A 55,926-nucleotide genomic window follows, 5' to 3' on the forward strand; every position below is an offset into this window, starting at 1 on the left:
CGAGGATGATCGCGGAGCCCTGGCCGCCACCGCCGCAGATGCCGGCTGCGCCGATCGAACCCGAACCCGCGGCGGCGAGACGGCGAGCGAGGTGGCCGACGATCCGGGTGCCGGAGGCGCCGATCGGGTGACCGAGGGCGATCGCGCCGCCGTTCGCGTTGACGATAGCGGGATCCACGCCGAGCTCGTCGGTCGAGTGGACCGACACGGCGGCGAACGCCTCGTTGATCTCGACCGCTGCGAGGTCGCCCGTCGTGTGGGAGGTCTTCGCGAGGGCGGCGACGATCGCGTTCGAGGGCTGGGCGTGCAGGCTGACGTCGGGTCCGGCGACGAGCGCGTGCGCGACGACGCGGGCGATCGGGGTGAGACCCCGGGCAGCAGCAGCCTCCTCGCTCATGAGCACCACCGCGGCGGCTCCGTCAGTGATCTGGGAGGAGTTGCCCGCGGTGATCGTGCCCTCGCCGCCGAACGCGGGACGCAGCCCGGCCAGCGACTCGGCGGTGGTGTCGGCGCGGAGTCCATCGTCGGCGCTCACGATCGTCGGGCCCTTGCGCCCAGGCACGGAGAAGGGTTCGATCTCCTCGGCCTGGACGTCCGCCGCTGCTGCGAGCCGCTGGTGTGACCCGGCCGCCCAGGCGTCCTGCTCCGGGCGTGCGATGCCGAGTGAGCCGTTGCGCTCTTCGGTGGACGACCCCATCGACCGGTGCTCGAACGCATCGGTCAGGCCGTCGTGGTCGAGGGTGTCGACGAGCTCGATGGCGCCGTAGCGCTTGCCGGCGCGCGAGCCCGACCAGGCGTGCGGGGCGAGACTCATCGACTCCTGGCCGAGCGCGACGACGACGTCGACCTCGCCGGCGTCGATGAGACGCGTGCCGCTGACGATCGCCTCCATGCCGGAAAGGCACACGGCGTTGACGGTGATGGCGGGGACGGTGAAGGGGATGTCGGCCCCGACGGCGGACTGCCGGGCGGGGTTCTGGCCGGCGGCGCCCTGCAGCACCTGGCCGGCGATGACCTGCTGCACGTCGGCGGCGTCGACCCCTGCCCGGGACAGCGCGGCGCGGATGGCGTGGGCGCCGAGCTCGGTGGCCGGCACGGACGCGAACGCCCCGTTGAACTTCACGAACGGGGTGCGGGCGTACCCGACGATGACGGTGCTCATGCGTGTGCCTCCTGAGGCGTGGCGGGTGCGGTCGGCACCTCGCCGGTGGTGGTGGGGTCGAGTTCGACGGAGAACTCCGCGCCCGTCAGGGTGCGCAGCTCGGCGACGCTCGTGTCGGGCGCGAAGGCCCGTAGGACGAGCGCCCCCTCGACGATATCGAAGACGGCGCGGTCGCTGATGATCCGGTCGACGACACCGACGCCGGTGAGTGGGAGATCGCACTGCTCGACGATCTTCGGGCTGCCGTCCTTCGCGACGTGCTCGGTGACGACCACCACCCGTGGCGTCCCGGCGACGAGGTCCATCGCGCCGCCCATGCCCTTGACGAGTTTGCCCGGGATCGTCCAGTTCGCGAGGTCGCCGGCACCCGACACCTGGAGCGCGCCGAGGATGGCCAGCTGCACGTGGCCGCCGCGGATCATGCCGAACGAGGTCGCCGAGTCGAAGTAGCTCCCACCCTCGAGCAGCGTGACCGTCTGTTTGCCGGCGTTGATGAGGTCGGCGTCCTCCTCGCCCTCGATCGGGAAGGGGCCCATGCCGAGGAGGCCGTTCTCGCTCTGGAGCGTGACGTGGACCCCCGGCGGGACGTGGTTCGCGACGAGCGTGGGGATGCCGATGCCGAGGTTCACGTACTCGCCGTCGCGGAGTTCGGTCGCCGCGATCGCGGCCATGTCGTCTCTCGTCCACATGATGATCAGGCTCCTGCCGGTGTCGTGGCGGCGGCCGCCGGGCGGACGGTGCGCTGTTCGATGTCCTTCACCCGCGGCGTCGCCGTGACGATGCGCTGGACGAAGATGCCGGGGGTGACGACGGTGTTCGGATCGAGGTAGCCGTCCTCGAGGACTTCCTCGGCCTCGGCGATCGTCAGTCGGCCGGCGGTCGCGACGATCGGGTTGAAGTTCCGTGCAGTGTGGCGGAAGACGAGGTTGCCCTCGCTGTCGGCGCGGAACGCGTGCACGAGGGCCACGTCGGCGACGATGCCACGCTCGAGAACGTAGGTCTCGCCGTCGAACACCTCCGTCGGTTTGCCCTCCGCGACCGGGGTGCCGACACCGGTCTTCGTGTAGAACCCGGCGATCCCGGCACCGCCTGCGCGAAGCCGCTCGGCGAGCGTGCCCTGCGGGGTGAACTCGACCTCGAGCTCGCCGTCGAGGAACTGCTTGGCGAAGAGCTTGTTCTCGCCCACGTACGACGCGACGACCTTCCGCACCTGTCGGTTCTCGAGGAGGATGCCGAGGCCTTTGCCGTCGACGCCCATGTTGTTGGAGACGATCGTGAGGTCGGTGGCACCGGTGTCCCGGAGGGCCTCGATGAGGTCGGTCGGGTTGCCGCTCAGGCCGAACCCGCCGACCGCGATGGTCGCTCCGTCCCGGACGACCTCGTGCAACGCCTCGGCGGCGCTCGACCAGTGTTTCGTCATGTCACTCCCTTGTGGATGGCGGACCGGCCTGCCCACATGGTGGTGCCGACCGTTCGTCTCCTGTAGTCAGTCACAGCGGTCCTGCGGTGTCAAAGGTCGCATCTGGCCCGATCCCGGATTCGCTCATGACGTGGTCCCGGCTGCGGCGTAGGCTCACCATGTGGACAAGCTGACGGAGCGACGTGGCTGAGGGGATGCGTGGCGCCCAGGTCGTCTCGCGCGTGAGTCGGATCCTGAAGATCGTGTCGGAGCACCCCGGCGGTGCGTCGTCCTCTGCGGTCGCCGCGGCGGCCGGGCTGACCAGGCCGACGGCGCACCGCCTGCTCGCCTCGCTCGCGGCCGAAGGCTTCCTCGACCACGACGCCCGGGCGGCCCGGTGGCACCTCGGTCCGGAGCTGTTCCTCCTCGGATCGCTCGCGGCGGAGCGGTACGACGTCGCCGAGCTCGCGCGGGAGAGCGTGCGGATCCTCGCGCACGAGAGCGGCGAGAGCGCCTTCCTCTCGGTGCGTCGCGGGTTCGAGACCGTGTGTCTGCTGCGCGAGGAGGGGAGTTTCCCGGTGCGGTCGTTCGTCCTGACCGAGGGCGTCCGCTTCCCCCTGGGGGTCGCGTCGGCGGGACTGGCGATCCTCGCGTTCTCGAGCGACGAGGAGATCGACGATTACCTGGGTCGCGCCGATCTCGTCGAGCGGTGGGGTGAGGCGCACGCCGCCGACCGCGTGCGCGAGCGGACCCGCGAGACGCGCGAGCGCGGGTACGCGGTGAACCCGGCGCTCATCCTCGAGGGCAGCTGGGGCATGGGCGCGGCCGTGTTCGACGCGGCGGGGAAGCCCGCCTGGGCGCTCAGTCTCACCGGGATCGAGTCCCGGTTCCGGCCTGAGCGCCAGGCGTTCCTCGGTGGCCTGCTCCTGGAGCAGGCGCACGAGCTGTCGAAGCGGCTCCGCTGAGCCGGGCGTTCCATCCCTGAGCTGCGCGGCACTTCGACAAGCTCAGTGACCGGCGGTGCGGTTCCTGAGCCTGTCGAAGGGCAGTGACCGACGGTCCGGTCCCTGAGCCTGTCGAAGGGTGGTGACCGGCGGCCGTGTTGCCGGTCCCTGAGCCTGTCGAAGGGCGGTGGGAGCGTTACTCCGAGACGGCGGACAGCTCTTCGAACTCGTCGTCGGTGAGCTCGATCGTCGCACCCTGCAGGTTGTCCTCGAGGTGCTCGATGCTCGACGTCCCCGGGATCGGGAGCATGACGGGCGAGCGCTTGAGCAGCCAGGCCAGCGCGAGCTGCGACGGGGTCGCATCGTGTCGCTCGGCGAGCTGCGTGAGCGGGCCGTCCTCCTTGCTGAGGGCGCCGGTCGCCAGCGGGAACCACGGGATGAAGGCGACGCCGTGCTCGGTCGACCAGTCGAGGAGGTCTTCCGAGGAGCGATCGGTGAGGTTGTAGAGGTTCTGCACCGACGCGATCGGAGCAATCTGCTGAGCCGCCTCGACCTCGGCGACGCTGACCTGGCTGAGGCCGATGTGCCGGATCTTGCCCTCGTCCTGCAGCTTGCGCAGCTCGCCGATCTGGTCCTCGAACGGCACCGTCGGGTCGATCCGGTGCAACTGCAGGAGGTCGATGCGGTCGACGGCGAGACGGCGGAGGCCGAGCTCGACCTGCTGGCGGAGGTAGGCGGGCACGCCCGTGGGCGTCCACTCGCCGGGACCCTGTCGCGTCTGGCCGACCTTCGTCGCGATCACGATGTCGTCGTAGGGGTGCAGGGCTTCGCGGAGGAGGGTGTCGGTGACGTCGGGGCCGTAAGCGTCGGCGCTGTCGAAGAAGTTCACGCCGAGCTCGGCTGCGCGCTTGATCAGGCGGATGGCGCCGTCGCGGTCGTCGGGTTCGCCCCAGACGCCCTCGCCGGTGAGCTGCATCGTGCCGTAGCCGAGTCGGTTGACGGTGAGGTCGCCGCCGAGCGAGAAGGTGCCGGCGGCGGTTGCGGGGCGTGTGGTGGTGTCGGTCATGCGGATGCTCCTTCGGAGGAATGCGGGAGTTCCAGCCAAGCACCGGCGGCTGGGAGGTGCACCCCCCTTGCGCGCCGCGTTCGCTGGCAGCGTTCCCGCCCGTCCTGGCTAGGCCGCCGCGTCCTCGAGGGCGGCGCGGAAGGCGACGATCGCCGGGCGGGTGACGCCGGCCTCGCGCGCGGAGGTGAAGATGGTGCGTCGCGGGAGGTCGGGCAGGTCGACGAGGCGGCAGCTGGCCGGCTCGCCCGCCCACTGGAGGTCGGGGATGAGGGCGACCGCGTTGCCGGACTCGATCAACCGGATCTGCGCCTGCAGGTCGGCGGTCTGGTAGCGGACGTCAGGCTCGAACCCCGCACGGCGGCACAACTGCTCGGCGAAGTGGCGTGACGCCGCTCCGCGCGGCTCCATCACCCAGGGGAGGTCGGCCGCATCCTCGATGCGCAGGACCGGGTGGATCTCGTTCGCGACCGGCGGGCACGCGAGTCGGATCGGGTCGGTGGCGAGTTGACGGCGGTCGAGTCCGGGGTGCCTCGGGGCGGCGTGGGCGGGGTACTGTTCCGCGACGACGACGTCGAAGTCGCGCGCCCAGGTCTCGGCCAGGGCGGTCTCCGGTTCGTGCTGCACCATCTCGACGCGGACGTCCGGGTGGTCGCGGCGCATGGCGCTGAGGGCCGCCGGCATGAGCGCGAGCGCCGCCGACTGGAAGACCGCGACACGGATGGTGCCCGACACGGTCGTGAGGGACGCCCCGAGGTCGGCCTCGGCGCGCTCGAGCGTGTCGAGGAGGGCGTCCGTGTGTCCCACGAGGATCTCGGCCTGCGGGGTGAGCTGCACCCGTCGACCGACCTTCCGCAGGAGCTCGACACCGGTCTCCTGCTCGAGGACGGAGAGCTGCTGCGACACGGAGGAGGGGCTGAAGTTGAGGGCTGCGGCGACCTCGGCGATCGTCCCGCGGATCTTGAGTTCGCGCAGCAGGCGGAGCCGTCGGACGTCCAGCACGGTGCCCTCCAAAACCATCGGCTCAACCGATGGATATCGTTCGAAAACCTTCGCTGTATCTTATTGGTCCGGACGCCGATACTGGCACCATGACCGACACTCTTGCATCGACGCAGCAGCTCGACCGCGACGCCCTCGCCACCGAGGCCATCGCCCTCGTCCGCCGCTGGCTCCGGACGGCCTCGACGATCCCCGCCGACGCCTCCGCGCAGCAGCTCGCCGGTGTGTTGAAGGACCCGACCGGCCTCGAGTTCACGGTCGGCTTCGTCGACGGCGTCGTGCGTCCAGAGGACCTCCGCGTCGCGGCCCGCACCCTGCAGACGATCGCCCCGAAGGTGCCCGCGTTCCTCCCCTGGTACTTGAAGGCCGCCGTCCGCTGCGGCGGTGCGTTCGCCCCGATCCTGCCCGGCGTCGTCATCCCGATCTCCCGCAAGGTGCTCCGCAACATGGTCGGCCACCTCGTCGTCGACGCCACCGACAAGAAGCTCGGCCCCGCGATCGCGAAGATCAAGACGCCCGGCACCCGGCTCAACGTCAACCTGCTCGGCGAGGCCGTCCTCGGTACAGGTGAGGCGGCACGTCGTCTCGAGGGCACCCACAAGCTGCTCGCGCGCCCCGACGTCGACTACGTGTCGATCAAGGTGTCGTCGACGGTCAGCCCCCACTCGGTCTGGGCGTTCGACGAAGCCGTGGAGCACGTCGTCACGAGCCTCACCCCGCTGTTCGAGCGTGCCGCTACAGCCAGCCCGAAGAAGTTCATCAACCTCGACATGGAGGAGTACAAGGACCTCGACCTCACCATCGCGGTCTTCACCAAGCTCCTCGACCTCCCGCAGTTCCGCGACCTCGAGGCCGGGATCGTGCTGCAGGCCTACCTGCCCGACGCCCTCTCCGCGATGATCCGTCTCCAGGAGTGGTCGGCCGGCCGCCGGGCCGCCGGTGGTGCCGGCATCAAGGTGCGCATCGTCAAGGGCGCCAACCTCCCCATGGAGCAGGTCGAGTCGTCACTCCACGACTGGCCGCTCGCCACCTGGTCCACCAAGCAGGACTCCGACACCAACTACAAGCGCGTCGTCGAGTACGCGCTGCACCCCGACCGCATCGACAACGTGCGCATCGGCGTCGCGGGCCACAACCTCTTCGACATCGCCTTCGCCTGGCTGCTCGCCAAGCAGCGTGGTGTCGAGCGCGGCGTCGAGTTCGAGATGCTGCTCGGCATGGCTCAGGGCCAGGCCGAGGCCGTGAAGCGCGACGTCGGCGAGCTCCTGCTCTACACGCCGGTCGTCCACCCGCAGGAGTTCGACGTCGCCATCGCGTACCTCATCCGCCGCCTGGAGGAGGGCGCGAGCCAGGACAACTTCATGTCCGCCGTGTTCGAGCTGAGCGAGAACGAGACCCTCTTCGCCCGTGAGGAGCAGCGGTTCCTCGCGTCCCTCGCCGAGCTGGACGCCACCGTCCCCGCGCCGAACCGGCGGCAGGACCGCACGAAGCCGGCCGAGGCCTCCCCGGTCGACGCGTTCGAGAACACCCCCGACACCGACCCCTCGCTCCCCGCGAACCGGGTCTGGGGACGCGACATCCTCACCCGCGTCACCGAGTCGCGGCTCGGGAACGACACCGTCGCCGCGTCCATCCTCGACAGCGTCGAAGCGCTCGACGCCGTCATCGACGGAGCGACCGCAGCCGGCGCGTCCTGGGGCTCGCTCTCCGGCGCCGAGCGTGCGGTCATCCTGCACCGCGCCGGCGACGTCCTCGAGCAGCGTCGTGCCGACCTCATGGAGGTCATGGCGTCGGAGACCGGCAAGACCCTCGACCAGTCCGACCCCGAGGTGTCCGAGGCGATCGACTTCGCCCACTACTACGCCGAGCGCGCCCGCGAGCTCGACCACGTGGACGGCGCGACGTTCACCCCCGCGAAGCTCACCGTCGTCACGCCGCCGTGGAACTTCCCCGTCGCCATTCCCGCCGGCTCGACCCTCGCGGCGCTCGCCGCCGGGTCGCCCGTCATCATCAAGCCTGCCCGTCAGGCTCGCCGCAGCGGCGCGGTCATGATCGAGGCGCTGTGGGAGGCCGGTGTGCCGCGCGAGGTGCTCCGCTTCGCGCAGCTGGCCGACAACTCGCTCGGTGAGCGCCTGATCGCCCACCCGGCGGTGGAGCGCGTCATCCTCACCGGTGGCTACGAGACGGCGGAGCTGTTCCGCTCCTTCCGCCCCGAGCTGCCGCTCCTCGCCGAGACGTCCGGCAAGAACGCGATCATCGTCACGCCGAGCGCCGACCTCGACCTCGCGGTGAAGGACGTCGTCGCGTCGGCCTTCGGTCACGCCGGTCAGAAGTGCTCGGCCGCGTCGCTCGTGATCCTCGTCGGGTCGGTCGCGTCCTCGCGCCGCTTCCGTCACCAGCTCGTCGACGCCGTCACGTCGCTCAAGGTCGGCTACCCGGTCGACCCGACCACGCAGATGGGGCCGATCATCGAGCCGGCGAAGGGCAAGCTGCTCGGCGGCCTGACGACGCTCGGCTCCGGTGAGTCGTGGCTGGTCGAGCCGAAGCAGCTCGACGACAGCGGCAAGCTGTGGAGCCCCGGCGTGCGTGCCGGCGTCGCCCGCGGCTCCGAGTACCACCTCACCGAGTACTTCGGCCCGATCCTCGGGATCATGACGGCCGAGACCCTCGAGGAGGCCATCGCCATCCAGAACGAGATCGACTACGGACTCACCGCCGGGTTGCACTCCCTGAACCCGGCCGAGCTGCGTCTCTGGCTCGACGGCATCCAGGCCGGCAACCTGTACGTGAACCGCGGCATCACCGGCGCGATCGTGCAGCGTCAGCCGTTCGGCGGTTGGAAGAAGTCCGCGGTCGGCGCGGGGACGAAGGCCGGTGGCCCGAACTACCTCATCGGCCTCGGCTCGTGGTCGAGCGCCGAAAGCACGGCTGAGCGCACCGTCGGTCGGTCGGCGGAGCGCCGTGGCCCGAAGCCCGCTGTCGCCTCGTTGCTGCGTGCCGCCGACGCGGTGCTCACCGCCGACGAGTTCGCGTTCCTGCGCCGGTCGGTCGCGAGCGACGCAGCTGCGTGGGCGGACGAGTTCGGGGTCGCGACGGACGTCTCGAAGCTGACCGCCGAGCGCAACGTGTTCCGGTACGTGCCGCGCGAGGTCCACGTGCGTCTCGTAGACGGCGGTTCGGTCGCGGAACTCCTCCGTGTCGTCGCCGCCGGTGCGACCGCGGGCGCGACCGTGCACGTGTCGTCCGCCGTCGCGCTGCCGCCGAAGCTCGTCCCGGCCGTCGAGGCCATCGCCGGTGGGATCACCGTCGAGAGCGAGGACCGCTGGTACGTCACCGCCGCCTCGCTCGTCGGGACGAAGTCCGGTGCGCGCGTCCGGATCATCGGTGGGACGACCGAGGGTGTCGCCCACGCGACCTCCGGCAGCCCCGACGTCGCGATCTACGCGGGCGACGTCACCGAGGCCGGCCGCATCGAGCTGCTGCCGTTCCTCCAGGAGCAGGCGGTCTCGATCACGGCGCACCGCTTCGGCACGCCGAACCACCTCTCGGACGACCTCATCTGACCCGAGCCCGCTCGGTTCGCAACTCAGGAACGCCCCGGCGTGTCATCCCGACACGCCGGGGCGTTCTGCGCGACGCGCCGGCGAAGCCGAACGTTGGCCAAGCGCAAGAACGGCGACACATGCGGGTCTTCACATTGAAGTATTTACTCGGGTAAACGACTGAAATATATTGTGTGAATCCGCCGAGGTTGTTCGGTCTTGGACAAGGCCGCGCCGCGGGTGTCGTCTGTGCTCATTGACGAGAGGAAGCATCGAATGAAAGTCCGCGCCTACCTGGCCACGTTGGCGATAGCTGCTCTGCTTTCCGGTGGGTCCGCTGTGCTCACTCCGAGCGACGCGAGTGCCGTGCCACTGATCTCCGAGGCGACGTCCGATGGGGGGTTTGCGATTCGTGGCACCGATGATGCTGTCCGCTCGATCATCCCCGACGGGAAGAACACCTCCTCCGTCAGCGGGATGAGCGCCAAGGTTTCGATGGAGCCTACGGATCGCATCGTCCTGAGCGCCGATGCGCGCCTCCTCGTACTCCAAGACCAGGATGGTGGGGTCTTGCTGAGTTCAGCGAACCCGACCCTGGAGCAGGGAACGGAGACAGTGCCGGCCAAGTTCGTCCTCGAGGACGGACACCTCATCGTCACCCCGATCGAGCACACCCCGAATCTCGCACGCGCAGCGTGCGCCTCATCGTTCTGGGGCAACCTGATCTTCAACATCGGGATAGCAGGGGTCTGCGCGATGCTCGATATCGCAACAGCTGGTCCGGGCGGAGTCGCGTGCACGATGGCAGTCATCGGCGCAAACTTGGGCATCGACTGGGATCGACCCTGCTAGGCGGCTGTGATGTCTCATTCCAGGAAACTGCGTTCGACCAGGATTGACTGGAAGAACATGCGACAGTTCGGCTGGTTCCTCGGCCTGCTTTGGGGGCTGACGGTTCTTGGCACCTTCGTCGGATTGCTGGTGCAAGCGCTGCTTGGTGCTCGTACTTGGTCAGACGTCCCAAGTGACATGGTTCCGGTGTTGCTCGGGACCTCGCTCGGCTACGGGCTGCTCTGGCTGGGGAGCAATATCGCAACCAGACGCCGCAAACATCCGCCGGAGTAGGGCTTCGTCTGCTCGGCTCGCGACCCAGGAACGCCCCGGCGTGTCATCCCGACACACCGGGGCGTTCTGCGCGACGCGCCGACATCCTCCTGAGTTGTGAACCTGTCTCAGGAGAACTCCGGCGGGTCGGGTGGGTGCGGGGGCGACGCGCCGGAGCTGTCCTGAGTTAGGTACGCGTGCGGAGACGAGGGTGGGCTAGCGGAGGGTGCCGTGGACGGCGAACTCGTCGATGCGGGCGAGTTCGGCGTCGTCGAAGTCCAGGCGGTGGATCGCCGCGTAGTTGCCCTCGAGCTGCTCGACCGAGCTGGCACCGATGATCGCCGACGTGACCGTGTCGCGACGCAGCACCCACGAGAGCGCCAGCTGCGCGAGCGTCTGGCCGCGTTCCTCGGCGATCGCCTGCAGGCCGCGGGCGCGTTGGAGGTAGGTGTCCGTGATCGACTCCTCGTTGAGGAAGTGGCTCGTCGCCGCACGCGAGTCCGACGGAACGGTCCCACCGAGGTAGCGGTCGGTCAGCATGCCCTGCGCGAGCGGGCTGAACACGACGGCACCGAGACCGAGGTCGTCGAGGGTGTCGAGCAGGCCGTCCTCGACCTCGCGGGAGAACATCGAGTAGCGCGGCTGGTGCACGAGCAGCGGGACGCCGTGCTCACGAAGCGCGGCCGCCGCGGCGATGGTCTGCTCGGGGGAGTAGTTCGAGATGCCGGCGTACAGCGCCTTGCCCTGCTTGACCGCCGTCGCGAGCGCACCCATCGTCTCCTCGATCGGCGTCTCCGGGTCGGGGCGGTGCGAGTAGAAGACGTCGACGTACTCGACGCCGATACGGCCGAGGCTCTGGTCGAGCGATGACAGCATGGTCTTGCGCGAGCCCCACTCGCCGTAGGGCCCCTGCCACATGTAGTAGCCGGCCTTCGAGGTGATGACGATCTCGTCACGGTGGGCCGCGAGGTCCTCCGCGAAGATGCGGCCGAAGGCGGTCTCGGCGGAACCCGCGGGTGGGCCGTAGTTGTTGGCGAGGTCGAAGTGGGTGATCCCGAGGTCGAAGGCGCGGCGCACGATGGCCCGCTGGACCTCGATGCTGCGGCCTTCGCCGAAGTTGTGCCAGAGACCGAGGGATAGCGCGGGGAGGCGCAGTCCGCTGCGGCCGACGCGGCGGTAGGTCATGTCGTCGTAACGGGTTTCGGCTGCTTCGTAGGGCATGGTCTGCGCTTTCATCGTCGAATCGTCGTGGTGCCTGAGGCAAGCGTACCGTGATCGTTCACGGTGGAGTCGGTGCAGCGTCGAGTAGCGTGAGCACGTGTCGTCCACGTCGCTCCCGTCCGCCGAAGGGCCCGCGCCTCACCCGCGCTCCGGGTGCGGTGTCGCGATCGTCCGCGAGGGTCGGATCCTCCTACTCGAGCGCCTCCGCGAGCCCGAGGCCGGATCCTGGGGCATCCCCGGCGGGAAGGTCGACTGGATGGAGCGCCTCGAGGACGCCGTCCGCCGGGAGGCGATGGAGGAGACCGGGCTCGACCTCGGCTCGATCGAACTGCTGTGCGTCGTCGACCATTTCGAGGAGGCACTGCATCAGCACTGGATCTCGCCGGTGTACCTCGCGGCGGACACCGTCGGCGAGCCAGAACTCCGAGAGCCGGAGAAGCACGGCGGTCTCCGGTGGTTCCCGCTCGACGCGTTGCCGGAACGGGTGACCGTGTCCACGGTGGCGGCGGTCGAAGCGATCGCGCGGCCTCGCGGATCCAGACGCCCGGACGGCGCCGACTCGTAGACTCGGGCGCGTGACCGATCACCCGTCGTCCGACGCCCGCAACGACTTCATCACCTTCGACGCGCTCCGGGCGGAGGCCGTCGAGCAGCCGGTCCGACGTGGAGCGGGCGCATGGGGCTTCTTCGGCACGGTGGCGATCGTGATCGGCGCCCTGTTGATCCCGGTCGCGCTCGTCAGCACCTGGGCGGACACGATGCTCCGCGACACCGACGCGTTCGTCGACACCCTCGCCCCGCTGGCCACGGACCCGGCCGTCCAAGCCTTCGTGGGAGAGCAGGCACTCGCCGTGCTGGAGAGTCAGGTCGACCTCGATGCGGCGGCTGCAGCGCCGGCCGACCTCGCAGCGACCCTCGCGCTCCCGCCAGCGATCTCGGAGGTGCTCGGCGCGATCGGTGGCGACACCGCGGATGCGCTGCGCGAGGTCCTCCGCCGGAACGTCGCCGAGTTCGCGGCCTCGCCCGCGTTCGCGACCGCCTGGACCGAAGCCCTCCGCGTCACGCATGAGCAGCTCGTCGCGGGCGTCTCCGGTTCCCGAGGCGCCGTCATCGACGTCTCGGCGGAGCAGGGCCTGGGTGTGCAGTTGGGACCGATCGTCTCCGCGACCCGCACGTGGCTGGTCGACGCGGGGTTCGGCTTCGCGGCCGTCATCCCGGACGTCGACCGCGTGGTCGACGTCGTCCCGGCAGCGCAGGTCGCGCCGGTGCTCGATGGTATCCGCGTGATCGAGACGGCGGCTGGTTGGTCGCCCTGGCTCGCGATCGGGCTCCTCGTCCTCGGGGTGATCCTGCTCTGGCTGGGGCGCCGCAACCCGAGCCGGACCGTCGCCGGAGCCGCGATCGGCATGCTGCTCGCGGCGGGCCTGACGCTCATCCTGCTCGGCGCTGCTCGGCTCGCCCTCGTGTTCGCGGTGTCGGTCGCGATCCCCGGTGGCGTCGGGGATGCGGCGGCGTCACTGCTGCTGGGCCCACCCACCGATGCAGCCTGGTCCGTGCTCTGGGTGTCGCTCGTCGTGGCGGTGCTCGCCTTCGTCAGCGCCGCGTTGCGGCTCCCCGAGCGCATCGCACAGGGCGTCCGGGCGGCGCGCCGTCCGCTGTCGGGCACGAACGCCTAAGCATCGGTCGCCGATCCGTCGGCATGGATCGCCCGGCTCGTCCGCGGTGCGGCGAGTCTCCGATGCCACGGCACCTCCACGAGCGTGTGGAGCAGCCACGACGCGGCGAGGATCGAGCCGAACCAGGCCAGGATGATCGGGGCTCTGAGCAGGAGCGGCATGCCGTCGACGGCGCTCGGCGTGATCGCCTTCGCCAGCAGGATGAGCACGAAGACGTGCACGAGGTACGTGGAGAACGAGAGTCGCCCCAGGAAGCGCGCGGGGCGACTGCGCAGCACCGCGGTGGAGCGCGGACTCGCGACCGCCAGGCCTCCGACGATGATCCCCGCGAAGGTGATCGCGGCCCAGGCTCGTGGGGCTCCCGGTTCGAGTGCGATCGCCGCCACCACCAGACCGACGGCACCTCCCGCAGCGACCCACGCCGCTCGTCGGGTGACCGGGAGGGCTGCCGTCCACTCCGCCACACAGATGCCGAGCGCGAAACAGCACAGCACCCGGAGCGCCGGGGGCGCCATGCCGTTCATGGCCGACGGGGCGACCGCGGCGGCGATCGTCGTCGTGGAGACGAGCCCGACAGAGAGGGCGATCATCGGGCCCGGGCCGCGCATCCGACCGCGGAAGGCGAGGGCGAACACCGGGAACAGGATGAACGCGAGGAACTGGGCCGACAGCGACCAGGCGGGTGGGTTCCACCAGAGTGCGTCGCCGAACCACGCGCGGGTGAGGGTGAGCTCGGCGATGAGGCCGATGGGCGGGAAAGCCCCGTCGTCCGCTGCGATACCGACCACCGCCCCGCCGACGCAGAGCATCACGAAGGCGAGGAGCATGGCCACGTGTGCCGGGTAGAGGCGCGCCACGCGGTTCCGGAGGTAGCGACCGTAGGCGGGCCAGTTCCAGCGCCGATCCAGGTAGGCCCGGGCGATCGTGTACCCGCTCAGGACGAAGAAGACGTCCACGGCGAGTCCGGTGTGGGCCATCGGCGCGAGCCACGAGAGCTCGGGCAGCACGGAGAACAGCCAGTCCGCGGAGTGCGAGAAGACGACCCACCAGGCGGCGATGGCGCGGGCACCGGCGAAGGCGGTGTGGTCGACGCGGGGTGCCGTTCGGCGGTTGCGTCGGCGGTGTCCGGTCGCGCGGTTCTCCGGTGACGGCATGGTGCTCCTGGATGATCGGACGGCGATGGTCACGCCGGACTTCAACTCTAAGATGCTTCTGTACCTCATGGTTCTGTACTGTGTGGTTTGTGGACAGGACATCACGACGGGGCGGAACAGTTCGGTGGCGGACGACCGGGGCGGAACCCGAGCCGGTCCCGGAACCCGAACCGACGGCCGCCGAGCCCGAGCCCGACCGCGAGGCTCCGTCGTCACCATCCGACCCCGCGCCGTCGGCGCCGACCGGGAGTGCGGACCCCCAGGCCGCCCCGTCCGTCGAACTCGTACTCGAGGGTCCCGGGATCGACCCGACCGGCGCCTCCGTCAGCACCACCGCGGTCCTCGCCTGGTTCGCGGCCGTCCCGTCCGGCAGCACGGTGATCGTCCGCGGCGGCGACGTCATCGCTGTGGACGCGACGATCAGGATCGACCGTCGCGTCCACCTCCGCGGGCGCGGCGAGCTGCGGTTCGTCGGAGGTGTCGAGGCGGCCCCGGCGCTGAAGCTCATCGTGTCGGGCAGCTCGGTGACCGGTGTCCGGGTCAGCTACGCGGGCCCGCCGGCGTCGAGCACGGGTGAGCGCAACACCGGGATCAGCATCTGGGCGAGCGACGTCCTGATCGACGGCGTCACCGTCGACGGGTTCCAGAACGGCATCGCGGTGCAACCATCAGGCGAGTTCGAGGGCGTCGTCATCTCCGCGTGCCATGTCCTGAACGTCGTCGGCTCGGGCGGGGGCCGAGGCTCCACCTCGTCCGCGGGCGAGGATCGCGGCGACGGTATCACCGTCTGGGGTGCGCGTTCGGCGGTCGTCGGCAACATCGTCTCGGCCGCCCCCGGCATCGACGCACGGGTCGGCATCCACGCCGAGAACCTGCCCGACTTCGCGGTCGATCCCGGGTCCTGGGCCGACTCGATGGTCACGATCGAGGGCAACGTCGTCACCGGGCCGTTCCGCCGGTCCATCGCCGTGGAGGGCATGGCCCACGCCGTCGTGACCGGCAACACCGTGTCCGACGCGACCTGGTGGGGTCTCGCCGTCATCGACACCCGATCGGTCACCCTGGTCGCGAACACGGTGCGCTGGACGCGGACGGCCGACGACGACCAGGGGTCCGCCTGGGGACCGAAGCGCTGCCCGGTGATGATCTACCGCGACGCGCAGGGAACCGTGGTCTCCGGGAACGTCATCGAGATCCGCGGCGTCGCGGCAGCGGGCATCATGGCTCAGGCGGCGACACCGCCCCGCGGTTCGACCACCGTCATCGGTGCCGTCGACGCGCTCATCACCGACAACGTGGTCCGCATCGCCGGCGGCACCTGCCCGATCGGGATCGCGCTCGATCGGACGAGACAACCCGTCGTCTCAGGCAACCGCGTCGCCATCACGCTCGCATCGGGCTCGGTGGGCGGTGTCGTGTCGTATCTCGCCGAGGATGCGGTGGTATCCGACAACTCCATCACCGGGGCCGCCACCTCCAACGGGTTCGGGGTGCTCCATCAGGGTGCCGGCTCGATCGTGGTCATCGGGAACCGCATCGACCGCATCCGGGTGGCGGTCGCCGTGAGTAACTGCACCGGTGGCGCGACGATCATCGGCAACACCGCGCGCGAGTGCGAGTACGGCCTCGACACCTTCGGCACGACCGGGCATTCGGTGGTGCAGGGCAATCGCTGGGAGACGAGCAACACGGCGCACGCGAACGCGCAGCCGAACACGAGCTACCTCTCCACGCGCCACATGGGGCTCGCGCGGCCGTACGGCGGCCGGTCCGGCGACATCCTCGTGGGGAACGGGCGGTTGTGGGTGAACGATCAGGGCACCTGGCGGTCGACGACCCTCAGTTGAACCGTCGGGCGGGCGCTCGGGAATCGAGCGCCCGCCCGACGCGGCGTGAGAGCCGCATCAGCTGCGCGGTGCGTGCGCCGTGTCGGACCCGCCGGCGACGGCTGCCTCGTCGATCGCCGACTGCTCCTCGCCACCGCGGAACTGCGTGCGGTAGAGCTCGGCGTACGCGCCGTCGACCTCGAGGAGCTGCGCGTGCGAGCCCTGTTCGACGATCCGTCCGTTCTCCATCACGAGGATCGTGTCCGCGTCGCGGATGGTCGACAAGCGGTGGGCGATGACGAACGAGGTGCGGTCGGACCGCAGTGCCGCCATCGCGTGCTGCACCAGCAGCTCGGTCCGCGTGTCGACGGAGGACGTCGCCTCGTCGAGGATGAGCAGCTTCGGCTTCGCGATGAACGCGCGGGCGATCGTGATGAGCTGGCGCTCACCGGCCGAGACGCTGCCGCCATCCGCGTCGAGGACGGTGTCGTAGCCGTCGGGCAGCTGGCGCACGAAGCGGTCGACCATCGTCGCCTCAGCGGCCTCGACGACCTCAGCGTCGCTCGCGTCGAGTCGGCCGTATCGGATGTTCTCGCGGATCGTCCCCTCGAACAGCCACGCGTCCTGCAGCACCATCCCGACCTGCGACCGCAGCTCGGCGCGCGTCAGGGCGGTGATGTCGACGCCGTCGAGCAAGATGCGACCACCCGTGAGCTCGTAGAACCGCATGACGAGGTTCACGAGGGTCGTCTTGCCGGCCCCGGTCGGGCCGACGATCGCGACGGTCTGTCCCGGCTGCGCGGAGAAGGAGAGGTCCTCGATGAGCGGCTTCTCGGGGTCGTAGCTGAAGGAGACACCGTCGAACTCGACGTGGCCGTCGGTGTGCTCGGGCAGGTGTGCGTCCGCCGTCTCCGGGTCCTGTTCCTCGGCGTCGAGCAGCTCGAAGGTGCGTTCGGCGGAGGCGACACCCGACTGCAGCTGATTCGCCATGCCGGCGATCTGGCTGAGCGGCTGCGAGAACTCACGCGAGTACTGGATGAACGCGGTCGCGTCGCCGAGGGTCATCTGGCCGGAAGCGACCCGGAGGCCGCCCACGACGGCGATGAGCACGTAGGACAGGTACGACACGAAGGTCATCGCGGGCATGATCATGCCGGACACGAACTGCGCGCCGAACGCCGCCGTGTAGAGCTTCTCGTTGCGCTCGTCGAACTCGGCGAGCATCTCCTTGTCGCGACCGAAGACCCGCACGAGCTCGAGGCCCGAGAACGACTCCTCGATGTGCCCGTTGAGCGAGCCGGTGTTCTTCCACTGCGCGGTGAAGAGCTTCTGCGAGCGGGAGCCGATGACCCCGGCGATCAGCGCGGACAGCGGCAAGGCGATCAGCGCGATGAGTGCGAGCTGCCACGACACGATGAACATCATCGCCGTGATGCCGAGCACCGTGAGGGCCGACTGTACGAGTTGCGAGAACGCCTGTTGGAGGGCGGTCTGGATGTTGTCGACGTCGTTCGTGACGCGCGACATGAGGTCGCCGCGCTGACGGGTGTCGAAGTAGCTCAGCGGAAGGCGGTTGAGCTTGCGCTCGATGTCGCGGCGGAGCGTGTAGACCACGCGCATGACGAGCCCGTTGAGGATGTACCCCTGCGCCCAGTTGAGGATCGACGCGACGATGTACATGCCGAGCACGATGATGATCAGGCGGCCCAGCAGGGTGAAGTCGATGCCCTGACCCGGGGTGATGTCCGACTTCTCGAGCATGTCGGCGTACTGGTCGTTGCCTGATGCGCGTGCCTGGTCGACGACCTGGTCGAGTGTCGCGCCGGCCGGGAGCTGCGAGCCCATCACGCCGTTGAAGATCGCGTCCATCGCGAGACCGAGGATCTTCGGGGCGATGACCGTGAGCACGACCGAGAGCACGACGAGCCCGACCACGATGCTCATCTTGACCTTCTCGGGGCGAGGAGACCGACGAGTCGCTTCGCGGAGGGCCAGAACTGCTCGGCCTTCTTCGACGGGGTGCCGCCGAACATGTCGCCGTCGGACTCACCCGGGGTGAACTCCGGTGCGAGCGCCTCCTCCTCGACCGCGTTCAGCTCGGGAGCCTGGGCGGTGTCCTTCGAGGCGCCGGAGGAGCGCTTGTCACGTGGTGAACGGGCCATGGTCACGCCACCCCTTCCACAGCGAGCTGCGATTGGACGATCTCGCGATACGTCTCGTTGGATTCCAGGAGTTCGTCGTGGGTGCCGCGGCCGACGATGCCGCCGTCGTTCATGACGATGATGTGGTCGGCCTCGCGGATCGTCGCGATGCGCTGCGCGACGATGATGACGGTCGCGTCGGCGGTGCTGTCGCCGAGGGCTGCCCGGAGTCGGGCGTCGGTGGCGACGTCGAGGGCCGAGAACGAGTCGTCGAAGAGGTAGACCAGGGGCTTCGCGACGAGGGCCCTGGCGATGCACAGGCGCTGACGCTGGCCGCCGGACACGTTCGTGCCACCCTGGGCGACGCCGTCGTTCAGCATCTTCGGCTTCGCGCGGACGAAGTCCTCAGCCTGCGCGACGTCGAGGGCGCTCCACAGCTCGTCGTCGGTGGCGTCGGGGCGTCCGAACCGGAGGTTCGAGGCGATCGTGCCCGAGAACAGGTACGGCTTCTGCGGCACGATCCCGACGACCCCGGCGATCTGCTGCCGGGTGAGCTGCGAGACGGGGACGCCGTCGATGGTGACGTGGCCCTGCTGCGGGTCGTAGAGGCGCGGAATGAGCGAGAGGAGCGTCGTCTTGCCGGAGCCGGTCGAGCCGACGATCGCGGTGGTCTTGCCCGGCTCCGCCGTGAACGTGACGTCCGACAGCACCGGTCGCTCCGCACCGGGGTAGCCGAAGGTGACGCCGGTGAACTCGACCCGTCCGACCGACGGTACGCGGATGTCGGTGCTCGTCGGCACCGTGAGGCTCGGCTCGGTGTCGAGGACGCTCTGGATGCGTTCGGCGCACACGACCGCGCGAGGGATCATCATGACCATGAAGACGCCCATCATCACTGAGGTGAGGATCTGGAGCAGGTACTGGAGGAACGCGGTGAGGGAACCGACCTGCATCTGACCGGCGTCCACCCGCTGGCCACCGAACCAGAGCACGGCAGCCGTCGCCAGGTGGAGGACCATCATGATGACCGGGAACATGAGGACGAAGATGTTGCCGACCTTGATCGACACGCGGGTGAGCGCCTCGTTCGCGCGGTTGTACCGCTCCGACTCGAACGGCTCGCGGACGAACGCCCGGACCACGCGGATGCCGATGATCTGCTCGCGCAGCACGCTGTTGATGCCGTCGATGCGGTCCTGCATCTGGCGGAACAGCGGCATGAGGAGGTAGACGAGGAACCCGACGATGATGAACAGCACCGGCACGGAGACCCACACGAGCCACGACAGTCCCGCGTCCTCGCGGAGGGCCATGATGATGCCGCCGACGCACATGATGGGCGCGGACACCATGAAGTTGAGGGTCATGAGGACGAGCATCTGGACCTGCTGGACGTCGTTCGTGCCGCGCGTGATGAGCGTCGCGCTGCCGAAGCCGCCGATCTCGAGGGCGCCGAGCGAGTCGACCTTCCGGTAGAACTCCCGGCGCAGATCGCGGCCGATGGCCATGGCGGTGCGGGCGCCGAAATAGACCCCGCCGATGGCTGCGGCCACCTGGACGAGGCAGACGAGCAGCATCGTCATGCCGGTGGACCAGATGAAGTCCGTGTCGCCCCGGGAGACGCCCTGGTCGATGATCTGGGCGTTCAGGCTGGGGAGGTAGAGGGCCGCGATCGTCGAGACGAGCTGCAGCACGAACACCGCGACGACCCAGGCCGCGTACGGCTTGGCGTGTCGGAGGGCGAGGGCGAGGAGGGCCACGTGAGGTCCTTAGACGGTTCGTGTCCGGCGCGGGGCATCGCGCGGACGGGTGACGAGGTGGAGCGGGCCTGGCGCGAGACCAGTGCTCCGGTCGGCGGCGCAGCCGGACGGGAGCGTGAGGGACGTGCCCGAGTGACGATACTCCGCGCCGGTGACACGGTGGTGTCCCGGTTCGGAATCGTGATGATCTCGGGTCAGTCGACGCCGACGGAGATGGTGTGCCAGCCCTCTGCGCCGTCGGGGACGACGTCGACAGGGGTTTCGCTCTGCGTCTTCCCGGCGGCATCGGTCGCGCGGACGGCGATGGTGTGGTCGCCGGCCGGGGCGTCCCACTGGAGGACCCACTGCACCCAGGTGTCGTCGGAGATGGCGGTCGCGAGCGTCGTGTCGAGCCAGTCGCCGTCGTCGATCCGGACCTGGACCCGGTTCACGCCCGTGTGCTGCGCCCAGGCGACGCCGGCGATCGCGACGTTCCCCGCCGCTACACGTCCACCGTTGCGCGGCACGTCGATGCGCGACTCCGTCTTGATGGGCCCGCGCTCCGACCAGCCGCGGTCGGTCCAGTAGGCCCGGGCGTCCGCGTAGCGGGTCACTTCCAGCTCGACGACCCACTTCGTGGCGGAGACGTACCCGTACAGGCCCGGGACGACCATGCGCACCGGGAAGCCGTGCTGCAGCGGGAGCGGTTGCCCGTTCATCCCGACGGCGAGGAGGCTGTCGCGATCCTCGTCCTGCAACACCTCGAGCGGAGTGCCGGCGGTGAACCCGTCGATGCTCCGCGACAGGACCATGTCGGCTCCCGCCTTGGGCTTCGCGCGGGCGAGCAACTCGCGGATCGGATACCCGAGCCAGAGCGCGTTGCCGATGAGGTCGCCGCCGACGGGGTTCGAGACGCAGGTCAGCGTGACGATCGACTCCTGGAGCGGGAGGGCGAGGAGTTCCTCGAACCCGATCTCGACCTCTTGCTCGACCATGCCGGTGATCTTGAGGCTCCAGGTCGAGGGGTCGATGTTCGGCACCTGGAGGGCCGTGTCGATCCGGTAGAAGGAGTCGTTCGCCGACACGACCGGGGTGAGTCCGTCGATGCCGAGTTCGGCTCCAGCGGGGACCGGCGGTGCGGCGACGGCAGCCGTCGGGAGCTTGAGCGCCTTCCGGATGGTCTCAACGGCGACCGCTCCGGCCGAGGCGACGCGCGCGCCGACGCCGACGACGAGGGCGCCGACCGCGGTGCCGCCGAGCAGGACGAGGAAGGAGCGCCGGGGGAGTTCGGCCCGGGAGGCGCCGACGACCGGCCGGGCTTCGTCCGCGACCGTCGCGTCGTCCCAGGTGCGGAGCCGGGTCACGAGCAGCCGCAGGACGAGGATGCCGACCGCGGCACCGACGATGCTCGGGAACGCCCAGTCGAGGCCCGCGTCCGCGCGGGTGATCGCTGCGACGACCGCGACGACACCAACGAGCGCGAGCGCGATGCTGCCGACCACCGGGCGACGCTCCTCGAGGATCCCGATCCCGACGGCGAGGGCCGCGACCAGGACGCCGAGCACGATGAGCAGCACGAGCTTGTCGTTGGTGCCGAACAGGGCGATGACGAGGTCCTTCACCCACCCGGGCACGAGGTCGATCACGAGGGAACCCACGGCGAGCAGCGGCGAGCTCGCGGGGGCGACGAAGGCTGCGACGGCCTCGGCCGAGCCGAGGGTGGCGACGGCTGCGACGACGCCGGACGCACCGGCGAGCAGTGTGCGGCGGCGGGGCTCCATGTCCGTCATGCTACGCGCGCCCGCTGGGCGTTCCTCCCCGAAGCGGCTCTAGAGGGGCAAGTCGGCCGTCCATCCCCGTACCCTGGGGGGATGACCACAGTCGGGCTCGGAATCCCACGCATCGGGTCGCCGCTCAGGCACATCCCGGACGCTGCCGGGCGCCCCGACGTCGACGGCCTCATCGACCGCTTCGGCAGGGTCGCCCGCGACCTCCGGGTGTCGATCACGGAGAAGTGCTCGCTGCGCTGCACGTACTGCATGCCCGAGCAGGGTCTCCCCGCGATCGCCCGCGACGACCTGCTGACGCCCACCGAGATCGGTCGCCTCGTCGAAATCGCCGTCCGCGACCTCGGGGTGCACGACATCCGCTTCACGGGTGGCGAGCCGCTCATGCGTCCCGACCTCGCGGAGATCATCGCCCGCAGTTCCGCGGTCGCCGGCGACGCCTCGATCTCCATGACGACGAACGGCATCGGACTCGACAAGCGCGTCGACGAGCTCGTGGCCGCCGGGCTCACCCGCGTGAACATCTCCCTCGACACCGTCGACCGCGACCACTTCGCGCGACTCACGCGTCGCGACCGCCTCCCCGCCGTCCTGGCCGGCATCGAGGCCGCCAAACGCGCCGGGCTGACGCCGCTCAAGATCAACGCCGTCCTCATGCGCGACACGCTCGACGGCGCGGTCGCCCTTCTGTCCTGGGCGATCGAGAACGGTTGCCGCCTCCGGTTCATCGAGCAGATGCCGCTCGACGCCGACGAGGCGTGGGTGCGCGAGAACATGGTCGACGCGGCCGAATTGCTCGACGTCCTCGGCTCCCGCTTCACGCTCACTGCCCCGCATCGCGAGGACCCCTCCGCTCCCGCCGAGGAGTGGCTCGTCGACGGCGGCCCGGCGACGGTCGGCATCATCGCCTCGGTCACGCGCTCCTTCTGCGACGACTGCGACCGCACGCGGCTCACGGCCGAGGGGACGATCCGCTCCTGCCTCTTCGGCGACGACGAGACCGACCTCCGGGGCATGCTGCGTTCGGGCGTCGAGGACGTCGAGATCGCGGACCGATGGCGCGCGGCGATGTGGCACAAGCAGGCCGGGCACCGCATCGCGTCGCCCGACTTCGTCCGTCCGGAGCGGAGCATGGGAGCGATCGGTGGCTGAGACGACGACGCTGCAGGTGCTCGTGCGCTACTTCGCCGCTGCCGAGGAGGCCGCCGGCGTCCCCGAGGAGTCCTTGCCGGCGGTCGCGACGGTCGGCGAGCTGAAGTCCGTGTTGCTCGAGCGCTACGGCGACGCGATGGCCAAGGTGCTCGCGTCCGGCTCGTTCCTGGTCGACGGAGTCGTCAGTCGCGATGACGCCCGTCCGCTCGGCGCCCGGGTCGACGTCCTCCCACCCTTCGCCGGCGGCTAGGACGGCGACGTCGCCGAGCGACCACGCTCGGCCAGGGCGCGGGTGGCGCGGTGTTGGAACCATCGCACGAGGTCCAGGATGCGATGGCGCCGTGCATCCGATTCGTCTTCGTGCGACGCCCGGTAGCCGGGGATCGAATCAGCCGGGTAGTCGTCGAGGTTCTCGCAGCGCATGGTCCAGTCGGGGAACCGTCGGTAGTCGATCTCCTCCTCGACCAGGACCCGCAGCTCGCTGTGTCGCGTGTCGTCGCGCAACCGTTGCAGCACGTGGCGAACGACCGCAGGAGGCCCTTCGATCACCTGGAAGAAGTCGTCGCCTCGCACGGCGAGCATGCCGGTGAGGCCCGAGCGTTCGTTGTTGTCGCGGGACTGGCTGAGGATCGCTTCGAGGGCGGTCTGCGTCAGTGGCGCAGCGGACGTGCTCACGTAGGTCACGGAGAGGAACGCGGATTCGGGCTGCGTCATACTCCGTGACCTTACACGTCAGGTGTCGGATAGGTGCTCATCGCGAGGCCTGCCAAGCGCGACGGGCCACCCCGGCCGACCGGAACATCAGGATCAGCGAGGAGATCGCACCGACGACGGTCGCCAGGAACGCCACGAGTGCGAGCATCTGGAGCAGTTCGCCGACTGGCGACGACCGACCGACGTACGGCGGGATCTCGTCGGACACGGTGTTCCCGACGCCGAACCCGGCGAAGAACATGGCGAGGAGACCGAGCCAGACGAGCATGGATCCGAGGGTCGCGACGTGGATCCAGTGCGTACCGAGCCGCCCGCGCCACCCGACGGAGGTGAACACCAGGATGGCCGTGAGACCGAGCAGGAACGCGATCGCGACTCCGACGAGGCCGACGGCCAGGGTGGTGGGCGTGAACACCCCGTAGATCGCCTCGAGGCCGTAGGAGTCGTCCGTCATCGCGAGCGGTGCCCAGATGAGTTCCTCGATGGGAGCGAGCACCAGCATCACCGTCGCGGCGACCGCCCAGACGACGACGGCGATGCGCTGAGCGCGGAGGTCACGGTGTGCATCGGTCGTCTGCATGGACTCCACGCTAGGCGCTCGGCGTCGGCGGGACATCATCCCGCCGACGCGTCCTCCGGTGACGGTGCCGCACCGAGCAACGCCAGTCGCTTCGCCAGGTAGGGCGCGGTGCGGCTGTCGGGGTCTGCGGCGACGGCGTCCGGGGTGCCTGCGGCCACGATGCGCCCACCCGCGTCGCCGCCGGACGGTCCGAGGTCGATCACCCAGTCGGCCGCCGCGACGACGTCCATCTCGTGCTCGACCACGACGACGGTGTCGCCGGAGTCGACGAGCGCGTTCAGCTGCGCCAGCAGACGACGGACGTCGGCCGGGTGGAGGCCGGTCGTCGGCTCGTCGAGGAGGTAGAGGGTGTGACCGCGTCGCACCCGCTGGAGTTCCGTCGCGAGCTTGATGCGCTGCGCCTCGCCGCCCGACAGCTCGGTGGCCGGCTGGCCGAGCCGCAGGTATCCCAGGCCGACCTCGAGCAGGGTGCGGAGGCTGCGCGCCGCCGCCGGGACGGCCGCGAGGAACTCGGCCGCTTGCTCGACGGTGAGTGCGAGGACGTCTGCGATCGACTTCCCGTCGTAGGTGACCTCGAGGGTCTCGGCGTTGTACCGGGCGCCGTCACAGGTCGGGCACTTCCCGTAGCTGCCGGGGAGGAACAGCAGCTCGACCGACACGAAGCCCTCACCGAGGCAGGTCTCGCAGCGACCTCCCGCGACGTTGAACGAGAACCGGCCGGCCGTGTACCCGCGCTCGCGGGCGAGGTCCGTGGCGGCGAACGCGGCGCGGACGGCGTCGAACAGCCCGGTGTAGGTCGCCAGGTTCGACCGCGGCGTTCGACCGATGGGCTTCTGGTCGACGCGGACGAGGCGGTCGACGTGCTCGAGCCCCCGCACGCGGCGGACGGTGAGCGTGTCGGCGTGTCCGTCCGGCACCGTCGCCTCCGCCAGGCCGGAACCCTCCGTCGCATCCGGATCGGCGGGCACCTCGTCGTCATCGTCTGCGACGTCGTCCGCACCCCGGCCGTCTGCCCGGAGGTGATCGCGCACGACGTCGCGGAGGACCCGGCTCACGAGGGTCGACTTGCCGGAACCCGAGACACCGGTGACGGCGACGAAGGTCCCGAGGGGATCGAGGCGTCGACGCCGGCGAGGTTGTGGAGCGTGATGCCCTCGACCTCCAGCCAATCGCGCGCCTCACGGAGTGCTCGTCGTGCAGCAGCCGGCCCGTGCTGGTCGGGGAAGAGGAACGGGCGGGTGGCCGAGGCCTCGACCTCGGCGAGACCCTCGACGGCCCCGCTGTAGAGCACGTCGCCGCCACCCTCGCCTGCACCGGGGCCGACGTCGACGATCCAGTCCGCGTTCCGGACGACGTCCATGTTGTGCTCGACGACGTAGACCGAGTTGCCCGAGCGCTTCAGCTGCTCCAGCACCTCGAGGAGGGGCTCCGCATCGGCCGGGTGCAGACCCGCTGACGGTTCGTCCAGGACGTAGACCACGCCGAAGAGCCCGGAGCGCAGCTGGGTCGCGAGCCGGAGCCGCTGCATCTCGCCGGGGGAGAGCGTGGTCGTCACGCGCCCGAGTCCGAGGTAGCCGAGTCCGAGGTCGGTGAGCACACGGATGCGCGCGAGGAGATCGGTCGTGATGGCGACGGCGACGTCGGTGCGCTCGCCGGAGAGCGTGGTCGGGAGCGCGGGCGCCGCGTCCTTCAGCTCCGTGGTGGGGCGGATGACCTCGGCGAGCTCCGTCATCGGCAGGGCGTTGAGCTCGGCGATCGTGCGGCCGGCGAAGGTGACCGCGAGCGCCTCGCGGCGGAGTCCCGTGCCGTGGCAGAGCGGGCACGGACCCGAGCGCACGAACTGCAGCACCTTGTTCCGCATCATCTGGCTCTTGGAGTCGGAGAGGGTGTGGAAGACGTACTGCTTGGCGCTCCAGAACATGCCGTTGTACGGCTTCGCGACGCGGTCGCGTTGCGGCGTGATCTGCACGACCGGCTGCTCCTCGGTGAAGAGGATCCAGTCGCGGTCCTCCTGGTCGAGCTCCCGCCAGGGGCGGTCGACGTCGTATCCGAGGGCGATGGTGATGTCGCGGAGGTTCTTCGCCTGCCAGGCTCCCGGCCACGCGGCGATCGCGCCCTCGCGGATGCTCAGCGACGGGTCGGGCACGAGGGAGTCCTCGGTGACCGTGTGTGCGACGCCGATGCCATGGCACTCCGGGCAGGCGCCGACGGCGGTGTTGGGGGAGAAGGCATCCGAGTCGAGTCGGGTCGTGAACCCCTCGGGGAAGGTGCCGGCGCGCGAGAAGAGCATGCGGAGCGAGTTCGAGAGGGTCGTCACCGTGCCGACGCTGGAGCGCGAGCTGGGGGCGCCGCGTCGCTGCTGCAGGGCGACCGCCGGTGGCAGGCCGGAGATCGAGTCGACGTGCGGGTCGTGACCCTGCTGGATCAACCGTCTGGCGTACGGGGCGACGGACTCGAGGTACCGTCGCTGCGCCTCCGTGAAGATGGTGCCGAACGCGAGCGACGACTTGCCCGAGCCGGAGACCCCGGTGAAGGCGACGATCGCATCGCGCGGCACGTCGACGTCCACGTTGCGGAGGTTGTTCTCGTTGGCTCCCCGGACGCGGACGAACGGGTCGGATGCTTCGGGGGCGTGTTCGGGCATCAGATCACCCTACGTCGCTCGCTACCGCGATGCGGAGTGGTTGACGCGTCCCTGCAGGTGTGCGGGCGAGGCTCTTGCCAGGAGGATCGCCGAGCTGAGACGATCGTCGGTTGCCCGAAGCGGGCGCAGAGTTGGAGTCCACCGTGTCTCATGAAGCCGATGACCCGCGAACCATCGTGGCGGCGAGCGTCGAGTACTGGCGTTCGCTCGTGCAGCGCCTGGCAGGTGCATCGGCCGTCACTTCGGTCGAGGAGGTCGACACGGCTTTGCCGTGGACCAACCTGAGCGTCGAGCCCGTGAACCCGAGAGCGGCCTCGATCGACCTGCTCCTGACCCCGCACGAGATGATCCTGCACCTCGGCCGACACGGTTGCCGGTGGGAACTCGACGACGGAGCGCTCGACACCGCGTTCGCCGAACGGGTGATCGACGCCGCGATCGCCGGACGCGCAGAGGAGCTCGTCGGAACGATCCGGTTCGCCGTGCGGGTCACCTTCCGGGACGGCACCGTCGAGGAGAACGTCCGACTCGACGGCTTCCTGGCCCCGACACGGCGCTGGATGCGCCGCGAGCCTTGGACGCGCTTCGAGCCGTACGACGTGGAGTGAGGATGTCTGGCGAGAACCGGTCGTGAACGATGTCGGGGGTGGACGGCAGGATCGTCCTCATGACTCGTGAACGTTCCTGGCACGGCTGTGTCTTCATCGGCGTGAGCCTCGACGGCTTCATCGCAAAGCCCGACGGCGACCTCGGCTGGCTCACGGAGCTCGAGCCGCGGGAGCATGCAGCGGATGCACCGGGGAGGCACCCGGCGCTCGACTGGGATTCGTTCTTCCCGACGATCGACACCCTCGTGATGGGTCGCACCACCTACGACACCGTCCTCGGCTTCGGTGAGTGGCCGTTCGAGGGCAAGCGCGTCGTCGTGCTGAGCACCACGCTCGAGGCAGGGGACGACCGCATGACGGTCGCCGGGTCGCTCGACGAGGCGGCCGCCCTGCTCGACCAGGCTGGGGCCGGCCGCGTCTACATCGACGGCGGCAGGACCATCCAGGCGTTCCTCGGTGCTGGCCTCGTCGACGAGATCACCGTGTCGGTCGCGCCGGTGCTCATCGGCTCGGGTGCCCGCCTCTTCGGCGATCTCGACGCCGACGTCCGCCTGCGGCTCCGCGGTACCCACGCGACGCCCGAGGACGGGCTCGTGCGCATCACCTACGACGTGCTGCCGCGCTGACAGCTCGATTCGCCGCGAATCGTCGCCCGCGCTTCGTGCGTGCGACCACTCGGGGCGAATCGAGGACGGGCCGCTACAGACCGACCCACTCCGTCTCGCCGTCGGCCAGGTGCTGGCGCTTCCAGATGGGGACGGTGCGCTTGATCTCCTCGACCAGACGCTCGCAGGCGGCGAACGCCTCGGCCCGGTGCGCAGCGGCGACAGCGGCCACGAGGGCCAGGTCGCCGACGACGAGCGACCCGACGCGGTGGGCGGCGGCGACCCGCAGGCCGGTCTCCGCGGCGACCGTCCGGCAGCAGTCCTCCAGGAACCGCTGGGCATCGGGATGGGCCCGGTAGTCGAGGGCGTCGACCGCCTCGCCGTGGTCGTGGTCGCGCACGATCCCTCGGAAGGCGACGAGTGCGCCGTTGGCGGGCGCCGCGACGAAGTCCTCGATCGCATGCGCGTCCAGGGCCGACTCGGAGATGAGGGCGAGGACCTCGGGAACCGTCGACTCACTCATGCGCGCCACCTCCGGCGATCTGGGCGACGAGGTGGTCGAGGAGGCCGTCGAGGACCGTAAGCCCGTCCTTCACGCCACCGGTCGACCCGGGCAGGTTCACCACGACGGTGCCGCCGGATACCCCCGCGAGCCCGCGACTGAGCGCCGCGGTCGGGGTCTTGGTCGACCCGAGGGTGCGGATCGCCTCCGCGATGCCGGGCAGTTCGCGGTCGAGGTGGGGCTGCGTCGCCTCCGGGGTGCGGTCGCTCGGCGAGGGGCCGGTGCCGCCCGTCGTGATGAGCACCGCGGGCGCGGCGCCCAGGGCTGCCGTGATCGCGAGGTGCACGTCGGCGTCGGACACGACCGTCACCGCATCGACCGCGTAGTCGTGCTCGGACAACCAGGCGGAGATACGCGGCCCCGTGAGGTCCTCGCGCGTGCCGGCCGCGCCGGCGGTCGACGCGACGATGACGGCCGCGGTTCGCGGACGGACCGTTCGCGCCACAGGTGCTTCGATCGGCTCCGACGCTTCCGGCGTCCAGTTCCCCCGCTTGCCGCCGGACTTCTCCAGCAGCCGGATGTCGCCGAGGACCGATGCCGGGTCGACGGCCTTGACCATGTCGTGCAGGGTCAGGCCGGCGATCGACGCGGCCGTCAGGGCCTCCATCTCGACCCCGGTCTGGCCGGTGGTCTTCGCCGTCGCGGTGATGACGATGGAGTCCTCGGTGAACGCGAAGTCGAGGCTCACGGACGACAGCGCGAGCTGGTGGCAGAGCGGAATGAGTTCGCTCGTCCGCTTGGCTCCCGCGATCCCCGCGATGCGGGCGGTCGCGATGACGTCCGCCTTCGGCAGGCCGTCCGCCTGCACGAGCGCGATCACGTCTGGTCGGGTGGTGAAGGTCGCGGTCGCCGTCGCGACCCGCTTCGTCGTGGCCTTGTCGCCGACATCGACCATGCGTGCGCGGCCGTCGTCGTCGAGGTGTGTGAGCCCGGTCATAGTGCCCATGCTTCCACAGCGTCACCGGCGTCGAGCTCGAGGACGTCCTCCGGGATCACGATCAGCACATCGGAGGCCGCGAGTCCGGCGACGAGATGCGAGCCGGGGCCCGCGACGGGCTCGACCCGACCGTCGTCTCGTCGGCGTCCGCGGAGGAACTGGCGCTTGCCGGGCACCGAACGCACGGCGACCGCGAGTTCCGCCGGCACACGCGACGCCTGCGGCAGGCCGGCGACCCGGCGGAGGACCGGAGCGACGAAGACCTCGAACGAGAGCTGGGTGCTCACCGGGTTGCCGGGGAACGCGATGATCGGGACGCCCCGGTGGGCGCCGAGCGCCTGTGGTCCGCCGGGCTGCATCGTGACCGAACCGATCCAGCCACCCAGCGGCCCGAGGACGTCACGGACGACCTCGTGCTCGCCCATCGAGATCCCGCCGGAGGTGAGGATGAGATCGACCTCGCCGTGGAGGTCGTCGAGCAGGGCGAGCAGGACGTCGGCGTCGTCGACGACGCGCGCACGGGCGGCGACCTCGGCCCCGGCAGCGACGACGGCGGCCGCCAGCGCGGTCCCGTTGGAGTCGAAGGTCTGGCCGAGCGTCGGCGTCTCGCCGGGTTCGACGAGTTCGGCACCGGTCGTGACGATCGCGACCCGCACCCGCCGACGCACCTCGACGGTCGTGATCCCGGCCGCCGCCAACACGGCGAGGTGTCGTGAAGCGAGGCGTACGCCGGCCGGCAGCAGCTCCTCACCGGAGCGGACGTCGCTCCCGCGCTCCCGGACGAACAGCCCCACCGGTCGCTCGCCACCGCCGCGCGCAGGACCGAGGAGAACGGTCTCGACACCGTCCGGATCCGTCTCGACCTCGCTCTCCTCGACCGGTACGACGACGTCCGCTCCCGGCGGCACGACCGCGCCCGTCATGATGCGTATCGAGGTCCCAGGCTCGAGCGGCGCGGGGTCGATGGGGCGCGCGGCGATCTCGCCCACCACCCGTAGCCGCGTCGCATCGCCCGTGAGGTCTGCTGCCCGAACCGCGAAACCGTCCATCTGCGAGTTGCGGAACAGCGGCAGGTCGACCGGTGACGGCACCGCCACGGCGGTCACCCGACCTGCGGCCTCGTCGATCGGCACGTGCTCGGCGCCGGTGTCGGTCACGTCGTCGAGGAGGGCGGCGACATCGGAGGCGTGCTGCTCGACGGTCTTCCGACTCGTGGGCGCTGGCGTCATCATGGTGGTTCCCGTCGTCGAGGTCGGTCGGTGGGGCTGCACGGGGTGTTCGGAGCCGCGGTCAGTAGCGGGGGACGGACGGATCCACGAGGCGCGACCACGCGTCGATGCCGCCCTCGAGATGGACGGCGGAGTAGCCGCGCTCGAGGAGCAGGCGGAGCGCCGACTCGGATCGGATGCCGTGGTGGCAGTAGACGACCACGGGCGTCTCGGGGTCGAGAGCATGGAGTGTCTCAGGGAGCGAGCCGAGCGGCATCAGCGTCGAACCGGGCAACCGGGCGATCTCCGCCTCCCACGGCTCCCGGACGTCGAGCAGGACGGCCTCATCGTCGTTCGCCGCGAGCTGTGGTGCGGTGATCGTGCGTCCGCCGTGTCGCGGCTCGTGGGGTGCTGCGGCTGCGGCGCTCGCCGCATCCCCTCCCGGCGTCCGGTGCAAGTGCTCGTCGAGCGACACCTGCCGGGCACCCGCGGGGTCGCGCTCGTACCGGAGTTCGCGGAACCCGCCGCTCAGCCCGTCGAACATCGTCACGCGGCCGAGCGAGAGGGTCCCGACCCCGCTGAGCACCTTGATCGCCTCGGTCGCCATGATGGACCCGATGACCCCGACCGTGGTGGGCAGGACGCCACCGGCCTCGCAGGAGAGCACCGAACCGTCCGTCGGCGGGTGGGGGAAGAGGTCGCGGTAGCGCGGGCCGCGAGACGACCAGCTGAGCCCGGCCTGCCCGCCGTACTGCGAGACCGCACCCCAGACGAGCGGGACCTCGGCGAGCGTCGCGGCGTCGTCGACCAGGTACCGGGTCTCGAAGTTGTCGCTGCCGTCGATGACGAGGTCGATCTCCGCGTCGGCCAGGAGGCCCATGATCTCGCCTGGTCCGAGGCGGAGGCGGTGCCTGAGGATCGTCGCATCGGTGTTGACGGCGAGGGCGCGGTCGGCGGCGGAGTCGACCTTCGGACGGCCGACGTCCGCGGTGCTGTGGACGGTCTGCCGATGCAGGTTGCTGAGTTCGACCGTGTCGTCGTCCACGAGGTGGATTGCGCCGTCTCCCGAACCGACACCGGCAGCGGCGAGCGCGGGGATGACGATGCTGCCGAGGCCGCCGGCGCCGACGATCAGCACCCGTGCGTCGGCGAGGCGCTGTTGCGCTGCGAGTCCGAACCCGGGGAGGGCGAGCTGCCTGGCGTACCGCGCGGTCGAGGACATGCGCCGATTATCCCACCGGCACCGTGCCGACCGGCCCTCAGACCGGCTTGACCGGCGTGCGCAGGAGGCAGAAGGCGTTGCCCTCCGGATCAGCGAGGACATGCCACGACTCCTCGCCCGTCTGCCCGATGTCCGTCGGGCGCGCACCGAGGGCCAGCAGGCGCTCGAGCTCGGCGTCCTGGTCGCCGTCGGTCGGGCTGACGTCGATGTGGAGCTTCGACTTCGGCTGCGGCGGGTCGTCGCTGCGGCTGAGGATAATCGTCGGCTGCGAGCCGCCGAAGCCGTCCCGCGCGCCGATCTCCACCCCGTCCTCGTCGCGGTCGAGTACGACGAAGTCGAGGACCTCGCACCAGAAGCGGGCGAGCGCTTCCGGATCGCGGCAGTCCAGGACGAGTTCACTGATGCGACATGACATGACGGCACGCTACCCCGCACGCGTCGTGCAGTGGAACCCGTTGCGGATCGGCTAGGACTCGTCCCCAGCGGTCTCGGCCCAACGGGTCAGGGTGATCGTGAACCCACGGACGAGGCGGTCGAAGCTGCGGTCGAGATCGCGGTCGAGGCCGAAGGAGCCTGCCGCCTCGAGCGAGACGAAGCCGTGCAGTGTGGAGCGGAACGCGCGGATCGCGTCGATGGCGTCGTCGCCGCGGAGTTCGTAGGCCGTGAGGACGTCGGAGATGACCTGGATGGCGCCGAGCGACGCCGCCGTGTCCTCCTCGTCCTCCGGCCCGGCGATCCACTGCGCGGCCGTGTAGCGCGCCGGGTGCTCCAGCGCCCACTCCCGGTAGGCCCCGGCCATCACCGTGATCGCGTCCGCACCAGAACGGCCGACGGCCGCGCGCAGCAGGACGTCGCCGAGCTCGCCCTTGGCCTGGAGGGAGATGCTCCTGCGGAGTCCGGCGAGCGAGTCGAGGTGCTTGTAGAGCGAGGGCTGCCGGACGCCGAGCCGTTCGGCGAGGGCGGCGAGGGTCAGCCCCTCGAGCCCGACCTCGTCGGCGAGTTCAGCCGCTTCGTCCACCACGCGCGCGCGGCTGAGTCCCGCCCTAGGCACGGTGCAGTGCCGACTGGAGGAAGCCGAGGACGGCCTGCGAGGTGACCTCGGGCTGCTGGGCCTGCGGGTAGTGCCCGGCGTCCTCGACGAGGACGACCTCGGCCTGCAGGGTGTCGCCGATCCAGCGGGCCTCTGCCGCAGGGTCGGGGAAGTCGGGGTCCTTGGTGCCCATGATCACGAGCGTCGGAGCGCTCACACCGGGGAGGGCAGCCTCGGCCGGGGCGTGGTCGGTCTGTCTGGTCGTCTGCGAGAATGCCTTGCCGTAGGCGGGGCGACGCAGGCTCGCGAAGACGTCGGCGAGGTGGTCGTCGAAGTCGACCGGCTTCCGGCCCGCGTTCAGCGTGGGGAGGTAGGCCTTCCAGACCCGTGCGATCCACAGCGGAGCCATCATGGCGCGGAAGACCGCCTGCATGACGGCGCCCGCCTTCGGGTTGCGGACGAACGGTCCGACGAGCACGAGACCGGACACGTCCTCCGGGTGCTCGGCGGCGACGATCACGCCAGCGCCGGCGGCAAGGGAGTTGCCGACGATGACGGCGGGAGCGCCCAGCTCGCGGATGAGGGCGTGGACGTCCGAGGCGGTCGCGACGTCGCCGTACGAAGAGAACGTCGTGTGGCTGTCGCCGTGACCACGGAGGTCGGTGGAGGCGACGCGGTACCCGGCCTGGACGAGCGCGGGAGCGAGGAAGCGGTAGGAGGAGCGGAGCTCGCCCATTCCCGGGACGAGGACGACGAGCGGGCCGTCTCCCTGGATCTCGTAGGCGATCTTGCCCTCGGGGCGGTCGAGGTAGCGGGTGGCAGGCCCTGTCGATGCCGGGTTCGTGTTCATGAAGCTAGTCTGCATCGCCGTTTGGCTAATGTCAATAGCTTTTACGGACGAGGTTCGTTCGCCCATCTTTGGGCGACAGAAGCTCCGTTCGCCCAAACATGGGCGAACGAGTGCGGGGAGGCGCGTCAGCTGAGGTCCGTCCACCAGCGGACGCCGTCGAGGGTGACGCGCGTGGTCTCCTCGTGATGGAGGACGACGAGCAGGACGTCGTCGCAGTGTCGACAGCGCACCACCCACGCGTCCGGGGTGCCGAACACCAGCTCCGCGGCGAGGGGCGAGACGTCGCGGCACCCGAGGCACTGCGACATCGTGCCGCTCGGGTCGGTGCCGGTCAACTCCGACAGGGTTCCGGCGAGGACGTTCCCGTCCAGATGCGAGGTCATCACGCGCCTCCGAACCGCTCGGTCTTGATGCGGGCGGGATCATGGCCGATCGCGACCAGGGTGTCGGCGACCGCCTCGACGAAGCCGGTCGGTCCGCAGACGAACACCGACGGGGCCTCGCCGCCGGTGGACTCGAGCGCCTGCAGGTCGGCCGCGACCAGGCGGCCGGCGGGACGAGGCCACCCGTCGGGCGCTCGCCGGGTGTAGATCCAGGTGACGTCGACCCCGGTCGCCGCAGCGAGCTCGTCGGCGAAGAAGGCGTCCTGCGGTGAGCGGACCGAGTACACGAGTCGGAACGTCGTCGTGCTCCCGGCCGCCTCGTGCGCTCGCACCATCGCCATGAGCGGCACGATGCCCGAACCTCCGCCGATCAGGAGGACCGGCTCCGTGTCCTCGGGGCGCCAGACGAACCAGCCGCCCAGTGGGCCACGCACCTCCACCTGGTCGCCGACCTCGATCGCGTCGACGAGGAACGGGGAGACCTCGCCGTCGAGGACCCGGTCGACGGCGATCTCGATGCGGTCACCGGCGTCCGCCGAGGCGATCGAGTAGGAGCGGACCGCCTGGTAGCCGTCGGGTGCGGTGAGTCGGACGTCGGCGTGCTGCCCGGCGAGGTTCCCGCCCCAGCCGGGGGCGTCCAGGATGAGGCTCCGCCCCGATGGGGTCAGCTGCGTCGCCGTGACCACGGTTGCCGCCTTCCAGACGTCGACATGGCCCGTGCGCCTCACGAGTACCGCTGTTCGAGCCAGGGGTCACCGTAGGCGTGGTAGCCGTTCTGCTCCCAGAACCCCGGTTCGTCGTCCTGCTGCATGACGAGGCCGCGGATCCACTTCGCGCTCTTCCAGAAGTAGAGGTGCGGGATGAGGAGCCTCGCCGGGCCGCCGTGCTCCGCGGCGAGCGGCTCGCCGTCGAAGCCGGTGGCGATCCAGGCCTTGCCGTCCAGGAGGTCGTCGAGTGGGACGTTGGTCGTGTAGCCGCCGTAGGAGTGGGCCATCACGAAGTCGTAGCCACTCTCGATCTCGGCGAAGAGCGTGTCGAGGGAGACGCCCTGCCAGCTCGTGCCGAGTTTCGTCCAGCGGGTCACGCAGTGGATGTCGCGGGTGATGTCGTCCTGCTGGAGGGCCTGCATGGCCGCCCAGTCCCAGCGGTGGGTCTCGCCGGTCTCCGTGCGGATCTGGAACTCCCACTCGGCGGTGTCGATCCGCGGCGTGGGCCCGGCGGACAGCACCGGGAAGTCCTCGGTGAGGAACTGACCGGGCGGGAGTCGGTCGTCCTGCTCCCGTGCCCGTCCTCCGAAACCGCGCGTGAACACCGCCATGTCGACCTCCTCAGGATGGTCATCACCCTAGTGAGCAGGTGTCGGTGAAGCCAGGCCCTCCTGGGGTCACCAAGTGGTTCCGGTCTCGCTCAGCCGGTGATGAGGTTCGACAGCGCGTCGATCGAGTGGACGACGGCGAGGGCGCCGGTGGCCTCTGCCGGCGAGCCGTAGCCCCACTCGACGAGGATCGTCGGGATCCCGTGCGCCGCCGCACCCTCGATGTCGTGGAGGCGGTCGCCGACCAGTACGGTGCGGGAGGTGTCGACGCCGGCGGCCGTGAGGCGCCGGAGGGCCTCGCCGACGACGTCGGCCTTGCTGCTGCGGACCTCGTCCTCGGAGGCGCCCGTGACGACGGTGAAGTACTGGCTCAGGCCGAAGTGGTCGAGGATCGTGCTCGCCTGCGACTCGGGCTTCGAGGTCGCGAGCCCGATCGGGATCCCGGCCTCGGAGATGCGCGCGAGCAGCCCGGCGACGCCTGGGAACACCGCGGTGCCGACCTCGGCGCCCTCGATGGCGACCTGGCGACGGTACTCGGTGAGGGCGAGCTGCGACTGCAGCGGGTCCATGTCCGCGAAGTCGCGGAAGGAGTCGAGCAGCGGTGGCCCGACCCAACGCAGCAGCGATTCGTCGGACGGGACGACGGCACCGACGTTCGCCAGGGTCGTCTTCATGCGCGAGATGATGCCGGGCGCCGAGTCCACGATCGTGCCGTCGAGGTCGAACAGCACGCAGGACCAGCTGCGGTGGAAGGACACGGTCGTACTCGCGAGGTAGAGATCGGTCACACGCTCCATCCTAGGGCGACCCCTCCGGCCAGGGAGGGTTGTCAACCGGTTGCCAGAGCCGTAGGCTGACAGGGCCGGCAGCCCGACTGTCTGGTTCCCGATGACGAGAACGAACGCGAAGGCGGAAGCGCACGTGAATGCACAACACCCGGTGAGCTGGACCCTGTCGGGCTTCGGCGACGAGATCGACGCCGACCCGACGACGCAGATCGCCGTGCTGGAGGCGCTCGGTGCATCGCACATCGAGGTCCGGAGCGCGTGGGGCGTCAACATCATCGATCTCGACGCCGACCAGCTCGCCCGACTCGGCGCGCAGCTGCAGAAGTCGGGCATGGGGGTGTCCGCCATCGGGTCGCCGATCGGCAAGGTCGACGTGGCCCTCGACGCCGAGCTGGAGGTCGCCCGCCTCGCGCGAGCGATCGCGGCTGCACACGCCCTCGGAACTCCGAACATCCGCATCTTCTCCTTCTTCCGCGGCGAGGGCGTGCCGGTTGAGGCCACCCGCGACGACGTCCTGGTCCGCATGCGCCTGCTCGCCGATCTGGCCGAGCGGGAGGGGGCCGTGCTCCTGCACGAGAACGAGAAGGACATCTACGGCGACGTCCCGGAGCGCATCCTCGACCTCGTCGAGTCGGTCGGATCACCCGCGCTGCGGCTCGCCTGGGACAACGCGAACTTCGTCCAGGTAGGTGTGGCGCCGTTCGACGACGGCTACGCGATGCTGCGCCCGTACCTCGACTACCTGCAGGTCAAGGACGCGGTCGCCGAGAGCGGCCAGGTCGTACCGTCCGGCGAGGGCGACGGGCAACTGCGTGAAACGCTCACGGCGTTGCGCGACGACGGCTACGCCGGGTTCGCCTCACTCGAGCCGCACCTCGCCGACACCCACGCGCTCGGCGGCTTTTCCGGTCCCGCCTCGTTCGGCGCGGCCGCCCGGGCCTTCCGGAGGCTCACCGACGAGCTGGGGATCGAACTGCGATGAGCCGCGAGCCCGCACCCGTCCTCCGTCGCGTCGCCGTCATCGGGTGCGGCGACATCGCAGCCCTCCACCTCGCGGCGATCGGGACGGTGCCCGGTGCGCAGCTCGTGGCGGTGTGCGACGTCGACGCCGGCCGGCTCGATGCGGCGAGGGCTGCGACGGGTGTCCCGGGATTCACCGACCTCGATCGACTGTTCGACGACGCGCGACCGGACGTCGTCCACATCTGCACCCCGCACCATCTGCACGCCGACCAGGCGATCCGGGCGCTCGAGCGCGGGATCAGCGTCATCCTCGAGAAGCCCCTCGCCCACACGCGCGAGGAGGCCGAGCGGCTCCTGGCCGCGGCGGAGCACAGCCGCGCGAAGATCGCGGTGTGCTTCCAGAACCGCTACAACCAGCCGGCGGAACGCGCCAAGGAACTCCTCGACTCGGGTGAGCTCGGCGCAGTGCTCGGCGCCTCGGCGGTCGTGCCGTGGCATCGGACGGCGGCCTACTACGAGGATCGCCCGTGGCGCGGTCGCTGGGACACCGGCGGCGGCGGACTCCTCATGAACCAGGCGATCCACACGATCGACCTCGTGCAGTGGTTGGTCGGCGACCCGATCGAGGCGACGGGATCGATCGCCACTCGCGCGCTCGCCGAGGTGATCGAGGTCGAGGACACGGCCGAGCTGCGCATCGTGCACGCGGGTGGCGCGACGAGCACGGTCTACGCGACGGTCGCGGGGGTCGCGAACCTGCCGGTGACGATCGACGTCGTCTGCGAGCTGGGCACGCTGAGCCTCGGGGCCGAGCTCACCGCCCGCTTCGCCGACGGGCGCGTCGAGACCACCGTCGAGCGCGTGACCGCCAGCGGAGCGCGTGCCTACTGGGGCGTGTCCCACGAGCGGCTGATCCAGGACTTCTACGCGGGGCTCGACGAACCGGGCGCCTTCTGGCTCCACCCCGCCGAAGCGCGGAAGGCGTTCGACGTGATCCAGGACGTCTACGACGCGGCGATCCCTGAGCGACGGTCGTCGGTCCTCGCCGCGCAGCTCGGCGGTCGCTGAACCGTCACCCGTCGCGGGCGGCGATGCCTCAGGACGCTGCGGTCCGCCTGACGAGCAGCTGCGCTCCGTCCGGGTCGGGGAACCGCTCCACGTCTCGGACGGCCGTCTGCAGGACGGTGTCGAGGTGCTGGGACGCCAGGCTGACGCCACCCATCGCCACCGCTTCCGAACCGAGCGAGGAGACGACCACGTCCGGTGGCAGCGGGCAGATCTCGCCGAGGGTGCGGATGAAGCGCGGCAGGAAGACGTCCGCGCCCGGAGCGCTTCCGCCGCCGACCACGAGGAGTTCCGGATCGAGAGCGAGGACCATGGCCGCTGCGCCGGTGGCCAGGTCGTCCGCGAACTCGTCCATCGCCGCCAGGGCGATCCGATCACCGGCGCGAGCCGCCTCGAAGATCTCCTCGCGGGACGGCCGTGGTGAGCCGAGGACCGACTCGCCGTACCGCTCGTTCAGGCGGGACCACCGGAGTTCGGGCATCTCGCCGACGATCCCTGCCGCACCGTGCACGCCGCGATGCACCTTCCCGTCGACGATGGAGGCCGCGCTGGTGCGCACGCCGCAGAGGAGGTAGACGACGTCGCGGTGATCCTGGGCTGCGCCGACGGTCAGTTCCGCGCGGGCGCCGAGCGCGACGTCGCCCTCCACCAGGACGGCTCCGTCGAACTCCCGCTCGAAACGCTCGCGCAGGTTCAGCCCGACCCAGTCCGGGAGTCCCGTCCCGCCGAAGTGCAGTACCTCGCCGTCCCGACCGATCGCGCCGGGGGAGCCGACGGCGACGATCCACACCGACCCGCGGGTGAGGTCGAGGGTGCTGAGCACCGCATCGCCGGTCGCCAGCGCCAGGGTGATGCGCTCGGTCGCGCCCGTGTCCTCGGGCAGGCGAGCCGTGCGCTGGCCCAGGACGGCACCGGCGAGGTCGGTCACGACGGCGTGGATGTGGTTCGCGCCGATGTCGAGCGACAGGAGGTGGCCGAGTCCGGCGCGCACGTGGAAGGCGGTGGCGGGTCTGCCGACCCGGGACGCCGAGGCGCGTTCGACGGATTCGAGCCAGCCCATCTCGACGAGGTCCGTCACGATCGCGTCGATGGCCGTCCGAGACAGCCCGGACGCGTCCGCCAGCTCCCTCAGGGTGAGCGGCTGCGGGAGCAGGGCGCGCAGCACACCGAGCGAGTTCATCCTCCGGAGCAACGACCGACTGCCCATCGATCCGCCGGACTGCTCCACCATCGCCTCTCGAGGCATTCGTCATTCCCCCTTGCGACTTTTCACGGCACGTTGCAGTATTAACTCCGCCTCCTCGACTCTACCCGCGGGAGCCCCGCGGCGGCGGTCGGGAATCCCGCGTCGATCCCGAGAGCGCCCACCCACACAGAAAGCCGGCCATGCTGCACACCTTCACCTTCGGTGACCTCCGCATCCCCGCGAACCTCGCCGGCGAACCGACCGCCACGGGCACAGGGTTCGTCGTGCCCGCAGGTCCGGTCGCGCTGCTCCACCCCTTCGGCGACACCGGTTTCTACCGGCACGGGTGGAACTCGTGGAGCCCGAGCGGGTGGACCACCACCGACGGCGAGACCATCGGCATCAAGAACAGCCCCGACCGGCTGCTCACCGCCGACGACGCGGTCAACGAGACCCCGCACCTCCACTCCGGCAGTGGTGTCGGAGCCATCGCGGCCCCGGACGGCACCGTCCTGCTCATCGGCACCCTCGGGCTCGGCAACCCCCGGGTCGGTGCCGACCGCAACACGATCTGGGCGCGGAGCGAGACCGACGAAGCCGAGTGGTTCGTCACGTTCGGGCCGGAGCAGCAGGCCTTCGCCGACTACGCGGCCATCCTGTCCGAACGGCTCGGGCGGCGCTCGCAGCGCGCCGGTCGCGTCTGGAGCAGTTGGTACTCCTACTACGAGGGCATCGACGAGGAGCTGGTCGCCCGCACCGTCGCCGACCTCACCGGGTACCCCTTCGACGTGTTCCAGCTCGACGACGGCTGGGAGCCGATCGTGGGCGACTGGACGGCCGGCCCGGACTTCCCGTCCGGTATGCAGGCCACCGCCGGTCGCATCGCCGAGGCCGGGTTCCGCCCGGGGCTCTGGCTGGCCCCGATGATCGCACTTCCCGACTCCACGATCGCGCGGGAGCGCCCCGACCTCCTCGTGCAGGACGACGCCGGCCGCCCGCTGGCGACCGGCTACAACTGGAACTCCCACTACTACTCGCTCGACACCACCCAGCGGGAGGTGCAGGACCACCTCCGCGAGGTCTTCGAGCGCGTCACCGGGTGGGGCTTCAGCTATCTCAAGCTCGACTTCATGTACGCGGGGGCCGTCACCGGTCGGCGACACCAGGACGTCCACCGCGAGACCGCCTACCGGGATGCGATCTCGTTCATCAGGGAGACCGTCGGCGACGACGTGTACCTGCTCGGCTGCGGCGTTCCGATGATCCCGTCCATCGGGGTGTTCGACGGCGCACGAGTGGGGCCGGATGTCGGTCCGTTCTGGGACAACGCCGAACGCGTCGGCGATCCGTCGGGCGTCGGGGCGTGGAACTCGATCGTCGACTCCGTCAACCGAGTCTGGCTGAAGGACGTCTACGAGGTCGACCCCGACGCCGTCTACTTCCGCAGCGCTCGGAACCTCCTCGATCCCGTCGAACGTCGCATACTCCAGGACGTCGCCGCCATCCTCGAGTTCAAGTCGACCTCCGACCCGGTGGTCTGGCTGCACGAGAGCGAACGCGCCGAACTCCGCCAGTACCTCACGGAGACGCCGACGGTCGAGCAGACGGGGCGGTTCACCTTCCGGCTCGACGGCCGCGAGGTCGACCTGACGGCCGTCGTGGCGGGAGAGGCCCGCTCCGACACCTCGTACATCGGGTGACGCCTGGCACTCGGTGGCGAACCGGCGTTATCCGATAAACGAACGCCGACCGCGCAGAAGTGGAGCTTTGGCACAGTCGTGGGATTCTGAGCAGGATGAGCGCGAAACCAGGGTCCGCGGAGCGGTTCGAGGCTGCGGGGAGCGACGTCGACGACGCTCGCGAGCTCTACCGTGAGGCCTACCGGATCGGCAGGATGACGGTCGAGCCGACGGCAGCTGAGTTCGGATACCGCTTCACCTCCACCGGAGACGACGACCTCTCTCTCCGAGCCTCGCAGGTCGAGGGCGGATCACGGGCGCGTCGTTCACTCAGGGGAGTACGTCGTCTCCTGGATGACGCGTGGCGAAGGCGTCTCGGACCTGCTCGGCTCGCCGATGAAGTTCCTCCACGGGCAGCCGGCGATGTTCGCGAACGACCGCCCCGCGCAGTTCGACCTCATCGACTACCGGCTCAACATGATGCACTTCGGCGGCGCCTATCTCGAGGGCGTCGCGGGGGAGACCGAGGGGTCGGTGGGTCCGATCCGGTTCGACACCACGTTCCGCCCGTCGGGCGACGCCCTGCGGCGCTGGACCGAGACGGTGGCGACCGTCGCCCGGGTGGTCTACGACGACGGGAGTTCCGCACTGCTGCGCGCCGAGGCGAACCGAGCAGCCGCTGTCACGCTGCTCGAGGTCTTCCCGCACGTCGCCCTGCAGCCGCGCATCGACCTGGCGGCGCCGTCGGGCGGCAAGACCCGCGCCGCCGTCGAATTCATGATCGCGAACGCCCACCGGCCCATGGGCACCGACGAGATCGCCGCTGCCGCCGGGATCAGCCTGCGCAGTCTGCAGGCGGCGTTCCGCCGCGAGTACGACGTCACCGCCACCGACTACCTGCGGTCGATCCGGCTCGATCGCGTCCGACAGGAGCTGCGGGATGCGGAACCGGGCCTCACGACGGTCGCCGAGGTCGCCAGGCGATGGGGTTCACCCACCTCGGGCGCTTCGCAGCCTCGTACACGACCCGCTTCGGCGAGTACCCGAGCGTCACCCTCGCGTCGAGCCGCAGCGGAACCCACAAGCGTTCCCTAGGCTGAGGCCATGACGCGATCCACGGTGACCGATCCGCACGCTCCGAAGCCCGTCGGGCCGTATTCACATGCCGCGGTCGCGCCGACCGGAGCGCTGTACCTGTCCGGGCAGACGCCCATCGATCCGGCGACCGGAGCCCTCGTCGACGGTGATGTCGCCGAGCAGACCCGCCAGGTGTTCGCCAACCTCGAGTCGGTGCTGACGGCCGCTGGTCGCGGGTTCGGCGACGTGGTCAAGGTGAACGTCTATCTCGTCGACATGGCCGACTTCGCGTCGATGAACAGCGTCTACGAGACGGTCTTCTCGGCGCCATACCCGGCGCGCACCACGGTCGCGGTCGTCGGACTGCCGCTCGGCGCGCGCGTCGAGATCGAACTGGTCGCCTGAGGGCCAGGCCAAGGGAGGCCCTACTTGTCCCAGGCCGTGGTCGGCGCAAGCCCCCGGCTCGTCCGCTCCTCGTTCAGCAGCTCCTCGATGAGCGGGGACTTCGCCGCCGTGTAGGCGCGGCCGTCGTCGGTCCTGGCGAGCTCCAACTTGAGCTCCTGGTACCGGCGCCGAGCGGACGCGTGGTGCAGCAGCTTGTCCCGGAAGAGCCGCTGGTCGCAGTGCTCCCACGCGTCTGAGCCGAACACGTGGAGGATGTGGGTGCGACGGACTCCCTCCGAGCGGACGTACACGGCATGCGTCTTCGGTCCCGCAGCGTTCGGCTCGTACCCGAGCCCGGCCAGGAGTGGTCCGAGGTCGAACGGGTCGATGGTTGCCGTCGCTCTCGCGGCGAGGTCGATGATCGGCTTGGCGACGAGACCGGGGACGGCGGTGCTCCCGATGTGCTCGATCGCGTCGACGCGTTCGAGGAGGACGTCCGAGAGCTGTGTCGCCTCGTGTCGGAACGCCGCCGCCCACTCCGTCCGGTGCGGGCTCAGCTCGATCATCGGATCGAGCGTACCCCGCGGTCGGTCCCCGGGCGAGGGCCGCTCCCGAGCCCATCCCGGGTCCCTGGGCCCACCCCGGTCCCTGAGCCCACCCCGGTCCCTGAGCCTGTCGAAGGGCTGGGTGACGCCCCGACTCAGTCCGTGGTCGGCGGCGGGGCGGTCGACTCGCGCATGATGAGCGTGGTCGCGAGGTCGGTGATGGTCGGGACCTCGGTGCCCCCGAGGTGCGCGAAGAGGGTCTGCACGGCGTAGGAGCCGGAGGCGATGTGCGGGCTGCGGATCGAGGTGAGTGCCGGTGTCGTGAAGTCCGAACCGAAGATGTCGTCGAAGCCGATGAGGCTCAGCTGGGCGGGCATCTCGACACCACGTGAGCGCAGCTCCAGCATGATGCCGATGGCCAGGAGGTCGTTGTAGGCGAGGACCGCGGTGGCACCCGTCTCGAGCACGGCCGTAGCCGCCGCCCTGCCCGCCGCCATGTCGGGCTGCGTCGACGGCACCCGCACCGTCTCGATGCCGCGTTCGGCGCACAGCTCCCGCGTCCGGCTCCACCGATGCCGCGACATCCAGGACCGACCGGGGCCGGAGACGAACGCGAGGCGGCGGTGCCCGAGGGCTGCGAGATGGTCGATCGCCTCGGTGAGGCCGGGGTCGATGTCGGCGACGATGCTGTCGACGTCGTCGACCTGACGGTTGATCACCACCACCGGCTTCTCCTGGCCCAGCGCGCGGACGTCGTCGGGCAGGAGCCTCGAGGTCGCGAGGATGAGACCGTCGACCGACGGCATGAGCCGCCTGGCGGTCAGCAGCTCCATCTCCGCCGACTCCTTGAACTCCGCGAGCACGAGCGTGTAGTTGCGCTCGGCGGTCTCGCGCTCCGCGCCGCGGACGACGTCGAAGAACATCGGGTTCGTGATGTCGGCGACGATGAGGCCGAGCGTGCCGGTGCGCCCGGTGGGGAGCGCCCTGGCGGCGGGGTTCGCCACGTAGTTGAGCTGCTTGGCCGCGTCGTGGATCTTCTGCGCCGTCTTCTCGTTGATGCGGCCGGGGCGGCTCAGCGCCCGCGACACGGTCGACGGGTTGACGCCGGCGAGCTGCGCGATGTCGTAGATCGTCGCAGCACGCTTCGTCTTCGGGACCCCGGCCGTGGGTTCGGGCGTCCCGGGCTCGGGAGCGACCATCTCGGCGGATGCGTCAGAGGTGCTCATGGGGCTCGCTCCTCTCGATCGCCGCCCTCGGCGACCTGAGCCATCGTACTGCCGCGGCTCCGGCGTATCGGCTCAGGTCGGCCGGTTCAGCGGGTCGCGACATCGAGTGCGTGGCTGGCCCATTCGTACGACAGGCGGTGCGACTCGTAGACGCTCTCGACGCTCGGGAAGTCGACCTCGATCATGTAGTCGCCGTCGTAGTCCGCGGGCATCGCCGCGACGATCGCGTCGAAGTCGAGCACACCGAGCCCGGGTTCCGCCCACAGCCGCTTCGTCTGGGAGGTCTCGTGGTAGCTCAACGCGCCGTCCGATGCGCCGTCGAGGTGATCGGCGTAGACGTCCTTGATGTGGATGCCGCCGACGCGGTCGCGGTAGTCGGTGATCATCGCGACCGGGTCCGCCCCCGCCCAGCGGAGGTGTCCGGTGTCGGGCCCGAACCCGATGAGACCCGGTCCGAGGGTGTCGAGCAGACTGCGGATCTCGTGCTCGGTCTCGAAGACACCACCGACGTGCGAATGGTGCAGGGGGCGGATCCCCTCGGCGAGCAGGACCTCGCAGGTCCGGCCGGCGTTCTCGATGGCCAGGTCGAGACGCTCCTGGGAGAAGTCGGCGCCGATGGCCGGCGTCGCCATGCGCGCCGGGACCGCCATCGAGGAGATCATCGTGCGGTCGAGTCCGAGGGAGGCCTGCGCCGCCCCGAACGCCTTCGCCGCCTCGAGGACCTCGGCAAGGTCGATCGTCTCGTCGAACGCGCTGCTGAACAGGCTGAGCGATGGTGCGAGGCCGTAGCCGCCGATCCACGTGCGGTACTCGTCCGCGGTCATGCCCTCGGGGATGTCGGCCTTCACCGCGGTGAACCCGATGCGCTGGAAGTCGGCGAAGGCTTCCTCGAACACCTCGCGGGTCTTGCCGCGGGCACTCCAGTACGGGATGGGGTTCGCGGCCACCCGGTTCGTCCGCTGCGCGCTCATCGGGCCACCGCCGCAACGGCGTCGAGCCGGACCGGCTGGCCCGTGCGTGCGGATTCGTAGAGACCCGTGATGATCGAGATCGCCTGACGGTTCTCGGCCAGCGTCACGCGGAGCGGTTCCTCCCCGCGGATCGCGGCGAGCACGTTCCGGTACTGGTGCAGGTGCGCGTCCGACATCTGTCCGGCGACGCTCGAGCCCGCCTGCGTCTCGTCGGCGAACTGCGCCGCCTGGTTCGTGTCCTTGCCCTGCGATCCGAAGAAGGCCTCGGCGCGTTCGGTCCCCGCGGGGTGGAGTGGAAGTACGTCAGCTGGTCGTTCTCGATGACCGCGGAGCCGCGGTCACCGTGGACCTGCAGCCGCGCGACGAGGCCCGGGTAGACGGCCGTCGAGCCGTGGATGACACCGAGGGCGCCGGATGCGAAGCGGACGACACCGACCGCGACGTCCTCGGTCTCGATGCGCTCGTGGGCGAGGAGCGCGGTGTAGCCGAAGACCTCGACGGGGCGTCCGAGGAGCGCGACCAGCAGGTCGACCGTATGCACGCCCTGGTTCATGAGCGCGCCGCCGCCGTCGAGCGCCCAGGTGCCGCGCCAGTCGCCGGAGTCGTAGTAGCTCTGCCCGCGCCACCAGTCGACCGAGGCGATGCCCGAGGTGATGCGCCCGAGGTCTCCGCGCTCGGCGGCGGCGAGGACGATCTCCGTCGAGGGGTCGAAGCGGTGCTGGGAGATGACCGTCACGACGGTGCCGGCGCGCTCCTGGGCGGCGATGATGTCGTCCGTCCGCGAGACGGTGACGTCGGCCGGCTTCTCGATGATGACGTGCTTGCCGGCCTCCAGTGCCTCGATGGCGAGGTCGGCGTGCAGACCGGTGGGCGTGCAGACGACGACGATGTCGGGGTCGGTCTGCGCCAGCGCCTCCGCGAGGGTCGTGAACGCCCGTCCGCCGCGCTCGGCGACGAGGGCCTCCGCCTTCGCGAGCTCAGGGTCGGCGACGGCGACGAGTTCCAACTCGTCGCGCAGCTGGTCGATGACGATGCCGTGCTGCTTCGAGATGATGCCGGCGCCGGCGATGGCGATGCGGTGCGGTCGGGACATGCGGGGGTTCGCTCCAGTTCTGTGCGTGGGGTGGGTCGGTGTCCGTGCCGGCTCAGGCGAGCTGGCGGAGGTGCGCGAGGGCGGCTTCGAGCTCCGGTTCGAAGTCCTCGAAGAGGCACTCGACGGTGATGGGGCCGTCGTAGCCGCCGTCACGCAGGGCCGTGATGAACTCGGTGAGCGGCCAGTCGCCCTGGCCGGGTGGCCGTCGTCCGGCGTCGGCGATGTGGGCGTGTCCGATGCGGTCGCCGAGGGCCTGGACGACGGCGAGCGGCTCCTCCTCCAGCATGATGTGGAAGAGGTCGGCGACGACGGGCACGCGGTCGATCCCGAACTCGTCGAGGAAGGCGACCGTCTCGTCGAGCGAGTTGAGCAGGTTCGTCTCGTCCCGGTTCAGTGGCTCGAGGACGATCTGCAGTCCGTTCCGCTCCGCCGCGTCGCGCGTCTCGACGACGACCTCCGCGAACCGCGCGCGGGCGGCCGCGACGTCCACCCCGGCGGGGATGGTGCGCGCCGTCCCGCTCCCGAACACGATCTTCGCGCCGGGCTCCGAGACCGAACCGATGATCGGCATGACGGCGTCGAGGTACGCCGTGACGCGTTCCGCCGGGAATCCGGGGTCGGCGAGCGACAGGTCGCCGGGGAACAGGATGGCGAACGACCCGCGTCGGACGCTCGCGTCGTAGTCGGGATGGCGCGTCCACCCGGCTCCGTCGGCGACGACGAGGTTGCCGACGATGGTCGGTTCGGCGTAGTCGGCTCCGGACGCGAACGCACCGGGGATGCGTTCGGAGGGGACGATCACGCCGTACCCCGTGAGCGGGTGCCGCTGGGCGGTCGGGTTCGTGTCGGACATGTGGTTCCGTTCCGTCGTCGGTGGGATGGTCATCGCTACTTCAGGCTCCCCGAGATGAGGTCGAGGCGCCAGAACCGCTGCAGGACGAGCACGAAGATCACCACGGGGATGACGGCGACGAGCGCCCCGGCGATGGCGACCGAGTAGAGCACCGGTTCGCTACCGCCACGGTTGAGCATGAGGAACATGGCGACCGTGATGGGCGACAGCTCCGACTTCGACTGCATGATGTACGGCAGCAGGAAGTTGTTCCAGGCGCCGATGAACTGCAAGAGGAACACCGTCACGAGGCCGGGGAACAAGAGCGGCAGGCCGATCGAGACGAAGGTGCGCCCCTCGTTCGACCCGTCCACCCGGGCCGCCTCGAGGAGTTCCTGCGGCACCGAGCCCCGTGCGAACACGTAGGAGAGGTAAATCCCGAACGGGGTGATCGAGATCGGGATGAGCACCGCCCAGTAGGTGTTCGTGAGGTTGAGCTGCGCGAAGAGCATGTACTGCGGGATCGCGAGCGTGATCGTCGGGAGCAGGACGCCCGCGAGCAGTCCGACCATGACGGCCTTCTTGCCCGGGAATCGGTAGAGCGCGAGCGCGTAGCCGGCGGCGGCCGAGACGGCGGTCGACAGGAGAGCGCCGCCGATCGAGTAGATGAAGCTGTTGCCCAACCAGCGCGCGAAGGAGCCGTTCTCGTAGGCGAACAGGTCGGTTATGTTGTCGACGAGGCTCGACCCGAAGGTGAACGCGCTCGTGGAGAACAGCTCGCCGGTGCTCTTGGTGGCGGCGAACACGACCCACACCATCGGGAGCAGGAAGTAGAGGACGGCGATCAGGAGGACGATCGTCGGGAGGATCCCACCGAGCTTGTGGACGAGGCTGACGGATTCCTTCGGCTTGCGGATGCGGCCACGATCGGCGCGGACGACGGTCTCGCGAGCGCGACGGTCCTCCTCCGCGCGTTCCGCGGTGCGTGCGGTGGTGGTCATGCGTTCCTCCGAGCTGCGAGGCGTTGCCCGCCGAGCACCAGGAGCGACAGCAGCACCGTGGCGAGGGCGAGGATGATGGATGCCGCCGACGCCGAGTTGAGGTCGTCGTGGGCGAAGGCGTCCCGGTACACCCGCATCAGTGGGAAGTAGGTCGAGCTGATGGCCGGGGTGAGGCTCGAGAGCATCTGCGGCTCGCTGTACACCTGGAGCGCGCCGATGATCGAGAAGAGCCCGGTGAGGATCGTGGCCGGCACGATGTGGGGCAGCTTGATGTACCAGGCGATGCGCGGTTCGTTGCAGCCGTCGATGCGGGCGGCGTCGATCTGTTCTTTCGGCAACGACTGCAGCGAGGTGTAGAGGATGATCGTGTTGAAGCCGATCCCGCCCCACAGCACGACGTTGATGATCGCCGTCATGACGAGGTCGCCGCGCAGCAACGTCGGGAACTGCAGGCCGAAGGTCTCGGCGAGCTGGTAGATCGGGCTGATCTCGGGCACGTACAGGAAGCCCCACATGAGTGCTGCGATGACGCTCGGCACGCCGTACGGCAGGAAGATCGCCATGCGGCTGAACGCGCGGAGGTGGGCTCTCGGGAGGTCGAGCAGCAGCGCGAACAGCATCGCCGTGAGCATCATGATCGGCACGAGGAAGAGCGCGTACACGGCGAGGTTGCCGAGGCTCGTCCAGAACGTGGGGTCCTGGAGCACCTTCGTGTAGTTGCCGAGGCCGACGAACACCTCTTCGCGCACGCCGTACGCGCTCGCGCCGGCCGCGGTGCCCATGAGGCTGAGCCCGCCGGAGTACACAATCGGGATGACGAACACGAAGACGAACAGGACCACAGCGGGAGCGATGAGCACCCAGGCGAACAGGTGGTGCGGGCGGGTCAGCGAGACGCGCCGTCTGGTGGGGACCGCGGTCGGATCGTCCTCCGTCCGACCGCGGTCCCGCTCGATGGTCGGCGCGGTCATCAGCCGGCCAGGTCCTTCTCCACGATGTCCTGCACCTTCGGGAGCACGTCCGCCCACGGGCTCGTCCCCTCGATGGCGTTGCCGAGCTCGTCGGTGATGGCGGTGAAGGCCACCTGCGTGTTCGGGCCCCACTGCACGGTGACGAGCTTCGACGCCGCTTCCGTGGCGCTCGGCCAGTAGGTGGTGTCCTCGGGCATGAGCTCCGGCGGCGTGCGGTCGATCTCCTGGCCGTGCAGGGCACCGGTGAACTTGTTGACCTCGACGAGCCCCTCGGCGCCCTCATCGGACGCGTTCAGCCAGGTGATGAACTCGAGCGCCTGATCGTAGTGCGGGCTCTCCTTGAGGATGACGTTGGCCGAACCGCCGCGGGCGAAGACCCGCGGATCAGCGGCGTCCCACTGCGGGATCTGCGCGGCCGACCAGAGCCCGACCGTGTCGGGGTACTGGTTGAGCAGCGGACCGGGAGCCCAGGCGCCGGCGATCGTGCCGAGCACCCGGCCACTCGCGGTGGCCTCGATCTGCTCGGGGCTGCCGGTCTGGTAGGTGCTCACGAGATCGTCCTCGACCATGCCCTGCCAGAAGTCCAGGACCTCCTGCGTCTCGGCGCTGTCGATGTCGACGCCCCATTGCTCGTCGGAGTAGTCCCACCACTGGGCGCCGTTCTGCAGGGCGAGTCCCATGAACTGGTCGGCGTCGATCGAGCTGAAGTTGAAGAGGTAGCGGTCACCGTCGAGGGTGCGGACCTGCTCCGCGAGGGCCCGGAAGTCGTCCCAGCTCGCGGCCGGGGTGAGGCCGTACTGCGCGAAGAGGTCGTTCCGGTAGACGAAGAGCGCCGGTCCGAGGTCCTGCGGAACGCCGTAGACGGTGTCGTCGAAGGACACGCTCTCGAGCACCGTGGGGGAGTAGGCCTCCTCGAGGTCCTGCTTCGCGCTGTCGAGTGGGGCGAGGACGCCGGCCGACACGTAGGTCGGCAACTGCGTGTACTCGGCCTGCGCGATGTCGGGGCCGTCACCGGCGCGCACCGCGCTCAGGACGCGGACCGGCATGTCCGCTCCACTCGCGGGTTGCGAGATGTTGACCTGGATGTCGGGGTTTGCCTGGTTCCACACCTCGACGCGCTTGTCGATGTTCGAGCCCCAGGCCCAGAACTCGAGCGTCACCGGGCCGTCGGCCGAGTCGTCGCCACCCGGTCCCGAGCACGCGGTCAGTGCGAGGGCGAGGATTCCCGCGGTCGCGATTCCGATACGAACGCTGTTTGCCACTGCAATCTCCTTTGATAGCGGGGTCTGCTCCTCGCGTCGCTGAAGCGTTTCAGTGGTGCTGGACCACGACGGTTCCGGGCGGAAGCGGGATCAGTCTCGCAGACGGTCGTCGATCTGGCAAGCGATTGCCAGAAGGGTGTGGCAATCGGTTGACAGACCGCGGTCCCCCGGTTTCAATGGAGGCGTGCCAATGACGCTGCAGAACGATCCAGACCGCCTCCTCCCCGCCGACCCGGGGACGCGCGACGTCGCCAGGGCGCTCTACCGCTCGGTCGAGGCCCTGCCGATCATCTCGCCGCACGGGCACGTGGATCCGGCGATCCTCGTCGAGGACACCACGTTCGCGAACGCCACCGAGCTGTTCCTCCGGCACGACCACTACGTCACCCGCCTGCTGCACGCCGCCGGGTTCTCCCTCGCGGACGTCGGCGTGCCCGACCTCGCGGAGCGTGGTGCCGTCGCCGCGCCGCGGGATGCCTGGCGACGCTTCTGCGAGCACTGGCACCTGTACGCCGGCACCGCCTCCGGGTACTGGCTGAGCTCGATCCTCGGTGAGCAGTTCGGTGTCACGGAGCAACCGGACGGAGCGAACGCCGACCGGCTCTTCGACACGATCCAGGACGCGCTCCAAGCGCCGGCGTTCCGTCCGCGTGCGCTGTTCGACCGCTTCCGCATCGAGGTGCTCGCGACCACCGACGACCCGATGGACGACCTCGCCGCGCATGCCGCCCTCGCGGCGGACCCCACCTTCAGCGGGCGCGTCCTGCCGACCTTCCGGCCCGACGCGTACCTCGATCCGGCGAAGGCCGGGTGGGCGGAGCGAGTCGCTTCGCTCGCCGCCTGGAACGGGACGCCGGGGGGCAGCTACCGCGGCTATCTCGAAGGACTCGCCGGGCGCCGTCGCCACTTCATCGAGCACGGCGCGGTGTCGGCCGACCACGGTGTCCCGCAACCACTCACGCTCGAACTCGAGGAGGCGGACGCCGCAGCGCTGTTCGACCGCGCGCTGTCGGGGACCGCCGATGACGCCGACCTCGAGCGGTTCGCCGCGCACATGCTGTTCGAGAGCGCCCGGATGAGCGTCGAGGACGGCCTCGTCATGACGGTGCACCCCGGCGTCCATCGCAACCACCACGCGCCGACGCTCGCCCGCTTCGGGTCGGACACCGGGCACGACCTCCCGGTCCGCACCGACTACGTCCGCCCCCTGCGTCCGCTGCTGGAGCGGTTCGGCACGGCTCCGGGGTTCCACCTCGTCCTCTTCAGCGTCGACGAGACGAGCTACTCGCGGGAGATCGCACCGCTCGCCGGGTTCTACCCGAGTGTCTTCATCGGCGCACCGTGGTGGTTCCTCGACGCACCCGACGCCGTCCTGCGCTTCCGGTCCGCCGTGACGGAGACGGCCGGGTTCTCACGCGGATCGGGCTTCATCGACGACACGCGGGCGTTCCTCTCGATCCCCGCCCGACACGACATGTCCCGGCGCCTCGACGCGTCCTTCCTCGCGCGACTCGTGCGGGAGGGGCGCATCGACGAGGCGACGGCCGAACGCATCATCCTCGACCTCGTCGTCGACCAGCCGCGACGGGTGTTCAAGCTGTGAGCACCGTGACGGACGTGGCCGGTGCCGCCGCAGGGCCGGGGGCGGAGGCGGTCCCGCGTCTGACCCGAGCACGGCTGCCCGAGTTCCCATCGGCGCCGGTCCGGATCGTCCACCTCGGACTCGGCGCCTTCCACCGCGCCCATCAGGCTTGGTACACCCAGCTCGCCGACCCCGATCACGAGTGGGGCATCGCCGCCTTCACCGGCCGGAGTCCGCAGGCCGCAGTCGACCTGGACGCGCAGGACTGCCTCTACACGGTCGTCGAGCGCTCGGCGGACGGCGACTCGGCCACGATCGTCGGTTCGATCGTCGAAGCGAGGGACGGTGTCGACGTGGCACGGCTCCACGACCTCCTCGCCGCCGAGACGACGGCCATCGTCACGCTCACCGTCACCGAGTCTGGGTATCGGCTCGATGCCGAAGGGAGGCCGGACGCGTCGGATCCTGCGGTCGAGCACGACGTCGCTCTGCTGACCGAGGCCTTCGTCGAGCGGGCGGACCTCCGCGCCGCCCGACCGACGACGACGCTCGGCAGGCTGCTCCTCGGCCTCGAAGCCCGTCGTCGCGCCGGGGCCGGTCCGATCGCGATCGTGCCGTGCGACAACATCGCCGACGGCGGTGCGCTCGTCCGTCGCGCGATGCTCGCCCTCGCCGACCGGGTCCGCACGGAGACCGCTCGGTGGATCGCCGACGAGGTCTCGTTCGTCTCGTCCTCGGTCGACCGCATCACCCCGCGTCCCACGCCTGCCGACGAAGCGACGGCCGCGACCCTCACCGGATTCGCCGACGCCGCTCCCGTCGTCACCGAGCCCTTCACCGACTGGGTGCTGAGCGGCGACTTCCCCGCCGGGCGGCCGGCGTGGGAGTCCGCGGGTGCCCGGTTCGTCGACGACCTCGAGCCCTACGAGCAACGCAAACTGCGGCTGCTGAACGGCGCCCACAGCCTCCTTGCCTATGCGGGCCCGCTGCGCGGTCATACGACGGTCGCCGAGGCGGTCGGCGACGAGCAGTGCCGGGCCTGGGTCGAGGAGTACTGGGACGAGACGGAACGCCACCTGCCTGACGACCTCGGGCTGACGGCGTATCGCACCGCACTCCTGGAGCGCTTCGACAACGCGCGCATCGAGCATCGACTGCAGCAGATCGCGCTCGAGGGGTCACCAAACTGCGGGTGCGGATCGTGTCGACCCTCCTCGCGGAACGGGCCGCCGGTCGGCCGGGAACCGGGTCCCTGCGCGTGATCGCCGCGTGGGTGGCGGCCGTGCAGAGCGACGACCGCCCGGGCGATGCGAGCGGTGCCGCCGTCGCAGAGGCGCTCCGATTCCAGGGTCGGGAGCGGACCGCTGCGCTCGTGCGCCTGATCGATCCCCGCCTCCTCGACGCGGAGCCGGATGACGGTTCCATGCTCGTCACCGAGCTGGAGCAGCTGGTCGACGAGCTGACCGGACGCCCACGGAACCCCTGACACCCGCCACTGCAGCCGACCCGCAGTCCGTCGGAACCACCCCGGCCACATCGGCCGCAACGCACGAAGGAGTAGTACCCATGAACATCGACAAGGCCGAGGTCATCGTCACGAGTCCCGACCGGAACTTCGTGACGTTGAAGCTCACGACCGATGACGGCCTGACCGGCCTCGGCGACGCGACGCTGAACGGCCGCGAGCTCGCGGTGGTGGCGTATCTGACCGAGCATGTGGTGCCGCTGCTGCTCGGGCGCGATGCGTCGCGGATCGAGGACACTTGGCAGTTCCTGTACCGCTCGGCGTACTGGCGGCGGGGTCCCGTGACGATGGCGGCGATCGCGGCGGTCGACATGGCGCTGTGGGACATCAAGGGCAAGGCTGCGGGCATGCCGGTGTACCAGCTGCTGGGCGGGGCGTCCCGGACGGGGCTGCTCGCCTACGGGCACGCGTCGGGGAAGACGAACGAGGAGCTGTTCGACAGCGTGCGCGAGCACCAGGCGCAGGGCTACAAGGCCATCCGCATCCAGACGGCGGTGCCGGGGCTGAAGTCGATCTACGGCATCGCGTCGAACGCGACGTTCGAGGGCAACACCGGCGTCCGCTACGACCACGAGCCGGCGCAGCGCGGTGGCCTGCCGAACGAGGAGGACTGGGACACCCGGTCGTACCTGCGTCACCTGCCGACGGTGTTCGAGGCGGTCCGGAACGAGTTCGGTCCGGAGCTGCCGTTGCTGCACGACGGGCACCACCGGATGACGCCGATCCAGGCCGCGAAGCTCGGCAAGAGCCTCGAACCGTACGACCTGTTCTGGTTGGAGGATTGCACGCCGGCGGAGAACCCGGAGGCGTTGCGGCTCGTGCGGCAGCACACGACGACGCCGCTCGCGATCGGGGAGATCTTCAACACGGTGTGGGACTACCAGCAGATCATTCGGGAGCAGCTCATCGACTACGTGCGCAGCGCGGTCACGCACACCGGCGGGATCACCCATCTGAAGAAGGTCCTCGACTACGCGTCGCAGTACCAGATCAAGTCGGGCATGCACGGGCCGACGGACATCTCGCCGGTGGGGATGGCCGCCGCGATGCACCTGGGTTTGGCGATCCACAACTTCGGCATCCAGGAGTACATGAAGCACGGCGAGAAGACCGACGCCGTGTTCCAGCAGTCCTACACCTGGGAGAACGGCATGCTGCACCCGGGAGAAGCACCGGGGCTGGGTGTCGAGTTGGACGTCGACCAGGCGGGGAAGTACCCGTACCAGCGCGCTTACCTGCCTTACAACCGTCTCGCAGACGGCACCGTCCACGACTGGTGATCCCTGCGGCCAGCGCGGTGCGCTGACCCGACCGCGCCCCTGTGGCGTGGGCGCGCCCCTCCGGAGGCCCGCGCTCACGTCGCAGGGGCGCGCTCACCAAACGTGTCGGAGCCAGGTCAGCCTGCGAGGAGGGCGACGCCGATCACGACGATGACGGCCGCGGCGATCCGGCGCACGGGCCGACCCTCGCGGAGCACGAGCGCGCCGAACAGGCTGACGAGGATGACGCTCACCTCGCGCATCGGCGCGACGAGCGCGACCGGTGCCATGGTGATGGCGACGAGCACGAGGATGTACGACATCGGCGAGAGCACCCCGAAGGCGAGTATGCGCGGCCAGTGCGCGCGCAGGACCGCCGGCAGCTCGCGTGCCCGGCGACCGAGCGAACCGGAGAACAGCACGACCTCGACCGCGGTGCAGCCGACCATGAACGCGACGGGCGAGGCGCCCCACGTGCGGACGGCGTGCGCGTCCCAGATCGTGTAGGCCGCGATCGCGACCCCGGTGAGGAGCCCGAAGGCGACCGCGGGGTCGACGCGTCGGCGCGTGGCACGTACGTCGACTGCGACCGGTGCCGGGTCGCTCCCGTGGTCGACGAACCCGATCGCGACGACGCCGACGACGATCGCCGCGACACCGAGGAGGGCGAGCAGTGACGGGCGCTCGCCGAGGACGAGGACGGCGATGATCACGCTGATCGTCGGGCCGGTGCCGCGTGCCGTGGCGTAGACGGTGGAGAGGCGTCCGCTGGCGTAGCCGCGTTGCAGCACGAGCATGTAGACGTAGTGCAGCACGGCGGAGACGACGACGCCGATGGCGAAGCCGGCGAGGTCGTCCGTACCGAGACCGCCGGTGAACGGGACGACGATCGCCCACAGCACGGTGCTCGCCACGGCGCCCCACCAGAGGAAGGGCATGCCGATCCG

The 55,926-nt window shown here is 70.1% G+C and carries 52 protein-coding genes and 3 pseudogenes (2 of these 55 cut by a window edge); 20 read left to right on the top strand and 35 right to left on the bottom strand.

Going from position 1 to position 55,926, the window contains the following annotated elements:
- The 3 genes in view from FGL15_RS09270 to FGL15_RS09280 are tightly spaced (at most 5 nt apart) and all read right to left on the bottom strand, a layout consistent with a single transcriptional unit that may run on beyond the window.
- Positions 1-1,162, bottom strand: the 5' portion of a protein-coding gene (locus FGL15_RS09270) for an acetyl-CoA C-acyltransferase (RefSeq protein WP_138945815.1). Its footprint begins 11 nt before the window's first position; only the first 1,162 of its 1,173 coding nucleotides appear in the window; it begins with the start codon at positions 1,160-1,162; the stop codon falls past the left edge of the window.
- Positions 1,159-1,851, bottom strand: coding sequence for a CoA transferase subunit B (locus FGL15_RS09275; RefSeq protein ID WP_369808440.1), 693 nt, complete (start codon positions 1,849-1,851; stop codon positions 1,159-1,161). Before FGL15_RS09275 ends, FGL15_RS09270 begins: the two co-directional genes overlap by 4 nt.
- Before the next feature lie 5 nt (positions 1,852-1,856).
- Positions 1,857-2,582 carry a CoA transferase subunit A gene (locus FGL15_RS09280; RefSeq protein ID WP_138945816.1) on the bottom strand — a complete coding sequence of 242 codons (726 nt, stop codon included), beginning with the start codon at positions 2,580-2,582 and terminating at the stop codon, positions 1,857-1,859.
- A gap of 194 nt (positions 2,583-2,776) precedes the next feature.
- Between FGL15_RS09280 and FGL15_RS09285 the strand changes: the two genes are divergently transcribed.
- On the top strand, positions 2,777-3,526 hold the full coding sequence (locus FGL15_RS09285) for an IclR family transcriptional regulator (protein WP_138945817.1): 750 nt from the start codon (positions 2,777-2,779) through the stop codon (positions 3,524-3,526).
- Positions 3,527-3,701: 175 nt separating this feature from the next.
- Here FGL15_RS09285 and FGL15_RS09290 read toward each other — a convergent pair whose 3' ends face one another.
- Entirely contained in the window at positions 3,702-4,571 is an 870-nt protein-coding gene (locus tag FGL15_RS09290; RefSeq protein WP_079000486.1) for an aldo/keto reductase, read from the bottom strand.
- Positions 4,572-4,679: 108 nt separating this feature from the next.
- Positions 4,680-5,570, bottom strand: coding sequence for a LysR family transcriptional regulator (locus FGL15_RS09295; protein ID WP_138945818.1), 891 nt, complete (start codon positions 5,568-5,570; stop codon positions 4,680-4,682).
- 89 nt (positions 5,571-5,659) lie between these two features.
- Between FGL15_RS09295 and FGL15_RS09300 the strand changes: the two genes are divergently transcribed.
- The 3 genes from FGL15_RS09300 (at position 5,660) to FGL15_RS09310 (ending at position 10,237) form a co-directional block, all read left to right on the top strand.
- Entirely contained in the window at positions 5,660-9,133 is a 3,474-nt protein-coding gene (locus tag FGL15_RS09300; RefSeq protein WP_138945819.1) for a bifunctional proline dehydrogenase/L-glutamate gamma-semialdehyde dehydrogenase, read from the top strand.
- Between the two features lie 255 nt (positions 9,134-9,388).
- On the top strand, positions 9,389-9,964 hold the full coding sequence (locus FGL15_RS09305; RefSeq protein ID WP_138945820.1) for a hypothetical protein: 576 nt from the start codon (positions 9,389-9,391) through the stop codon (positions 9,962-9,964).
- Between the two features lie 9 nt (positions 9,965-9,973).
- Positions 9,974-10,237 (top strand): hypothetical protein, encoded by a 264-nt coding sequence (locus FGL15_RS09310; protein ID WP_138945821.1) that lies wholly within the window; start codon positions 9,974-9,976, stop codon positions 10,235-10,237.
- A 195-nt stretch (positions 10,238-10,432) separates the two neighbouring features.
- On the opposite strand, the gene FGL15_RS09315 is transcribed toward FGL15_RS09310, so the two are convergent.
- Positions 10,433-11,437 carry an aldo/keto reductase gene (locus FGL15_RS09315; protein ID WP_138947258.1) on the bottom strand — a complete coding sequence of 335 codons (1,005 nt, stop codon included), beginning with the start codon at positions 11,435-11,437 and terminating at the stop codon, positions 10,433-10,435.
- 97 nt (positions 11,438-11,534) lie between these two features.
- Here FGL15_RS09315 and FGL15_RS09320 point away from each other — a divergent pair, with 97 nt between their 5' ends.
- Both FGL15_RS09320 and FGL15_RS09325 read left to right on the top strand, forming a co-directional pair.
- Complete coding sequence (locus tag FGL15_RS09320) at positions 11,535-12,002, top strand: NUDIX domain-containing protein (protein ID WP_138945822.1); 468 nt, start codon at positions 11,535-11,537, stop codon at positions 12,000-12,002.
- A 10-nt stretch (positions 12,003-12,012) separates the two neighbouring features.
- On the top strand, positions 12,013-13,113 hold the full coding sequence (locus tag FGL15_RS09325; protein WP_138945823.1) for a hypothetical protein: 1,101 nt from the start codon (positions 12,013-12,015) through the stop codon (positions 13,111-13,113).
- On the opposite strand, the gene FGL15_RS09330 is transcribed toward FGL15_RS09325, so the two are convergent.
- On the bottom strand, positions 13,110-14,267 hold the full coding sequence (locus tag FGL15_RS09330; protein WP_168223361.1) for an acyltransferase: 1,158 nt from the start codon (positions 14,265-14,267) through the stop codon (positions 13,110-13,112). The two genes, FGL15_RS09325 and FGL15_RS09330, sit on opposite strands and share 4 nt — an antisense overlap.
- 89 nt (positions 14,268-14,356) lie before the next feature.
- On the opposite strand from FGL15_RS09330, the gene FGL15_RS09335 reads away from it, so the two are divergent.
- A complete protein-coding gene (locus FGL15_RS09335) occupies positions 14,357-16,114 on the top strand; it encodes a right-handed parallel beta-helix repeat-containing protein (protein ID WP_138945825.1) in 1,758 nt (585 codons plus the stop codon).
- Positions 16,115-16,171: 57 nt separating this feature from the next.
- On the opposite strand, the pseudogene FGL15_RS09340 reads toward FGL15_RS09335, so the two are convergent.
- The 3 genes and pseudogenes from FGL15_RS09340 to FGL15_RS09355 form a co-directional block, all read right to left on the bottom strand.
- Positions 16,172-18,255, bottom strand: a pseudogene (locus FGL15_RS09340) (ABC transporter ATP-binding protein).
- A 2-nt stretch (positions 18,256-18,257) separates the two neighbouring features.
- Positions 18,258-19,994 carry an ABC transporter ATP-binding protein gene (locus tag FGL15_RS09350; RefSeq protein WP_138945828.1) on the bottom strand — a complete coding sequence of 579 codons (1,737 nt, stop codon included), beginning with the start codon at positions 19,992-19,994 and terminating at the stop codon, positions 18,258-18,260.
- A 194-nt stretch (positions 19,995-20,188) separates the two neighbouring features.
- Positions 20,189-21,754 carry a molybdopterin-dependent oxidoreductase gene (locus tag FGL15_RS09355; protein WP_138945829.1) on the bottom strand — a complete coding sequence of 522 codons (1,566 nt, stop codon included), beginning with the start codon at positions 21,752-21,754 and terminating at the stop codon, positions 20,189-20,191.
- A gap of 90 nt (positions 21,755-21,844) precedes the next feature.
- Here FGL15_RS09355 and moaA point away from each other — a divergent pair, with 90 nt between their 5' ends.
- Together moaA and FGL15_RS09365 are read left to right on the top strand one after the other, a co-directional pair.
- Positions 21,845-22,912 carry a GTP 3',8-cyclase MoaA gene (gene moaA / locus FGL15_RS09360; protein WP_064293946.1) on the top strand — a complete coding sequence of 356 codons (1,068 nt, stop codon included), beginning with the start codon at positions 21,845-21,847 and terminating at the stop codon, positions 22,910-22,912.
- A complete protein-coding gene (locus tag FGL15_RS09365) occupies positions 22,905-23,162 on the top strand; it encodes a MoaD/ThiS family protein (RefSeq protein WP_064293945.1) in 258 nt (85 codons plus the stop codon). Before moaA ends, FGL15_RS09365 begins: the two co-directional genes overlap by 8 nt.
- On the opposite strand, the gene FGL15_RS09370 is transcribed toward FGL15_RS09365, so the two are convergent.
- The 3 genes and pseudogenes from FGL15_RS09370 to FGL15_RS09380 form a co-directional block, all read right to left on the bottom strand.
- Positions 23,159-23,626 carry a BLUF domain-containing protein gene (locus FGL15_RS09370; protein ID WP_138945830.1) on the bottom strand — a complete coding sequence of 156 codons (468 nt, stop codon included), beginning with the start codon at positions 23,624-23,626 and terminating at the stop codon, positions 23,159-23,161. The two genes, FGL15_RS09365 and FGL15_RS09370, sit on opposite strands and share 4 nt — an antisense overlap.
- A gap of 37 nt (positions 23,627-23,663) precedes the next feature.
- Positions 23,664-24,206 (bottom strand): hypothetical protein, encoded by a 543-nt coding sequence (locus tag FGL15_RS09375; RefSeq protein ID WP_138945831.1) that lies wholly within the window; start codon positions 24,204-24,206, stop codon positions 23,664-23,666.
- Between the two features lie 35 nt (positions 24,207-24,241).
- Positions 24,242-26,850, bottom strand: a pseudogene (locus FGL15_RS09380) (ABC transporter).
- A gap of 143 nt (positions 26,851-26,993) precedes the next feature.
- Between FGL15_RS09380 and FGL15_RS09385 the strand changes: the two are divergent.
- Both FGL15_RS09385 and FGL15_RS09390 read left to right on the top strand, forming a co-directional pair.
- Positions 26,994-27,458: a hypothetical protein gene (locus FGL15_RS09385; protein ID WP_137242842.1), complete on the top strand. Its 465-nt coding sequence runs from the start codon at positions 26,994-26,996 to the stop codon at positions 27,456-27,458.
- Between the two features lie 59 nt (positions 27,459-27,517).
- On the top strand, positions 27,518-28,084 hold the full coding sequence (locus FGL15_RS09390) for a dihydrofolate reductase family protein (protein ID WP_138945832.1): 567 nt from the start codon (positions 27,518-27,520) through the stop codon (positions 28,082-28,084).
- 73 nt (positions 28,085-28,157) lie between these two features.
- Here the strand turns inward: FGL15_RS09390 and FGL15_RS09395 are convergent, their stop codons facing one another.
- The 11 genes from FGL15_RS09395 to FGL15_RS09445 form a co-directional block, all read right to left on the bottom strand.
- The gene (locus FGL15_RS09395; protein ID WP_138945833.1) at positions 28,158-28,586 is read right to left on the bottom strand and encodes a molybdenum cofactor biosynthesis protein MoaE; all 429 of its coding nucleotides are present in this window, start codon (positions 28,584-28,586) and stop codon (positions 28,158-28,160) included.
- A complete protein-coding gene (gene moaCB / locus FGL15_RS09400) occupies positions 28,579-29,562 on the bottom strand; it encodes a bifunctional molybdenum cofactor biosynthesis protein MoaC/MoaB (protein ID WP_138945834.1) in 984 nt (327 codons plus the stop codon). The genes FGL15_RS09395 and moaCB overlap by 8 nt, the downstream gene beginning before the upstream one ends.
- Positions 29,559-30,794 carry a gephyrin-like molybdotransferase Glp gene (gene glp / locus FGL15_RS09405; protein WP_240773880.1) on the bottom strand — a complete coding sequence of 412 codons (1,236 nt, stop codon included), beginning with the start codon at positions 30,792-30,794 and terminating at the stop codon, positions 29,559-29,561. Before glp ends, moaCB begins: the two co-directional genes overlap by 4 nt.
- A gap of 58 nt (positions 30,795-30,852) precedes the next feature.
- Positions 30,853-31,992: a ThiF family adenylyltransferase gene (locus tag FGL15_RS09410; RefSeq protein ID WP_138945835.1), complete on the bottom strand. Its 1,140-nt coding sequence runs from the start codon at positions 31,990-31,992 to the stop codon at positions 30,853-30,855.
- A 37-nt stretch (positions 31,993-32,029) separates the two neighbouring features.
- On the bottom strand, positions 32,030-32,407 hold the full coding sequence (locus tag FGL15_RS09415; RefSeq protein WP_138945836.1) for a VOC family protein: 378 nt from the start codon (positions 32,405-32,407) through the stop codon (positions 32,030-32,032).
- Positions 32,408-32,458: 51 nt separating this feature from the next.
- On the bottom strand, positions 32,459-33,013 hold the full coding sequence (locus tag FGL15_RS21345) for a TetR/AcrR family transcriptional regulator (RefSeq protein ID WP_205858718.1): 555 nt from the start codon (positions 33,011-33,013) through the stop codon (positions 32,459-32,461).
- A gap of 22 nt (positions 33,014-33,035) precedes the next feature.
- On the bottom strand, positions 33,036-33,872 hold the full coding sequence (locus FGL15_RS09425) for an alpha/beta fold hydrolase (protein ID WP_138945838.1): 837 nt from the start codon (positions 33,870-33,872) through the stop codon (positions 33,036-33,038).
- A 125-nt stretch (positions 33,873-33,997) separates the two neighbouring features.
- Entirely contained in the window at positions 33,998-34,255 is a 258-nt protein-coding gene (locus FGL15_RS09430; protein WP_138945839.1) for a DUF6510 family protein, read from the bottom strand.
- Entirely contained in the window at positions 34,255-34,941 is a 687-nt protein-coding gene (locus FGL15_RS09435) for a ferredoxin reductase (RefSeq protein WP_240773882.1), read from the bottom strand. Before FGL15_RS09435 ends, FGL15_RS09430 begins: the two co-directional genes overlap by 1 nt.
- A gap of 38 nt (positions 34,942-34,979) precedes the next feature.
- Positions 34,980-35,573, bottom strand: a complete 594-nt coding sequence (locus FGL15_RS09440; protein ID WP_138945841.1) for a sulfite oxidase-like oxidoreductase — start codon at positions 35,571-35,573, stop codon at positions 34,980-34,982.
- 89 nt (positions 35,574-35,662) lie between these two features.
- Positions 35,663-36,358, bottom strand: coding sequence for an HAD hydrolase-like protein (locus FGL15_RS09445; protein WP_240773884.1), 696 nt, complete (start codon positions 36,356-36,358; stop codon positions 35,663-35,665).
- A gap of 100 nt (positions 36,359-36,458) precedes the next feature.
- Here FGL15_RS09445 and FGL15_RS09450 point away from each other — a divergent pair, with 100 nt between their 5' ends.
- The gene (locus FGL15_RS09450) at positions 36,459-37,340 is read left to right on the top strand and encodes a sugar phosphate isomerase/epimerase (protein WP_168223362.1); all 882 of its coding nucleotides are present in this window, start codon (positions 36,459-36,461) and stop codon (positions 37,338-37,340) included.
- Positions 37,337-38,389 carry a Gfo/Idh/MocA family protein gene (locus FGL15_RS09455; protein WP_138945843.1) on the top strand — a complete coding sequence of 351 codons (1,053 nt, stop codon included), beginning with the start codon at positions 37,337-37,339 and terminating at the stop codon, positions 38,387-38,389. The genes FGL15_RS09450 and FGL15_RS09455 overlap by 4 nt, the downstream gene beginning before the upstream one ends.
- Positions 38,390-38,417: 28 nt before the next feature.
- Here FGL15_RS09455 and FGL15_RS09460 read toward each other — a convergent pair whose 3' ends face one another.
- A complete protein-coding gene (locus FGL15_RS09460; RefSeq protein WP_240773886.1) occupies positions 38,418-39,632 on the bottom strand; it encodes an ROK family transcriptional regulator in 1,215 nt (404 codons plus the stop codon).
- A 140-nt stretch (positions 39,633-39,772) separates the two neighbouring features.
- Here FGL15_RS09460 and FGL15_RS09465 point away from each other — a divergent pair, with 140 nt between their 5' ends.
- The 3 genes from FGL15_RS09465 (at position 39,773) to FGL15_RS09475 (ending at position 42,733) form a co-directional block, all read left to right on the top strand.
- Complete coding sequence (locus tag FGL15_RS09465) at positions 39,773-41,272, top strand: glycoside hydrolase family 36 protein (protein WP_138945844.1); 1,500 nt, start codon at positions 39,773-39,775, stop codon at positions 41,270-41,272.
- A gap of 333 nt (positions 41,273-41,605) precedes the next feature.
- The gene (locus tag FGL15_RS09470; RefSeq protein WP_138945845.1) at positions 41,606-42,346 is read left to right on the top strand and encodes an AraC family transcriptional regulator; all 741 of its coding nucleotides are present in this window, start codon (positions 41,606-41,608) and stop codon (positions 42,344-42,346) included.
- A gap of 9 nt (positions 42,347-42,355) precedes the next feature.
- Positions 42,356-42,733 carry a Rid family detoxifying hydrolase gene (locus FGL15_RS09475; RefSeq protein WP_138945846.1) on the top strand — a complete coding sequence of 126 codons (378 nt, stop codon included), beginning with the start codon at positions 42,356-42,358 and terminating at the stop codon, positions 42,731-42,733.
- A gap of 20 nt (positions 42,734-42,753) precedes the next feature.
- On the opposite strand, the gene FGL15_RS09480 is transcribed toward FGL15_RS09475, so the two are convergent.
- From FGL15_RS09480 to FGL15_RS09515, 9 genes and pseudogenes are all read right to left on the bottom strand, one after another.
- Positions 42,754-43,278, bottom strand: coding sequence for a GrpB family protein (locus FGL15_RS09480; protein ID WP_138945847.1), 525 nt, complete (start codon positions 43,276-43,278; stop codon positions 42,754-42,756).
- A gap of 134 nt (positions 43,279-43,412) precedes the next feature.
- Positions 43,413-44,483 (bottom strand): LacI family DNA-binding transcriptional regulator, encoded by a 1,071-nt coding sequence (locus tag FGL15_RS09485; RefSeq protein WP_240773888.1) that lies wholly within the window; start codon positions 44,481-44,483, stop codon positions 43,413-43,415.
- Positions 44,484-44,569: 86 nt separating this feature from the next.
- A complete protein-coding gene (locus tag FGL15_RS09490; protein WP_138945848.1) occupies positions 44,570-45,454 on the bottom strand; it encodes a sugar phosphate isomerase/epimerase in 885 nt (294 codons plus the stop codon).
- Positions 45,451-45,642, bottom strand: a pseudogene (locus FGL15_RS21495) (Gfo/Idh/MocA family oxidoreductase); the annotation flags it as partial. The gene FGL15_RS09490 and the pseudogene FGL15_RS21495, both read right to left, overlap by 4 nt.
- Positions 45,558-46,547: a Gfo/Idh/MocA family protein gene (locus FGL15_RS09495; RefSeq protein ID WP_205858720.1), complete on the bottom strand. Its 990-nt coding sequence runs from the start codon at positions 46,545-46,547 to the stop codon at positions 45,558-45,560. The gene FGL15_RS09495 and the pseudogene FGL15_RS21495, both read right to left, overlap by 85 nt.
- 52 nt (positions 46,548-46,599) lie before the next feature.
- Positions 46,600-47,400 carry a sugar phosphate isomerase/epimerase gene (locus FGL15_RS09500; RefSeq protein ID WP_168223363.1) on the bottom strand — a complete coding sequence of 267 codons (801 nt, stop codon included), beginning with the start codon at positions 47,398-47,400 and terminating at the stop codon, positions 46,600-46,602.
- Between the two features lie 35 nt (positions 47,401-47,435).
- Positions 47,436-48,380, bottom strand: coding sequence for a carbohydrate ABC transporter permease (locus FGL15_RS09505; RefSeq protein ID WP_138945850.1), 945 nt, complete (start codon positions 48,378-48,380; stop codon positions 47,436-47,438).
- Positions 48,377-49,351, bottom strand: a complete 975-nt coding sequence (locus FGL15_RS09510; protein WP_138945851.1) for a carbohydrate ABC transporter permease — start codon at positions 49,349-49,351, stop codon at positions 48,377-48,379. The genes FGL15_RS09505 and FGL15_RS09510 overlap by 4 nt, the downstream gene beginning before the upstream one ends.
- Positions 49,351-50,613, bottom strand: a complete 1,263-nt coding sequence (locus FGL15_RS09515; RefSeq protein ID WP_168223364.1) for an ABC transporter substrate-binding protein — start codon at positions 50,611-50,613, stop codon at positions 49,351-49,353. Before FGL15_RS09515 ends, FGL15_RS09510 begins: the two co-directional genes overlap by 1 nt.
- A 190-nt stretch (positions 50,614-50,803) precedes the next feature.
- Here FGL15_RS09515 and uxaC point away from each other — a divergent pair, with 190 nt between their 5' ends.
- The 4 genes from uxaC (at position 50,804) to manD (ending at position 55,000) form a co-directional block, all read left to right on the top strand.
- Positions 50,804-52,216 (top strand): glucuronate isomerase, encoded by a 1,413-nt coding sequence (gene uxaC / locus FGL15_RS09520; RefSeq protein WP_138945853.1) that lies wholly within the window; start codon positions 50,804-50,806, stop codon positions 52,214-52,216.
- Positions 52,213-53,457 (top strand): mannitol dehydrogenase family protein, encoded by a 1,245-nt coding sequence (locus tag FGL15_RS09525; RefSeq protein WP_240773891.1) that lies wholly within the window; start codon positions 52,213-52,215, stop codon positions 53,455-53,457. Before uxaC ends, FGL15_RS09525 begins: the two co-directional genes overlap by 4 nt.
- Positions 53,454-53,681 (top strand): hypothetical protein, encoded by a 228-nt coding sequence (locus FGL15_RS20875; RefSeq protein ID WP_240773893.1) that lies wholly within the window; start codon positions 53,454-53,456, stop codon positions 53,679-53,681. The genes FGL15_RS09525 and FGL15_RS20875 overlap by 4 nt, the downstream gene beginning before the upstream one ends.
- Positions 53,682-53,761: 80 nt before the next feature.
- The gene (gene manD / locus FGL15_RS09530; RefSeq protein WP_138945854.1) at positions 53,762-55,000 is read left to right on the top strand and encodes a D-mannonate dehydratase ManD; all 1,239 of its coding nucleotides are present in this window, start codon (positions 53,762-53,764) and stop codon (positions 54,998-55,000) included.
- 116 nt (positions 55,001-55,116) lie between these two features.
- Here manD and FGL15_RS09535 read toward each other — a convergent pair whose 3' ends face one another.
- Positions 55,117-55,926 carry the 3' portion of an EamA family transporter gene (locus FGL15_RS09535; RefSeq protein ID WP_138945855.1) on the bottom strand. The gene runs 81 nt beyond the window's last position, so 810 of the gene's 891 nt are visible here — the last part of the coding sequence; the start codon falls outside the window, past its right edge; it ends in the stop codon at positions 55,117-55,119.

The organism is Plantibacter sp. M259 (assembly GCF_006065115.1).
GTDB classification, from domain to species: domain Bacteria; phylum Actinomycetota; class Actinomycetes; order Actinomycetales; family Microbacteriaceae; genus Plantibacter; species Plantibacter auratus.

Excerpts from the sequence above, each read along its gene's own strand:
- FGL15_RS09275 (WP_369808440.1), bottom strand. The coding sequence starts at position 1,851 with ATGTGGACGAGAGACGACATGGCCGCGATCGCGGCGACCGAACTCCGC.
- FGL15_RS09290 (WP_079000486.1), bottom strand. The coding sequence starts at position 4,571 with ATGACCGACACCACCACACGCCCCGCAACCGCCGCCGGCACCTTCTCG.
- FGL15_RS09310 (WP_138945821.1), top strand. The coding sequence starts at position 9,974 with ATGTCTCATTCCAGGAAACTGCGTTCGACCAGGATTGACTGGAAGAAC.
- FGL15_RS09375 (WP_138945831.1), bottom strand. The coding sequence starts at position 24,206 with ATGCAGACGACCGATGCACACCGTGACCTCCGCGCTCAGCGCATCGCC.
- FGL15_RS09470 (WP_138945845.1), top strand. The coding sequence starts at position 41,606 with ATGACGCGTGGCGAAGGCGTCTCGGACCTGCTCGGCTCGCCGATGAAG.
- FGL15_RS09300 (WP_138945819.1), top strand. The coding sequence starts at position 5,660 with ATGACCGACACTCTTGCATCGACGCAGCAGCTCGACCGCGACGCCCTC.
- FGL15_RS09425 (WP_138945838.1), bottom strand. The coding sequence starts at position 33,872 with ATGAACACGAACCCGGCATCGACAGGGCCTGCCACCCGCTACCTCGAC.
- FGL15_RS09460 (WP_240773886.1), bottom strand. The coding sequence starts at position 39,632 with ATGCCTCGAGAGGCGATGGTGGAGCAGTCCGGCGGATCGATGGGCAGT.
- FGL15_RS09430 (WP_138945839.1), bottom strand. The coding sequence starts at position 34,255 with ATGACCTCGCATCTGGACGGGAACGTCCTCGCCGGAACCCTGTCGGAG.
- FGL15_RS09410 (WP_138945835.1), bottom strand. The coding sequence starts at position 31,992 with ATGTCCTCGACCGCGCGGTACGCCAGGCAGCTCGCCCTCCCCGGGTTC.
- FGL15_RS09475 (WP_138945846.1), top strand. The coding sequence starts at position 42,356 with ATGACGCGATCCACGGTGACCGATCCGCACGCTCCGAAGCCCGTCGGG.
- FGL15_RS09395 (WP_138945833.1), bottom strand. The coding sequence starts at position 28,586 with ATGAGTGAGTCGACGGTTCCCGAGGTCCTCGCCCTCATCTCCGAGTCG.
- uxaC (WP_138945853.1), top strand. The coding sequence starts at position 50,804 with ATGACGCTGCAGAACGATCCAGACCGCCTCCTCCCCGCCGACCCGGGG.
- FGL15_RS09480 (WP_138945847.1), bottom strand. The coding sequence starts at position 43,278 with ATGATCGAGCTGAGCCCGCACCGGACGGAGTGGGCGGCGGCGTTCCGA.
- FGL15_RS09285 (WP_138945817.1), top strand. The coding sequence starts at position 2,777 with ATGCGTGGCGCCCAGGTCGTCTCGCGCGTGAGTCGGATCCTGAAGATC.
- FGL15_RS09490 (WP_138945848.1), bottom strand. The coding sequence starts at position 45,454 with ATGAGCGCGCAGCGGACGAACCGGGTGGCCGCGAACCCCATCCCGTAC.
- FGL15_RS09330 (WP_168223361.1), bottom strand. The coding sequence starts at position 14,267 with ATGCCGTCACCGGAGAACCGCGCGACCGGACACCGCCGACGCAACCGC.
- FGL15_RS09510 (WP_138945851.1), bottom strand. The coding sequence starts at position 49,351 with ATGACCGCGCCGACCATCGAGCGGGACCGCGGTCGGACGGAGGACGAT.
- moaA (WP_064293946.1), top strand. The coding sequence starts at position 21,845 with ATGACCACAGTCGGGCTCGGAATCCCACGCATCGGGTCGCCGCTCAGG.
- FGL15_RS09305 (WP_138945820.1), top strand. The coding sequence starts at position 9,389 with ATGAAAGTCCGCGCCTACCTGGCCACGTTGGCGATAGCTGCTCTGCTT.
- FGL15_RS09505 (WP_138945850.1), bottom strand. The coding sequence starts at position 48,380 with ATGACCACCACCGCACGCACCGCGGAACGCGCGGAGGAGGACCGTCGC.
- FGL15_RS09455 (WP_138945843.1), top strand. The coding sequence starts at position 37,337 with ATGAGCCGCGAGCCCGCACCCGTCCTCCGTCGCGTCGCCGTCATCGGG.
- moaCB (WP_138945834.1), bottom strand. The coding sequence starts at position 29,562 with ATGACCGGGCTCACACACCTCGACGACGACGGCCGCGCACGCATGGTC.
- manD (WP_138945854.1), top strand. The coding sequence starts at position 53,762 with ATGAACATCGACAAGGCCGAGGTCATCGTCACGAGTCCCGACCGGAAC.
- FGL15_RS09280 (WP_138945816.1), bottom strand. The coding sequence starts at position 2,582 with ATGACGAAACACTGGTCGAGCGCCGCCGAGGCGTTGCACGAGGTCGTC.
- FGL15_RS09370 (WP_138945830.1), bottom strand. The coding sequence starts at position 23,626 with ATGACGCAGCCCGAATCCGCGTTCCTCTCCGTGACCTACGTGAGCACG.
- FGL15_RS09440 (WP_138945841.1), bottom strand. The coding sequence starts at position 35,573 with ATGGCGGTGTTCACGCGCGGTTTCGGAGGACGGGCACGGGAGCAGGAC.
- FGL15_RS09485 (WP_240773888.1), bottom strand. The coding sequence starts at position 44,483 with ATGAGCACCTCTGACGCATCCGCCGAGATGGTCGCTCCCGAGCCCGGG.
- glp (WP_240773880.1), bottom strand. The coding sequence starts at position 30,794 with ATGATGACGCCAGCGCCCACGAGTCGGAAGACCGTCGAGCAGCACGCC.
- FGL15_RS09415 (WP_138945836.1), bottom strand. The coding sequence starts at position 32,407 with ATGTCATGTCGCATCAGTGAACTCGTCCTGGACTGCCGCGATCCGGAA.
- FGL15_RS09500 (WP_168223363.1), bottom strand. The coding sequence starts at position 47,400 with ATGTCCGACACGAACCCGACCGCCCAGCGGCACCCGCTCACGGGGTAC.
- FGL15_RS09450 (WP_168223362.1), top strand. The coding sequence starts at position 36,459 with ATGACGAGAACGAACGCGAAGGCGGAAGCGCACGTGAATGCACAACAC.
- FGL15_RS09355 (WP_138945829.1), bottom strand. The coding sequence starts at position 21,754 with ATGGAGCCCCGCCGCCGCACACTGCTCGCCGGTGCGTCCGGCGTCGTC.
- FGL15_RS09390 (WP_138945832.1), top strand. The coding sequence starts at position 27,518 with ATGACTCGTGAACGTTCCTGGCACGGCTGTGTCTTCATCGGCGTGAGC.
- FGL15_RS09465 (WP_138945844.1), top strand. The coding sequence starts at position 39,773 with ATGCTGCACACCTTCACCTTCGGTGACCTCCGCATCCCCGCGAACCTC.
- FGL15_RS09495 (WP_205858720.1), bottom strand. The coding sequence starts at position 46,547 with ATGTCCCGACCGCACCGCATCGCCATCGCCGGCGCCGGCATCATCTCG.
- FGL15_RS09315 (WP_138947258.1), bottom strand. The coding sequence starts at position 11,437 with ATGCCCTACGAAGCAGCCGAAACCCGTTACGACGACATGACCTACCGC.